The organism is Pseudomonas sp. TUM22785, assembly GCF_028198105.1.
Classification (GTDB): domain Bacteria; phylum Pseudomonadota; class Gammaproteobacteria; order Pseudomonadales; family Pseudomonadaceae; genus Metapseudomonas; species Metapseudomonas solani.
Map to the genome: position 1 here is coordinate 3,548,636 of NZ_CP116239.1, position 56,759 is coordinate 3,605,394.

At 64.3% G+C, this 56,759-nt stretch carries 50 protein-coding genes and 1 pseudogene (1 of these 51 cut by a window edge); 23 read left to right on the forward strand and 28 right to left on the reverse strand.

What is annotated here, in order from left to right:
* Positions 1 to 165, reverse strand: the start of a protein-coding gene (locus PI990_RS16085) for an ABC transporter permease (protein ID WP_317891589.1). 672 nt of this gene lie to the left of the window's left edge; the window shows 165 of its 837 coding nt (coding positions 1–165); the start codon lies at positions 163 to 165; the stop codon falls past the left edge of the window.
* Positions 166 to 352: 187 nt separating this feature from the next.
* A complete protein-coding gene (locus PI990_RS16090; RefSeq protein ID WP_263402616.1) occupies positions 353 to 1,270 on the reverse strand; it encodes a LysR family transcriptional regulator in 918 nt (305 codons plus the stop codon).
* Between the two features lie 107 nt (positions 1,271 to 1,377).
* Between PI990_RS16090 and PI990_RS16095 the strand changes: the two genes are divergently transcribed.
* Entirely contained in the window at positions 1,378 to 1,986 is a 609-nt protein-coding gene (locus tag PI990_RS16095; RefSeq protein ID WP_271657717.1) for a cysteine dioxygenase, read from the forward strand.
* Positions 1,983 to 3,566, forward strand: coding sequence for a rhodanese-related sulfurtransferase (locus PI990_RS16100; RefSeq protein ID WP_271657718.1), 1,584 nt, complete (start codon positions 1,983 to 1,985; stop codon positions 3,564 to 3,566). Before PI990_RS16095 ends, PI990_RS16100 begins: the two co-directional genes overlap by 4 nt.
* 390 nt (positions 3,567 to 3,956) lie before the next feature.
* Here the strand turns inward: PI990_RS16100 and PI990_RS16105 are convergent, their stop codons facing one another.
* Positions 3,957 to 4,508, reverse strand: a complete 552-nt coding sequence (locus PI990_RS16105; RefSeq protein WP_271657719.1) for a tetratricopeptide repeat protein — start codon at positions 4,506 to 4,508, stop codon at positions 3,957 to 3,959.
* Between the two features lie 43 nt (positions 4,509 to 4,551).
* Complete coding sequence (locus PI990_RS16110) at positions 4,552 to 5,313, reverse strand: hypothetical protein (RefSeq protein ID WP_271657720.1); 762 nt, start codon at positions 5,311 to 5,313, stop codon at positions 4,552 to 4,554.
* 310 nt (positions 5,314 to 5,623) lie between these two features.
* On the opposite strand from PI990_RS16110, the gene PI990_RS16115 reads away from it, so the two are divergent.
* Complete coding sequence (locus PI990_RS16115; RefSeq protein WP_271657721.1) at positions 5,624 to 6,703, forward strand: DUF4365 domain-containing protein; 1,080 nt, start codon at positions 5,624 to 5,626, stop codon at positions 6,701 to 6,703.
* A 201-nt stretch (positions 6,704 to 6,904) separates the two neighbouring features.
* On the opposite strand, the gene PI990_RS16120 is transcribed toward PI990_RS16115, so the two are convergent.
* Positions 6,905 to 8,047 carry a DUF3800 domain-containing protein gene (locus tag PI990_RS16120; protein WP_271657722.1) on the reverse strand — a complete coding sequence of 381 codons (1,143 nt, stop codon included), beginning with the start codon at positions 8,045 to 8,047 and terminating at the stop codon, positions 6,905 to 6,907.
* 488 nt (positions 8,048 to 8,535) lie between these two features.
* On the opposite strand from PI990_RS16120, the gene PI990_RS16125 reads away from it, so the two are divergent.
* Positions 8,536 to 9,033 carry a BRO-N domain-containing protein gene (locus PI990_RS16125; protein ID WP_271657723.1) on the forward strand — a complete coding sequence of 166 codons (498 nt, stop codon included), beginning with the start codon at positions 8,536 to 8,538 and terminating at the stop codon, positions 9,031 to 9,033.
* A gap of 215 nt (positions 9,034 to 9,248) precedes the next feature.
* Positions 9,249 to 10,187 (forward strand): NAD-dependent epimerase/dehydratase family protein, encoded by a 939-nt coding sequence (locus tag PI990_RS16130; RefSeq protein WP_271657724.1) that lies wholly within the window; start codon positions 9,249 to 9,251, stop codon positions 10,185 to 10,187.
* Between the two features lie 235 nt (positions 10,188 to 10,422).
* Here PI990_RS16130 and PI990_RS16135 read toward each other — a convergent pair whose 3' ends face one another.
* The 6 genes from PI990_RS16135 to PI990_RS16160 form a co-directional block, all read right to left on the reverse strand.
* Positions 10,423 to 11,310, reverse strand: coding sequence for a fumarylacetoacetate hydrolase (locus PI990_RS16135; protein WP_271657725.1), 888 nt, complete (start codon positions 11,308 to 11,310; stop codon positions 10,423 to 10,425).
* 5 nt (positions 11,311 to 11,315) lie between these two features.
* A complete protein-coding gene (locus PI990_RS16140; protein ID WP_271657726.1) occupies positions 11,316 to 12,578 on the reverse strand; it encodes an MFS transporter in 1,263 nt (420 codons plus the stop codon).
* A gap of 72 nt (positions 12,579 to 12,650) precedes the next feature.
* The gene (locus PI990_RS16145) at positions 12,651 to 13,700 is read right to left on the reverse strand and encodes a type III polyketide synthase (protein ID WP_263402606.1); all 1,050 of its coding nucleotides are present in this window, start codon (positions 13,698 to 13,700) and stop codon (positions 12,651 to 12,653) included.
* Positions 13,701 to 13,904: 204 nt separating this feature from the next.
* Positions 13,905 to 14,345 carry a Zn-ribbon domain-containing OB-fold protein gene (locus PI990_RS16150; RefSeq protein ID WP_271657727.1) on the reverse strand — a complete coding sequence of 147 codons (441 nt, stop codon included), beginning with the start codon at positions 14,343 to 14,345 and terminating at the stop codon, positions 13,905 to 13,907.
* 12 nt (positions 14,346 to 14,357) lie between these two features.
* Entirely contained in the window at positions 14,358 to 15,554 is a 1,197-nt protein-coding gene (locus PI990_RS16155; protein WP_271657728.1) for a thiolase family protein, read from the reverse strand.
* A 29-nt stretch (positions 15,555 to 15,583) separates the two neighbouring features.
* A complete protein-coding gene (locus PI990_RS16160) occupies positions 15,584 to 16,666 on the reverse strand; it encodes a hydroxymethylglutaryl-CoA synthase (protein WP_271657729.1) in 1,083 nt (360 codons plus the stop codon).
* A gap of 522 nt (positions 16,667 to 17,188) precedes the next feature.
* Between PI990_RS16160 and PI990_RS16165 the strand changes: the two genes are divergently transcribed.
* Positions 17,189 to 17,791 carry a TetR/AcrR family transcriptional regulator gene (locus tag PI990_RS16165; RefSeq protein ID WP_031288662.1) on the forward strand — a complete coding sequence of 201 codons (603 nt, stop codon included), beginning with the start codon at positions 17,189 to 17,191 and terminating at the stop codon, positions 17,789 to 17,791.
* Between the two features lie 41 nt (positions 17,792 to 17,832).
* Here the strand turns inward: PI990_RS16165 and phlG are convergent, their stop codons facing one another.
* Positions 17,833 to 18,717 (reverse strand): 2,4-diacetylphloroglucinol hydrolase, encoded by an 885-nt coding sequence (phlG, locus tag PI990_RS16170; RefSeq protein ID WP_271657730.1) that lies wholly within the window; start codon positions 18,715 to 18,717, stop codon positions 17,833 to 17,835.
* A 157-nt stretch (positions 18,718 to 18,874) separates the two neighbouring features.
* Here phlG and PI990_RS16175 point away from each other — a divergent pair, with 157 nt between their 5' ends.
* A complete protein-coding gene (locus tag PI990_RS16175; protein WP_021221859.1) occupies positions 18,875 to 19,552 on the forward strand; it encodes a TetR/AcrR family transcriptional regulator in 678 nt (225 codons plus the stop codon).
* Between the two features lie 146 nt (positions 19,553 to 19,698).
* Here PI990_RS16175 and PI990_RS16180 read toward each other — a convergent pair whose 3' ends face one another.
* A complete protein-coding gene (locus tag PI990_RS16180) occupies positions 19,699 to 20,136 on the reverse strand; it encodes a phosphotransferase system, HPr-related protein (protein ID WP_271657731.1) in 438 nt (145 codons plus the stop codon).
* Between the two features lie 526 nt (positions 20,137 to 20,662).
* Here PI990_RS16180 and egtB point away from each other — a divergent pair.
* On the forward strand, positions 20,663 to 22,777 hold the full coding sequence (egtB, locus tag PI990_RS16185) for an ergothioneine biosynthesis protein EgtB (protein ID WP_271657732.1): 2,115 nt from the start codon (positions 20,663 to 20,665) through the stop codon (positions 22,775 to 22,777).
* Between the two features lie 53 nt (positions 22,778 to 22,830).
* Here egtB and PI990_RS16190 read toward each other — a convergent pair whose 3' ends face one another.
* Positions 22,831 to 23,133 carry a hypothetical protein gene (locus PI990_RS16190; protein WP_021221856.1) on the reverse strand — a complete coding sequence of 101 codons (303 nt, stop codon included), beginning with the start codon at positions 23,131 to 23,133 and terminating at the stop codon, positions 22,831 to 22,833.
* Positions 23,134 to 23,197: 64 nt separating this feature from the next.
* The gene (locus PI990_RS16195) at positions 23,198 to 23,506 is read right to left on the reverse strand and encodes a hypothetical protein (protein ID WP_184490469.1); all 309 of its coding nucleotides are present in this window, start codon (positions 23,504 to 23,506) and stop codon (positions 23,198 to 23,200) included.
* Between the two features lie 671 nt (positions 23,507 to 24,177).
* On the opposite strand from PI990_RS16195, the gene PI990_RS16200 reads away from it, so the two are divergent.
* Both PI990_RS16200 and PI990_RS16205 read left to right on the forward strand, forming a co-directional pair.
* Positions 24,178 to 24,453, forward strand: a complete 276-nt coding sequence (locus PI990_RS16200) for a hypothetical protein (RefSeq protein ID WP_271657733.1) — start codon at positions 24,178 to 24,180, stop codon at positions 24,451 to 24,453.
* A 130-nt stretch (positions 24,454 to 24,583) separates the two neighbouring features.
* Positions 24,584 to 24,811 (forward strand): DUF2188 domain-containing protein, encoded by a 228-nt coding sequence (locus PI990_RS16205; RefSeq protein ID WP_021221853.1) that lies wholly within the window; start codon positions 24,584 to 24,586, stop codon positions 24,809 to 24,811.
* Between the two features lie 8 nt (positions 24,812 to 24,819).
* Here PI990_RS16205 and PI990_RS16210 read toward each other — a convergent pair whose 3' ends face one another.
* On the reverse strand, positions 24,820 to 25,047 hold the full coding sequence (locus PI990_RS16210) for a hypothetical protein (RefSeq protein WP_263402597.1): 228 nt from the start codon (positions 25,045 to 25,047) through the stop codon (positions 24,820 to 24,822).
* 215 nt (positions 25,048 to 25,262) lie between these two features.
* Here PI990_RS16210 and PI990_RS16215 point away from each other — a divergent pair, with 215 nt between their 5' ends.
* The 3 genes from PI990_RS16215 to PI990_RS16225 are packed head-to-tail and all read left to right on the forward strand — an operon-like array spanning position 25,263 to position 30,587.
* The gene (locus PI990_RS16215) at positions 25,263 to 26,414 is read left to right on the forward strand and encodes an efflux RND transporter periplasmic adaptor subunit (protein ID WP_271661309.1); all 1,152 of its coding nucleotides are present in this window, start codon (positions 25,263 to 25,265) and stop codon (positions 26,412 to 26,414) included.
* Entirely contained in the window at positions 26,407 to 27,504 is a 1,098-nt protein-coding gene (locus tag PI990_RS16220) for an efflux RND transporter periplasmic adaptor subunit (protein WP_271657734.1), read from the forward strand. Before PI990_RS16215 ends, PI990_RS16220 begins: the two co-directional genes overlap by 8 nt.
* Positions 27,501 to 30,587 carry an efflux RND transporter permease subunit gene (locus tag PI990_RS16225; protein WP_271657735.1) on the forward strand — a complete coding sequence of 1,029 codons (3,087 nt, stop codon included), beginning with the start codon at positions 27,501 to 27,503 and terminating at the stop codon, positions 30,585 to 30,587. Before PI990_RS16220 ends, PI990_RS16225 begins: the two co-directional genes overlap by 4 nt.
* A 420-nt stretch (positions 30,588 to 31,007) precedes the next feature.
* Here the strand turns inward: PI990_RS16225 and PI990_RS16230 are convergent, their stop codons facing one another.
* Entirely contained in the window at positions 31,008 to 31,304 is a 297-nt protein-coding gene (locus PI990_RS16230; RefSeq protein ID WP_021221848.1) for a YgaP family membrane protein, read from the reverse strand.
* Positions 31,305 to 31,417: 113 nt separating this feature from the next.
* Positions 31,418 to 31,669 (reverse strand): hypothetical protein, encoded by a 252-nt coding sequence (locus PI990_RS16235; protein ID WP_021221847.1) that lies wholly within the window; start codon positions 31,667 to 31,669, stop codon positions 31,418 to 31,420.
* A 210-nt stretch (positions 31,670 to 31,879) separates the two neighbouring features.
* On the opposite strand from PI990_RS16235, the gene pdxR reads away from it, so the two are divergent.
* From pdxR to PI990_RS16255, 5 genes and pseudogenes are all read left to right on the forward strand, one after another.
* Positions 31,880 to 33,313: a MocR-like pyridoxine biosynthesis transcription factor PdxR gene (pdxR, locus tag PI990_RS16240; protein WP_271657736.1), complete on the forward strand. Its 1,434-nt coding sequence runs from the start codon at positions 31,880 to 31,882 to the stop codon at positions 33,311 to 33,313.
* A 486-nt stretch (positions 33,314 to 33,799) separates the two neighbouring features.
* A pseudogene (locus tag PI990_RS31610) lies at positions 33,800 to 34,135 on the forward strand (methyl-accepting chemotaxis protein); the annotation flags it as partial.
* A gap of 42 nt (positions 34,136 to 34,177) precedes the next feature.
* Positions 34,178 to 34,609 carry a CZB domain-containing protein gene (locus PI990_RS31615; RefSeq protein WP_442969338.1) on the forward strand — a complete coding sequence of 144 codons (432 nt, stop codon included), beginning with the start codon at positions 34,178 to 34,180 and terminating at the stop codon, positions 34,607 to 34,609.
* A 196-nt stretch (positions 34,610 to 34,805) separates the two neighbouring features.
* Positions 34,806 to 35,345, forward strand: a complete 540-nt coding sequence (locus PI990_RS16250) for a cysteine hydrolase family protein (RefSeq protein ID WP_271657738.1) — start codon at positions 34,806 to 34,808, stop codon at positions 35,343 to 35,345.
* A 261-nt stretch (positions 35,346 to 35,606) separates the two neighbouring features.
* Positions 35,607 to 36,869 carry a hypothetical protein gene (locus PI990_RS16255; RefSeq protein ID WP_271657739.1) on the forward strand — a complete coding sequence of 421 codons (1,263 nt, stop codon included), beginning with the start codon at positions 35,607 to 35,609 and terminating at the stop codon, positions 36,867 to 36,869.
* Positions 36,870 to 36,872: 3 nt separating this feature from the next.
* Here PI990_RS16255 and PI990_RS16260 read toward each other — a convergent pair whose 3' ends face one another.
* The 8 genes from PI990_RS16260 to PI990_RS16295 form a co-directional block, all read right to left on the reverse strand.
* Complete coding sequence (locus PI990_RS16260) at positions 36,873 to 40,340, reverse strand: AAA domain-containing protein (protein WP_271657740.1); 3,468 nt, start codon at positions 40,338 to 40,340, stop codon at positions 36,873 to 36,875.
* 161 nt (positions 40,341 to 40,501) lie between these two features.
* The gene (locus PI990_RS16265) at positions 40,502 to 41,632 is read right to left on the reverse strand and encodes a TIGR03364 family FAD-dependent oxidoreductase (RefSeq protein WP_271657741.1); all 1,131 of its coding nucleotides are present in this window, start codon (positions 41,630 to 41,632) and stop codon (positions 40,502 to 40,504) included.
* A 96-nt stretch (positions 41,633 to 41,728) separates the two neighbouring features.
* Entirely contained in the window at positions 41,729 to 42,748 is a 1,020-nt protein-coding gene (locus PI990_RS16270) for a putative 2-aminoethylphosphonate ABC transporter substrate-binding protein (RefSeq protein WP_271657742.1), read from the reverse strand.
* Between the two features lie 48 nt (positions 42,749 to 42,796).
* Positions 42,797 to 43,624 (reverse strand): phosphonoacetaldehyde hydrolase, encoded by an 828-nt coding sequence (gene phnX / locus PI990_RS16275; protein WP_263402588.1) that lies wholly within the window; start codon positions 43,622 to 43,624, stop codon positions 42,797 to 42,799.
* 15 nt (positions 43,625 to 43,639) lie between these two features.
* On the reverse strand, positions 43,640 to 45,355 hold the full coding sequence (locus PI990_RS16280) for a putative 2-aminoethylphosphonate ABC transporter permease subunit (protein WP_442969280.1): 1,716 nt from the start codon (positions 45,353 to 45,355) through the stop codon (positions 43,640 to 43,642).
* A gap of 13 nt (positions 45,356 to 45,368) precedes the next feature.
* Positions 45,369 to 46,418 (reverse strand): putative 2-aminoethylphosphonate ABC transporter ATP-binding protein, encoded by a 1,050-nt coding sequence (locus PI990_RS16285; protein WP_271657744.1) that lies wholly within the window; start codon positions 46,416 to 46,418, stop codon positions 45,369 to 45,371.
* Between the two features lie 421 nt (positions 46,419 to 46,839).
* A complete protein-coding gene (locus tag PI990_RS16290) occupies positions 46,840 to 48,690 on the reverse strand; it encodes a zinc-dependent metalloprotease family protein (protein ID WP_271657745.1) in 1,851 nt (616 codons plus the stop codon).
* Positions 48,691 to 48,710: 20 nt separating this feature from the next.
* Positions 48,711 to 49,403, reverse strand: coding sequence for a hypothetical protein (locus PI990_RS16295; protein WP_169708337.1), 693 nt, complete (start codon positions 49,401 to 49,403; stop codon positions 48,711 to 48,713).
* An 801-nt stretch (positions 49,404 to 50,204) separates the two neighbouring features.
* On the opposite strand from PI990_RS16295, the gene PI990_RS16300 reads away from it, so the two are divergent.
* Positions 50,205 to 50,885 (forward strand): hypothetical protein, encoded by a 681-nt coding sequence (locus PI990_RS16300; protein ID WP_271657746.1) that lies wholly within the window; start codon positions 50,205 to 50,207, stop codon positions 50,883 to 50,885.
* 21 nt (positions 50,886 to 50,906) lie between these two features.
* Positions 50,907 to 52,757, forward strand: coding sequence for a zinc-dependent metalloprotease family protein (locus tag PI990_RS16305; RefSeq protein ID WP_271657747.1), 1,851 nt, complete (start codon positions 50,907 to 50,909; stop codon positions 52,755 to 52,757).
* 46 nt (positions 52,758 to 52,803) lie between these two features.
* On the opposite strand, the gene PI990_RS16310 is transcribed toward PI990_RS16305, so the two are convergent.
* A complete protein-coding gene (locus PI990_RS16310) occupies positions 52,804 to 53,673 on the reverse strand; it encodes a LysR family transcriptional regulator (RefSeq protein ID WP_265168665.1) in 870 nt (289 codons plus the stop codon).
* Between the two features lie 291 nt (positions 53,674 to 53,964).
* On the opposite strand from PI990_RS16310, the gene PI990_RS16315 reads away from it, so the two are divergent.
* The 3 genes from PI990_RS16315 (at position 53,965) to trhA (ending at position 56,176) form a co-directional block, all read left to right on the forward strand.
* Positions 53,965 to 54,342 (forward strand): hypothetical protein, encoded by a 378-nt coding sequence (locus tag PI990_RS16315; protein ID WP_021217465.1) that lies wholly within the window; start codon positions 53,965 to 53,967, stop codon positions 54,340 to 54,342.
* A gap of 171 nt (positions 54,343 to 54,513) precedes the next feature.
* Positions 54,514 to 55,431 carry a polyphosphate kinase 2 gene (gene ppk2, locus PI990_RS16320; RefSeq protein ID WP_271657748.1) on the forward strand — a complete coding sequence of 306 codons (918 nt, stop codon included), beginning with the start codon at positions 54,514 to 54,516 and terminating at the stop codon, positions 55,429 to 55,431.
* A gap of 127 nt (positions 55,432 to 55,558) precedes the next feature.
* A complete protein-coding gene (gene trhA / locus PI990_RS16325) occupies positions 55,559 to 56,176 on the forward strand; it encodes a PAQR family membrane homeostasis protein TrhA (protein WP_271657749.1) in 618 nt (205 codons plus the stop codon).
* A gap of 293 nt (positions 56,177 to 56,469) precedes the next feature.
* Here the strand turns inward: trhA and PI990_RS16330 are convergent, their stop codons facing one another.
* Complete coding sequence (locus PI990_RS16330; RefSeq protein ID WP_021217469.1) at positions 56,470 to 56,673, reverse strand: hypothetical protein; 204 nt, start codon at positions 56,671 to 56,673, stop codon at positions 56,470 to 56,472.
* Positions 56,674 to 56,759 lie beyond the last annotated feature (86 nt).

Here is a 56,759-nt window from a genome sequence, read left to right on the forward strand (position 1 = left end):
CGCCGGCAATAACCCCGTGCGGGAGGCCAGCTCCCAGAGCAGGAGCAGCACCAGCGGGCTGACCAGGCGCAGGCCGAGGTTGCTCCAGCCCTTCCAGCGCAGGGGCGCCAGCAGGGCCGTCAGTGCGGTGCCTGGGGGCACCAGGGCGTTGCTTCGCCGGGACATTCCTTCTCCTCGCTCAGGGCCTTTCCAATGGTCGGGGGCCGCAGGCGGGAGATTGGATCGAGCCCGCTGCAGCCTGGCTTGACCCACATGCTATCCATCTAAAAAACCGCAGTGAAATTCGATCTGGTTCTAATCTAATATACAAATTGCGCATCTAACATTTGCAGTTATATGCAAGATGCTTTGGTTATGATGCGCCCGCCCCCTCCTCCACCTGATGTGCCACGCGCTGGGCCACGGTCTCGCCGAACAGACCCACCGGCGCCTGCAGGTTGCCGAGGAAGCGCGGGTGGATCAGCCACAGGTCGATCACCGGCTTGAAGTCGCTCACCGGCACCACTTCCAGGCGCTCTCGATGACGGCTGTTCTCCAGCAGCGGGCGCGGTACCAGGCCGAAGCCCAGGCCATTGGCGATCAGCCCCAGCTGCAGCTCGGTGCCGAAGGTCTCCAGATTGATGCGCAGCGACAGCCCCTCGTCGCTCAGGGCGCGTTGCAGGCCGGCGCGGAAGCCGCAGCCATCCGGGTTCAGCACCCAGCCGCGCTGGTAGCAATCGGCGAGCTTGCAGGAACGCTTGCGCACCTCGCCCTTGGCTGCGACCACCACCAGGTCCATGCGCGCCAGGGAGCGCCCGACTATGCCCTCGGGGAACACCTTGCCCGCCGGGAACAGCGCCGCCACGGCGTCCAGCTCGCCGTTCTCCATCTTGCCCAGCAGGTGGCTGCCCCAGCCGGTGGAGACCTGGGTCTGCAGGTCCGGGTAAAGGGCCTTGAGCTGGCTGAGGGCGTCCAGCAGCACCACGTCGCCGATGGTCTGCGGCACCCCCAGACGCAGCGCGCCGCTGGGGGAGGAATCACTCAGCACCAGTTCCCGCAGGGCGTCCATTTCGCGCAGCACCGAGCGGCACTGCTCGTACACGCGCATGCCCATGGGCGTGGGCTTCAACGGCTTGGTGTTGCGGTCCAGCAGGCTGACGCCCAGGGCTTCCTCAAAGTTCTGCACACGCCGGGTGATGGCCGGCTGGGTGAGCTGCAGGGACTCCGCCGCCTGGCTGATCGACTGGCTGCGGATGACGGCCACGAATGCATCGATATCATCTATCTTCATTCTTTATTCGCATAATAAATGGCTGGAAGAATACGCAAGAAGAATAATATCTTTTGCCCCGGCACGGTAGCGGTTACCGCTGCGCACTCACGGACATCGAGGGAACCATGTCTCAAACGCCCAACCTCGGACGGCTACGCGGCTTTATCGTCGACCTCGCCGACCTCCTCGCCCAGGCACCGGACGAGCCACGGATACTCGACCAGGGCGCCGCGCTGCTGCGCGACCTGGTGAGCACCGATGACTGGCTGCCGGACGCCTACGCCCAGCCCAGCCCGGAGCGCTACCAGCAGTACCTGCTGCACGCCGACTCGCGCCAGGCCTTCTCCATCGTCAGCTTCGTCTGGGGCCCCGGCCAATCGACCCCGGTGCACGACCACCGCACCTGGGGGCTGATCGGCATGCTGCGCGGCGCCGAACTCAGCCAGGGCTTTGCCCGCAACGCCGATGGCAGCCTGCGGCCCCAGGGCGCTGCGGAATCCCTGCAGCCGGGCGATGTGGTCGCCGTGTCGCCCCAGGTAGGCGATATCCACCAGGTGCGCAACGCCTTCGAGAACCGCACCTCCATCAGCATCCACGTGTACGGCGCCAACATCGGCGCGGTACGCCGCGCCGTCTATGCCGAGGGCGGCGTCGAGAAGCCCTTCATCTCCGGTTATTCCAACCTCCACCTGCCCAATATCTGGGACCTGTCGAAAGAGAGCCTGGCACCATGAGCCGTATCCCCAGCCGCAGTTTCGCCGCCATCCGATCCGCCCTCCTGGCCGCCGAGGAAGTCGCCCTCATCGACCTGCGCGAGGAAGCCCCCTTCGCCGAGGAGCACCCGCTGTTCGCGGCCAATATCCCGCTGTCCAAGCTCGAGCTGGAAGTGCTCGACCGGGTGCCCCGCCGCGACACCGCCGTGACCCTCTACGACGACGGCGAAGGCCTGGCCCAGCGCGCCGCCGAACGCCTGCTGCAACTGGGCTACAGCGACGTGGCCCTGCTGGAAGGCGGCCTCGCCGGCTGGCGTGAGGCCGGCGGCGAGCTGTTCCGCGACGTCAACGTACCCAGCAAGGCCTTCGGCGAGCTGGTGGAAAGCCAGCGCCACACGCCCTCCCTCGCCGCCGAAGAGGTAAAGGCACTGCTGGATGCCAAGGCCGACGTGGTGGTGCTCGACGCCCGCCGCTTCGACGAATACCAGACCATGAACATCCCCGGTTCCATCAGCGTGCCCGGCGCCGAACTGGTGCTGCGCGTGCGCGAACTGGCGCCGGACCCGGCCACCCGGGTGATCGTCAACTGCGCCGGGCGCACCCGCAGCATCATCGGCACCCAATCCCTGGTGAACGCCGGCATCCCCAACCCGGTGGCCGCCCTGCGCAACGGCACCATCGGCTGGACCCTCGCCGGGCAGACGCTGGAGCATGGCCAGCAGCGGCGCTTCACCGAGGTCGGCCAGCACACCCGCGAACAGGCCGCACAGGCAGCCCGCGCCGTGGCCGACAAGGCCGGCGTGCGCCGCGCCGGCCTCACACAGCTGCACGACTGGCGCGCCGAGGCCGGCCGCACCACCTACCTGTTCGACGTGCGCACCGAAGAGGAATACCGCGCCGGCCACCTGCCCGGCGCCCGCTGGGTCGCCGGTGGCCAACTGGTGCAGGAGACCGACCACTACGCCAGCGTGCGTGGCGCCCGCATCGTGCTGGCCGACGACGACGGCACCCGCGCCAACATGACCGGCTCCTGGCTGGCGCAACTGGGTTGGGAAGTGCATGTGCTGGATGGGCTCACCGCATCGGACTTCAGCGAAAGCGGCGCCTGGCGCCCCGCCCTGCCCGCCCTGCCCCAGGTCGAAGCCATCGCCCCGCAGACCCTGGCCACCTGGCTGAAGCAAGGCGACACGGCGGTGCTCGACTTCACCACCAGTGCCAACCACGTCAAACGCCACATCCCCGGCGCCCGCTGGGTGCTGCGCGCCCAACTGCGCGAAGCCCTCACTGCTGCACCCAGGGCCGAACGCTACGTGCTCACCTGCGGCAGCGGCCTGCTGGCCCGCTTCGCCGTGGACGAAGTGGCCGCCCTCACCGGCAAACCCGCCTTCCTGCTCGACGGCGGCAACACCGCCTGGGCCGACGCCGGCCTGCCGGTGGAAGCCGGCGAAAACGGCCTGCTGTCACCGCGCATCGACCGCTACCGCCGCCCCTACGAAGGCACCGACAACCCGCGCGAGGCCATGCAGGCGTATCTCGATTGGGAGTTTGGGTTGGTGGAGCAGTTGGGGCGGGATGGGACGAGTGGGTTCTTTGTGGTTTGAGGGAGGATGCTGAGTGCCTGCTCACTGCCAGGAGCACGCACTCACGTCAGATCGATCTGACGCTAACGATTCAGCTAAGTGGCCGGTAGTTGGACTGAGCGTTTTGAACGCGATCAGACAGTGCGCCTTGCTTGCTCGAACGTGACTTCGGGGAGACCAAGCCTCTCCCCACTGGGAAGCTGAATATCCAGAATATGTTGCTCCCAGCGGATAACTACCCCGCCAAGAGACATGAACTCGACAAGGCACGTATAAGGATTTTTCCTGTCACTGTGCAGCTGCGCCCAAGCATCCTCAGAGAGCTGCGCCCGCTGCAAAGAGGTTTCCGCTTCATTGAGTGGATTGTCTCCAACCCAGAATCCGAATAGCCCGATACGTGCTCTTTTCCAATCAATATTGGCGTCGGCAAATCGTGCGGCAGCTTCTCGAATTAGCCTGGATGCTTCGTCGGTTGTCATATAACCCCACGCTATTTTCGCCACGTTGCACCTGAGCTAACAGCGCTTCTGCTTCCTCAATACCTGCGGGTGTAATGCGATCAGAGGCTAGCGCGTTCCGCAGGTGTTCCACCGCTGTCGGAAGAGACTTCCGAACGCCCTTGCCCGCAATCAATAGCTTGGCCAGCTCAACCTCTGCATTACCATCCTTCAGATGTACGGCGCGCCGAAACCATTGAGCGGCTCGATTGAATCGACCTTGCTCTCGATAAAGGATGGCGATATTTGAAGCAGCCGAACTGCTGTCTAGCCGATAGGCCCTCTTGTACCAGTACATGGCTTGCTTTTTATCTTGAGGCGTTCCAATACCCTCATCATAAAAATAGCCAAGATCCAGCATGCAGCCTTCTGAGCCCTGGGCTGCACAGATCGAGAAAAGCTCAAGCGCAAGAGCTAGATTTCCAGCCTCCCAAGCTTCATGAGCATTGAGTTCGGTTTCTTCCATGAAATATGCCTCTAACCGACTGCTACCTACCCAGCTGGACGCCTCAAGCCTCTTTCCCGTGAGGACTGGGCAGATCGTTACGTTCGAGCAGGTACTCCATCGAGTTGTTGATCGCCCACACCATCAGCGCATCCAGCGTCATATCGAGAGGCTGGCCGTTCAGCAACGGTTCGAGCCGCTGCACGGTGCCGGGATAGTCCTCGGTGTGGAAGCGGAACCGCCCGTAGTTGCCATGGCGGTCCACCAGGAGATAGGTGCAGTAGTGGTCATCGTCCGACCAGCGCCCGAAGCAGAAATAGTTGGCGCTCAGGTGCTCGATCTGCTCCTTCGACAGCTCCTCCTCGACGAAGTAATCGCCGAAGTTCCAGGCGATCGCCGGGCAGAACGCGTGCAGGCATTGGTAGGAGGTCGAGGTCGAACGCCCGTAGATTTCGAGAATGCGACGGTCGCCCCAGCGGCCGCGATCCGCAACGACGTCGTAGATGGCGAAGCGCTTCCTGAATAGCGCCTTCAACGCTTCCGGCATGGCGAACGCACACTGCGTCTCGGCGCTCAGCAGGTCCTCGTCGGATACGGCGCCCGGCCACTCGAACAGCGTGCCGTCCTGGAAGTACTCGTCGAAGTACAGCTCATAGGTTTCCCCCTCCTCGTCGTAGAACGCATGCAGGCTCCGGCAGAACGACTCGAAACGGTTCAGGGCCTCAGGCCAGGTCTCGTCCGCACCACCACGGAGATGGTCGCCATAGCTGTTTTCACCAGCGGGTTTGGGCTGGATGCCGAGAATGCCTTTGATTTTCTTGAACACGATGGGGGCCTGATGAGGGATTTGGGGGATGTGAGGACATTAAATGAAAAGAGCCTTGTCTGGATGGGCGTGGTTATCGAATCGAGTGTTGAGTGACAAGAAGCTTTGCCGCCCCAGGGTTCTAGCTCTACGTAGTCAACTGCGATGGCAGCGGCGCTTCGCAGATCGCGGTGGCTCTAGGCGTTAAGCGACCACTTTCGGACAAGAGCGAATCTTGGCAGGCACTGAACTGAGATCAATCAATACAATACTAATCAGGTAGACCCTAGAGTAGTATGTCAAAGCTCAATCCTTAGGCTTCGCGAGCAATATGACGACGAAACGAAAGCGTTCACAGGCCACTAGTCGTGATGGAGTCAACTTCGTAAAAGGATTGATTGAGCGCCAGAACTCAATTTTTCAAGAAATCGATCTTCATAACGACTTAGGTAACGATGCCTATATTGAATTTGTAGTCGAAGAGAATGCCACCGGCTGCTGCGTGGCTTTACAGATAAAATCAGGGGCATCCTACCGTAGTCCTTCTGGCCGATATGCCCTCCAATCAGACCGTGATCACTTCGAGTACTGGGCGTCTCACATATTACCTGTGCTTGCAGTAGTCTTTGATCCAGAAAGAAAAAAGGCAGTTTGGGTCGATATCACTGATCACCTTCGAAAGACCCCCTCGGCCATCACCGATGGACCCTACACAATCTATGCTGACCAAGATTTTTCGGAGTCCACATTCTTAGAGTTTCGAAATCATTGCCTGCAGTATCGAGACCAATACAGCCGCGAATCAAACTTCGGGCAAGCGCTTGAGAGTCTCTCCATTCGAAATGACGTGGAGCGCTGCCTTGACGGTCTGCGGGCTCTTTTTGCGTACCATCGAAATCAACCAGCAACGTGGTATTACCTAATCTCCTGCATTTCAAACTACAGAGGGCACGCTCTTCTTCGTGAACTGATAGTGCAACTTTCCCACATCCCAGGGCATGGTGAAATTTTCTGGAGCAAGAGAAACATTATTAATGAGATGGTTCGTCGTAGCGCTCTTCTTTTCATGAGGGAGCGATTTGAACGCAGAGATGCTTTGACAATGCTCTCTGCAATAGATGATGCAGGAATTGATAGGGGAACAATAGGGCAATATGTGCATGCGCTGATCGACACTATGACGGACACGCAAGGGATTATGGAATCCATCGCGATTGATATCAGCCAGGATGGGCGTATCCGTCACAGCGCACTATTATTCGCCATTAGTGCCGCGCAAGCTCAATCTGTGGCTGACGCCCTTGCGCTTTTGAGTCGACTTCGACACTCCATCGATGATGAGGAACTTAACTCTGTAGTTGGATGGCTTGAGGAGGATCTTCGTCAATTTGGCTACGTTTCTTTTTACTAGATCGCGTAATATTTGTGAAACCTGTGAATACATTAACCTGCTCAAAACATTAATTTTTGACCAAATTATTGCCTGCCGTGACCGTTGGCTTTGGGTCGACTACTACCGGTCGTGACAGGCCGGAGTCAACCCAAAGCTGACTTTACTCAAGTGCATCTATTCCACCAGCCATTCCTGCTCCTCTGGCGAGCAGGCCGAGGGTCATTGAGCCCGCTGATTACCGCGTATGACATGCACAAGCCTGCGGTCTTCCTGGATATCCATCAGCTCCCTTGCCTTTGCTAACTGCTCTGGCGTCGGGTCGGGGAGATTTCTGAACCACGGCCCCCATCGATTGTGAATCCCTTCGAGCGATACTTCGTCGGTGGTTCCGCAGTTTGCCTGATCTAGAATCAGCGAGAGCAATTCGCGAGAAAGGTCCTTGCCTTCGAAATATCGTTTAAACACCCATAAATACACGTCCACCAACTCAAGCCCAACGCTCTGATCACCAGGGGTTGGTGTAAGTGGAATAATAGGCATATGGCGCAGGTCCATTTCCGGCAACCCCGCCCCACCTGGGAATACATACCCTTTCCCCTGAGCATAAATATTCGCGATAAACTCTTGAGCCTTATTAAACTGAGACTGCCTATCAACAATAATACGTGAGGCGCCCACCCGAGCCTTACCCAGCCGACGTGCAATAGTATGCATCACAGACTGAAAGCCAATTAGATTCGGCGATATCTGTAGCGTGTCGTCTTTACTGTATGCGTTGTAGTGAATTTTTTCTGGGTTCGTCATTGCCCACTGAAGCCCATCAACAAGAATCTCTTTTGCTCGCGGATCTCTAATCAGTCGTTCAATCCTGACAAGCAACTTTTGACAAACTTCGACATATAGCTGATTTGCTTCTGCGTCCTTGACATTAATCCTTGCCTGCCACGCCTTCCTAAGAAGCTCATCATCGAACAGACCCGGCAACTTAAGCAAGAGAAGAAACCTCAACGGCGTCCAGTACCAACTCCATGGAACAGCAGGATTTAACCCCTGATCGAAAGTCTGATCAAAAAAACTTATTAGAGCGTGATCTGACTTCATTATCCTTAGAACATCAAAGGTAATCCTATATTTCTTCTTTAGTTTTCTTATTTCCTCGGCGATCTCGGAAAGCCTTGCGACACCAAGCTCGTTTGAATGCAGGCGATCAACACCAAATCGATTTCGCATTCTCCTAATGGAGTCCGACGCGACTAGATCAAGATTTACCTTTGATGTAATCAGCCCGTAATAAAGGGTCGGCTGACTCTTGTCGAATAAATTTAGCCCGGTGTGCCCACTTTCATCTACGTAAAAATACATAGCAACTCCCTCCTTCTACGAGTTTCCTAAAACTCCTGAAGCCCCCAGTGCCCAACCAAGGGGGGCACTCAGTGTCCCAGTTACGTAAGCGCCGCCAGACTATCCAACAGCTTGAACACCGCCGGCTATCACGGCGACTTTACGGACATCGCCACCTAATACTGCGATAGCAAAGCGAAACCGCGTAGTTCTTGCCTTATTGAGGGGCAGCTTCTGGCCGATTGCTGCTGTTTACAACTAGTGCCTTAACTGCCGCTGGTGAGGCCCGGCGCGAGTTTCCATCTACAACGCATCGTCCGCAAGGAACCTCCTCCCCTTGCCCTAAACCGCCCCCCTCCCTATCCTCCTCCGGCCACGGTCAATCCCGTGGCCGGGTTTGACAGCCCGCTTACGTTGGCGAGTTTGCCCCAAGTGTCATGCAAAGCGATGAATAGCTTTTTGCAGGCATCAAACGGGGCAAGAAAATGGACCTTAATTGGAACTTCGCCATGCATGACGCATCCACCCCCATCACCTTTCAACGCCACTGCCATCAACTGCGCGCGGTAATGATCGACAACCGACCCTGGTTTGTTGCCATCGACTTCGCCGTGATGATCGCCGCCGCCCGCCCCTATCGGCTGACCAAGCGCCTGTATCCCCACCAGCACCGTTTCGCGACGCTGCGTTTTGCGACTGGCCGTTGCGAGGAGCTGGAACTGATCAGCGAAGCCGGGCTTTACCGCGCGCTGTATCGCTTTGGCCACCCCGAGCATTGCGCGTTGAGCCAGTGGATCAGCGATGAGGTGATCCCCGCGCTGCACGATTACCACCGCGAGGCCGATGCCAGCCCACGGCGCATCCTGATGACCTGGGCCAATCAGCGCGTGGCGGCCCTGCGCTGGCAGGGGGAGCTGTGGATCGCGCGGCGGGACCTGCCGCGCTTTATGGCGGCACACGATGACCCGGCGCTGAGTGATGGGCCTAGCTGGAAGCGGTTCTTCTAGGGCAGCAGCGAGAACGCCGCATGGAGGTGCGGCGTTTCCTGCCCCGGCGGCGCCCGCTGGCCGGCCAACTACCATTCAGCATGTTTATCTCCGCCAATCCGGTCGTGAATGGCGGTCCGGCGCGGCTTGACCTTGAACCGAACTTGAACCTTAGGGTTCGACCCAGCGCCCCGTGCCCTTCGCTTCCGGGCGCACTACGGACTTGAGGAGACCCCATGCAAACCATCCTGGGTGCCACCGGCCAGATCGCGGTGGAGTTGGCGCGGGAGCTGAACCGCGCCTATACGACGGACCTTCGGCTGGTGAGCCGCAGCCCGCGCAAGGTCAATGACGCCGATACGCTGCTGCCGGCGGACCTGCTGGATGCCGGGCAGGCGGCCAGGGCGGTCGAGGGGAGCGACACTGTCTATTTCACGGCGGGCCTGCCACCGGATACGCAGCTCTGGGAGACGCAGTTCCCGGTGATGCTGAAGAACGCCCTGGAGGCGACCCGTGCGGCCAAGGCCCGGTTCGTCTATTTCGACAACACCTATATGTACCCGCAGGACGCGCGCCCGCTGACCGAAGCGACGCCGTTCGCCCCGGTCGGCCGCAAAGGCCGGGTGCGCGCGAAGATGGCGTCGATGGTGCTGGAGGAGATGGCGCGGGGAGAGATCCCGGTGCTTATCGGCCGGGCCCCTGAGTTCTATGGCCCGGACAAGACGCAGAGCATCACCAACACCCTGGTCATCGACAAACTCAAGGTGGGCCAGACGCCACGCGTACCGGTGCGGGATGACACCCGGCGCACCCTGATCTGGACCCCGGACGCAAGCCGTGCGCTAGCCGCCCTCGGCAATGCGCCGGATGCTTTCGAGCAGACCTGGCACCTGCCCTGCGATGACGACCGACTGACCTACCGGCAGTTCGTGGCCCTGGCGTCCGAGCGGGTTGGCCGCGAGCCCTCCTATAAGGTGCTCGGCAAGTGGACCTTGCTGGCTGTCGGCCTGGTGTCCCGCCAGGTGCGCGAGCTGAGGGAGCTGCTGCCGCGCTACGAGCACGACAATCTCTTCGATTCCTCGAAGTTCAAGCAGCGGTTCCCCGAGTTCGAGGTGACGACCTACCGCCAGGGACTCGAGCAGGTGCTCACCGGAGCGGACGGTCGGCCAGCCTGAGGAGTCGAACGAACGCCCCTGCGTCCCTCATGGAACATCGAGCACCAGGAAGAAGTTTGCTGTCGTGATTCACTCCGGTCGTAGGGTGTGCTGCGCGCACCTGGAGCTCGCCGGAAGCACCGAGGTGCTCACGGCACACCCTACGGCACGCGTTCATCCTGCCGGCTCTTCCACTTGAGCTCGAATGAGAAACGCCGCATGGGAATGCGGCGTTTTTTGTGGGATGCACCCCGCCTCAGGCCGCTCTGCCCTGCCCCGCGCGGCGGCGCGATGAGAGCGGCAGCAGGTGGCGCAGTTCCTCTTCGACGATGCGGTTGTCGAGACGCATGTCGAGCATGGGGCAGCTCAGTTCCAGGCAGTCGCCGTGCTGCAGGTGCGTGGCGACGATCTCGCTGTCGAGGCGGCTGAACAGGTAGTGGACCATGCCCGGCTGGAGGAATTGCGGGTGCTGTTCCAGCAGGGCTTCGCCGGCTTCCCGCGAGGCGCGCCAGGCTTGCGGGTCGAGGCGCAGGTGGGTTTCGCTGAAGCAGGCGCCATTGCGTTCGATGCGTTGCCGCAGGTGCAGCGGCTCGTCCAGTTCGCCCAGCAGCAGCTCCGAGGCCACCGCGCATTCCAGCAGGTGCGCGCGGGCGGACTGGCCCTGCAACGGGTCGTGCAGGTCGTGGCCGAGGGTGACGCCGACGTAGAGCAGCTGCCCCCGCGAACCCACCAGGTAGACGGAGACCAGGCAGGCCTCCGCCGCGATGGCCTGCACGTGGTACGGCACTTCCAGGTCGTCGCGGTCGATGCGCATGACGCGGCCGTTGCCCTTGTAGAACCAGCCCGCGTCATCCTGTGCCCCGAGCGGCAGGCCGCTGACATGGGTGAGCAGCGGGTTGTCGGGCATGGCGGGCGGGCGCAGGCGGGTTTCCTGGCGCAGGGCGGGCAGCGTCTGGGTCAGGCCCGGCAGGTGGCGCAGGTGCGCCAGGTGGTCCTGGTGGCGGCGCGCGCAGTCCTGCAGGGTCTGGTAGAGGCCGCTGCTTTCGCCGTGGACGCGCACCGTGTGCGCGGGGTCGTCGCCCAGCAGGCCGATGCGCGGCCCGCCGCTGTGTTCGATGTCGAGGACTTTTAGGTAGTCGCCCATTTCAATTACTCCCTAATAAGCAGTGCGGCGTTGGCCGGCGGTGTGGCTTCGCGGGGTGCCTGTGCGCGGCCTTCCTTGAGCCCGAGCGCCAGGCACAGGCCGGCGAGGCTGCCGGCCAGGGCCAGGTAGAGGATCGATGGCAACCCGTGGTGGGTGGCGAGGTAGCCGGCGAGGATCGGCGCCAGGCCGCCACCGAGGATTTCACCGAAGCCGATGACGATGCCGGTGGCCGCCGTGAGCAGGTGCGGTGCCACCGATTCGCCCGTGAGCGGGCCGACGGTGAGGCAGATGAGGCTGAAGTTGAAGAAGGTGATGAAGAACAGCACCAGGAACAGCAACCAAGGCTCGGCGGGGGTGACGATCAGCGTGGCGACCAGTGCGGCGCTGGCGCAGAACGAGACCAACACCACCGGCTTGCGCCCGAAGCGGTCGGACAGGCCTGGGATGATCAGTTGGCCGACGAAGCCGCCGAAGCCGATCGCCGAGATCACCAGCGCCATCGCCTCCAGCGACAGCCCGAGGTGGTCGGTGAGGTAGCTGGGCAGCAGCGCGCAGAGCACGAACTGGCAGGTGAGGATGCAGAACATGATGCCGATGTTGCGCCGCACGTTGCCGCTGCCCAGGGCTGCCAGCCACAGGTGCCAGGGCCGCTCCGCCGTGGTGGCGGCCGGCGCCGGGACCGGGCGGTAGGTGCGCTGCAGCAGCCAGGCGAGGATGAACCCCGGGATGGCGACGCTGACGAACACCCAGCGCCAGGAACCGAGCCAGGCCAGCAGGCCGGCGGCGATCAGTGGGCCGAACCCGAGCGCGAGGATCGGGAATACCGCCTGCTGCACACCGAGGTTGAAGCCGCTGCGCCGTGGGTGCGAGACCTGGGTGGTGACACTGATGCTGGTGGGCGTGAACGCACCTTCGGAAAAGCCCATGAGGCCGCGCAGGAGGATCAGCCCGAGCACGCCCCCGGCCAGGGCGGAGAAGCCCGAGAGCAGGGAGAACGCCAGCACCGAGACCACCAGCACGCGCTTGGCGCCGAGGCGCTCGACCAGGCAACCCATGCCCAGGGCGGAGACGCCCCAGGTGAGGGCCAGGGCCGCGGAAATGTTGCCGAGGTCCTGATAGTCCAGCTGCAGGTCGCGCATGATCAGCGGGAACAACGGCAGGATGATGAAGCGATCCAGCCCCACCAGGCCGAAGCTCAGCGACAGCAGGATCACCATGCGTGTTTCGTAGCGGGCATCCCAGCCCGTGTCGCTTGCCTGCTCGCGCATGGCCAGCCCTCCTCTTCTAAGGAGCCGAAAAGGGTGGCGCGGGTTACCCCGCGCCACCGTGCCCGAGGGTACTCAGGCCGCCCATTCACCGAGTGCCATTTCGGCGGTGAAGCCCGGCCCGAAGGCGGCGAGCAGGCCTTTGCTGCCGGGTTTGGGGGAGCTGTCGAACTGCCGGCGCAGGACGTCAAAGACCACGACGCTGGCGATGTTGCCGGCCTCCGACAGGCTGGTGCGCGACAGCGAGACGCGCTCGGACGGCAGGTCCAGGTGGCGGACCAGTTCGTCAAGGATCTTGCGGCCGCCGGTGTGGAAGATGAAGAAGTCGTTCTCCGCGCAGTTCTGCTGGTAGCCGGCCTGGTTGAGGCGCTCGATCACCGGGGCGACGTCCTTGATGGAGTTCATCACGGCCTTGTCCAGGGTGAAGTGGAAGCCGGTGTCCTTCACGTCGTACTTGATGAAGTGCTCGCTGTTGGGCAGGAAGAACGAGTCGGTGGCCTTGATGCGGAAGCCCTTGGCCTCGTCGTCCGCACGCAGCACGCAGGCGGAGACCGCGTCACCGAACAGGGCCGCCGAGATGAACGAATGCAGCTTGGTGTCGTCCGGCTGGTAGCACAGCGAGGAGAACTCCAGCGACACGATCAGTACGTGGTTGTCGTCCTTCAGGGTGGCGAAGTCGTGGGCGCGGTTGATGGCGGCGGCACCGGCCACGCAGCCGAGCTGGGCGATGGGCAGCTGGACGGTGGAGTTGGGCAGGCCGAGGTCGTTGATCAGGTGCGCGGTGAGCGACGGCATCATGAAGCCGGTGCAGGAGGTGACGATCACCATGCGCACGTCCTGCGTCGTCAGCCCGGCATTTTCCAGCGCCTGGCGCGCGGCCGCCGAAGACATTTCGCGGGCGGCGCGCTCGTAGACGATGCTGCGGTGGGTGAAGCCGGTGTGGATGGCCAGCTCGTCGATGGGCAGCACCAGATGGCGCTCGTTGACCTCGGTGTTGAGGATCATGCGCTTGGCCAGGGCCATGCGCGGGTGGTCGCTGTGCAGGCTTTCCAGATGCTCGATCATCTGCTGCTGGGTGATCTTGTGTTGCGGGAACAGTACGTGGGGCTGGCAAAGAGTCGACATGATGAATCCTCGTTAATCGTTCAAAATTTGTTCATTCGGTGGGTACAAACCCGTTCTTCAGGCACAGCCAAGCCCGTCGGCGCTGGCGAGGGCCAGCACTTCCCAGGAGGCGTCAGCAGGAGAAAAGGGCGTTAAACCGCACGCCGGAAAAAGGTTCTTGTTATGGCTGCCGCGGAGCCCATGCAGGCTCCGCGAGCGGAACACTCAGTGGTCGAGCACGAACTTGTAGGCGTACTGCCAGGCCAGGTTGCTTTCGCGCACCTGCTTGCGTACCACCATCCTCACGCGCGCCCCCACCTTGAGCTGGGCCTGGTCGACGACGTCGACGATCTCCGAGGCGATCACCAGGCCGTCGTCGAGACGCACCATGGCGATGTGCCGCGGCACCACTTCGCCATAGCCCATGGCCGCGAGAATCGGGTTCTCGGCATTGGCCATGACTTCGATATGGCCGGTGCGCTGGCAGCGATAGGCGCTGACCTTGAGCGAGTTGCAGGCGCCGCAGACGCTGCGCCGGGGGAAGAAGATCTCCTGGCACTCGTCGCAGCGGGTGCCTTCGAGCCGGTACTTGCCGCCATGCTCGCGCCATTCGCGGAGCATGCTGGCGGTGGTCATCCGGTGGATCTGTTCGGGGTAGAGAGACATGGTCGACACTCCTTAGTCGTTGGACAGGACGATCACCGAGTTGTGGGCGGCATAGCCCCCCAGGTTCTGCGAGACGGCGATGCGCGCCCCGGGGACCTGGTTCTGGGACTCGCCGCGCAACTGGCGGAACAGTTCGGTGATGTGGAGGATGCCGTCGGCGCCCGAGGCGTGACCGCGACCGATGTTGCCGCCATCCGTGTTGAGCGGCAGTTCCCCGTCCAGGGCGATGCCGCCCTCGCGCACGAAATCACCGGCCTGGCCGGGCTTGCAGGCGCCCATGGATTCCATCTGGATCAGCCCGGCGCCGAGCAGGTCGTAGACCTGGGCGACGTCGATGTCCTTGGCGGTGATGCCGGCCTTCTTGTAGGCGATCTCGGCGCAGGCGATGGAGTTGGCCGATACCGCCATGCCGACGTCCTGGGGCAGGCCCGGGTACTTCAGCGTCGGGTTGTGGTAGCGGGTGCCGTAGTAGTGCGAGACGCCGGTGTAGGCGCAGCCGCGGATGAACACCGGCTTGTCGGTGTACTTGTGCGCCAGGTGCTCGGCCACCAGGATGGCGCAACCGCTCGCCTCGCCCCAGGCCAGCATGGAGCCGCAGGCCTCGGTGCGCTTGAGTTCCTCGAGGCTGGGGATCGGCTGGCCGAAGCGGGTGGCACCCGGGGTGTTGTGGGCGTAGATGCGCATCTGCCGGCCGAAGCTGGCGAGCACGTCCGCCTCGCGGCCGGCGTAACCGTACTTGTGGAAGTACTCGGCCGTGGCCAGGGCGAAGGCATCGGTGTGGGAGATGCCGAGGAAGTAGTCGTACTCGCACTCGGTGCTCGAACCGATGTACTCGGCGTAGTTGAAGTGGTCGGTCATCTTCTCGAAGCCGCCGCAGAGGACGATGTCGTACTCCCCGGAGGCGACCATCTGATGGCCCATCTGGAACGACACCGAGCTGCTGGTGCAGTTGGCGGTGCTCATGAAGGTGGGCGCCGGGCTGATGCCCAGAGCGTCGGACAGGGTCGGGCCGAGGCCGCCGTATTCGGAAATGCCTTCGCCGTGGTAGCCGTAGGCGACACCCTGGATTTCCCGCGGGTGCATCTTCGCGGCGTGGATGGCCTGGTAGGCGGACTCGACGATCATTTCCTTGAAGGTCTGCCGGACGCGGGAGTTGCCGGGTTTCGGCGTATGGGCGGCCGACACGATTGCAACGCGACGTGCAGTCATGGTTGTGCTCCTTGCAGGTACGGGCTGTTCTAGAGGTAGGCGGTCAGGGCGTAGTCAGCGCGCAAATACTTGAATTCGTATTTGATCGACGTGCCGTAATCCACGTACACCTTGTTCTCCAGCACCTTGCGCAGCGGCTTGGCGCGCTGCTGGTAGGCGAGGATCGCGTCGGTGACCGTCAGCGCAATGGCATCGCTGCCGGCGCCGAACCCATACGAGGAGAGCAGGATCTTCTGGCCCGGCCGCGCCTGGTCGAGCACGTTGATCAGCCCCAGCAGCGGGCTGGCCGCACCGGTGTCGCCAACGCTGCCGGCGTAGATGCCGGGCTCCACCTGGCGCGCCTCGAAACCGAGATGACGGCCCAGCGAATACGGCGTCGAGACCAGGTTCTGCTGGAACACCACGTAGTCGTAGTCGCTGCTGGAGGTCCCGAGCTTCTTGAACAGGCCGTGCACGGCGCGGGCGGTCTGCTCTTCCAGGCCGATGCTGTTCTTGTCGGAGCCCAGCCCCATGCCGGAGCGGATGTAGCGTTCGCCCTGGGGGCGGATGTTGTCGGCGACGTCGGCGGCGCAGGAGACGCTGCCGTCGAACTCGGCGATCAGGTTGTCGCGGCCCAGCAGCAGCGCGGCGGCACCGGCACCGGCATAGGCTTCGGTGAGGTCGCCCGGGGCGGTGTTGCGGTTGATGGTGTCGGCGCCGATGGCCAGGGCGTTGCGGGCCATGCCCGAGGCGACCAGCGCGTGGCCGATCTGCAGCGCCGAGGTGCCGGACTTGCCGGCGAACTGGACGTCGGCGCAGAACGCGTCGTAGCCACTGCCGAGCATTTCCAGAATCACCGCCGCCGAGGCGCGGGACTCATAGGGGTTGGTGCAGGTGCCCAGGTAAAGGGCTTCGAGTTCGGCGATGCCGCCCCGCTCCAACGCCTGCTGTGCCGCCTGGGCGCCCAGGGTGATGACATCCTCGTCCGGCTGCAGCACCGCACGCTCGGTTATTCCTAACTGCTCCTTGACCAATCTCAGGTCGGCATTACGCCACACACTAAGCACGTCCTCGACTTTCAGGCGGCACACTGGCAACCCGTAGCCGTAGCTGACTATTCCTGTCTTTTGCACGGTCTATATCCTCTTGAGCACATTTTCATTGAGACGAGCCATCCCTTGCCGTCCGGGATAGGCAGCACGCAAATCACCTCGAAAAGAAAGTCTTGCTTGTTGTTGTTCTGATAGTCGGGAGCGAGAACTCCATTCGCTCGCCGCACGCGTCCACGGCGTCCGTTTACACACGGGCACCGATGTACATCACGCGAAGTCTCGCGCTTGCGCGCGCTGTTTTCAGCGCGGCTCAGGCCTTGAAGGCACTGCGCGGGTATCTACTGGTTGTTCTCACCCTCTCAACAAGATACGAAACGTACCGTATCTATTTTAGGAAACAATTTTGCTTCAGTTACCTATGAGATTGGGAAACCGGTAGCCTAGGGTCTATCTGCCTGTGATATGTGACCGCCGACCTGGTCCCCTCATCTCAAGAGGGATTCTGTTACAGAATAACTACTCGAAACGGTCCGTATCGTTTCGTAAAAACGAGCCTATACCTTAGAATCCGTTTGTCAATACATTTTCTATGGGGACTTTGCCTTGACTCGAACCCGCTCCAGGAGCTCCATCGGCTCGCTGCGCAGCCCGCATGCGCACAAAGCCATCCTCAAATCGACGACGGAAATACTGATGGAAAGCGGCTATGCCGGACTGAGCATCGAGTCCGTTGCCCGACGCGCCAGCGCCAGCAAGCCGACGATCTATCGCTGGTGGCGGAACAAGGCCGCGCTGATTGCGGAGGTCTACGAGAAGGAAAGCGAGCAGGTCAGGGTCTTTCCGGAATTGGGCTCATTCCGCGAAGATCTCTCCTTTCTGCTGCACAATCTCTGGAATATCTGGCGGGAAACCATTTGCGGCCTGGCCTTCCGCAGCGTCATCGCCGAAGCCCAGCTGGACCCGGAGACGCTCGAAGAGCTCAAGGACCAGTTCATGGAGCGGCGCCGGGAAGTGCCCAAGCGCCTGGTGGAAAATGCGGTGAATCGCGGCGAGCTGCCGAAGGACATCAACCAGGATCTGCTGCTCGATATGATCTTCGGCTTCTGCTGGTACCGGTTGCTCACCGATCAGTTGCGCGCCGAACAGGACATCGACGATTTCATCAACTTGCTGATCAACGGTGTCTGCGCCTCCCCCACCGCTTGAGGCCAGAACGAGACCCGCAGGGATCGCGGGTCGCTCAAGCGTTAGGCCGGGTGGCCTGAAAACTCGCGGTAGAGTTCCGGCAGGAAGCTCGCCAGATGGTTGAACTCGCACAGATCATGCACCGCGAACTCGAACGCCAGCTCCTCCAGCCCGGCGGCATCCAATCCCAGCCTCGCCAGCAGCTGTTCCGCCCGCTCCGCCCCGGGGAACCGCGCCATCGATGGATGCGCACCGACCCAGTAACGGCTGGTCAGCCACATCCCCTCCTCCGTTTCCTTGAACAGATGGACCATCAGCGACACCGGCATATCCGGCTCCTGGGCCAGGCTCATCAGTGCGCTGACGCTGCCATCGATCTTCGCCTCGCGGTACAACGCCGGGTCCAGGCCCAGCTCCGCCGGGTCGTGGAAGTCGATCTTCAGGTCCATCAGCCGCGAACCGACGTATTCCGTGGCACAGAAGCTGTTGCCATACAGCCGGTGCTTGAAGCAGCGGTCGGTGTCACAGAGCTTATGGGCGTTCAGGCAGGGGTTCTTCACATGGGCATAAGGGAACCAGAGCATGTAGCGCTCGGCTTCCAGCGGATGCCAGAGGAACCACCACTCGAACATCTGCGCCGTGCAGCCCGGAAAGAACTTGCGGCTCTGGACATAGGCCATCGGCCCGTCCAGCAGGGCGTACCCGGCCTCTGCGCTGGCATAGTCCGGGTCGAGCAGGCGATTGATGTCGTCCACCGAGGGGGTCAGCGTCTGCTCCAGGGGCAACGGCCCCTGCTGCAGCAGGCGCATGGCGGACAGCGGGACGCGCATATCGCCACTGAAGAAGCGCGCATAGGGCTTGCCGCGGATCGCCTCGCGATTGCGCAGGAACTGCTTCTGCATGGGCAAGGAAAAATAACTGAATGGCACCATCACACGTGTTTGCATTGAAGTTAACCTGCATCGTTGGGTTCGATGAGGACCAGGTGCGGGTGGATCACATATCTCACCGCCCAGGCAAGGCGATGTCGGCCCCAGAGACGCTAGGACAGGCCAAAAGCAAAGTCAAATTTGAATTTAAACTAAGACAAGAAGAGTCGGCTCCATGACAACTACCGAGCAGCAGGCCCCAAGCCGCGCGCCTCGCCAGGATGGCCAGGCCACGCGCCAGCAGATTCTCGAGATCGCCGGCCAGGTTTTCGCTGAACGCGGCTTCGCCAATGCCACCAGCAAGGAGATCTGCGCCCGCTCGCAGGCCAACGTGGCGGCGGTGAACTATCACTTCGAAGGCAAGGACGGCCTGTACACCGCCGTGCTGCTGGAAGCCCACCAGCGCATCATGACCCTGGAGACCCTGGAAGCCCTGACCGCCAGCGAACTCTCCGGCGAAGACAAACTGCGTCGGCTGATCACCGAGCTGCTGGCCAGCCTCGGCAGCCCACGCCTGGCCTGGCCGGCCAAGGTGCTGGCGCGGGAGCTGCTCTCGCCCTCCCCGCTGCTGCCGGCCGTCCTGAAGAAGGAGTCGTTCCCCAAGGCACGCGCCACCCGCCGCATCATCGGCGAGCTGCTGAACCTTCCCGAGGACGACCCGGCCGTACTGCGCAGCGCGCTGAATATCTTCTCGCCGTGCCTGTTCCTGCTGATCGCCCACGACAGCCTCAGCACCACCGTGCTGCCCGGCCTCGACACGGAGCCGCAGCCGCTGCTGGAGCACATGCTGGTATACGCCCTGGGCGGGCTCGCGGCGATCGGCGAGCACCACCGCAAGGCCACGACCCCGTAGCCCGGGCTTTAGTCCGGGGGCTTGGCTAGGAGCGTTCCCGGGCTGAAGCCCAGGCTACGTCCTGTTGTCGACACCGCATGGGTTTCGCGTTGCTCGCGGAACGCCGCCCGACCCATCCTACGCAAGGCTTCCCCGGAGTCTGCGGGCTACTCCGCCTCGCCATCCCAGGGCTTGCCGTCCAGCGGCCGCGCACGGGCTTCCTCGGCCTCGTCCAGGCCATCACCGGCGCCGATGTCGGCACCATCCACCACCGACAGGTCCTTGTCCGCCGGCAGCACACCGCCTTGACCACGACCGGTGCGGGTCTCGTTCTCATCGATCAGCGTCTCGGGGCTGAGGTCGTCGGCTGAAACACCGTCCTCGTGCAGGCTGCGCCCCAGGGTTTCGCCACCGCTCATGCCGGCTTCACGCACGCGACGGTCGGGGAACTCGCGCTCCACCTCTTCCTCGGGACGCAGGTCACCCACCCTGCCCTGGCGCTCGTCCTTGCGGTCACTGAAATCCAGTTGCTCCATCGAGCCCATGCGGTCCTCGATGTCATCGATCTCGCGGGGCGTATAGGGCTTGCGCTGGCTGCTGCTCATGGTGTCTCTCCTGTTTTGGCGTGTTCAGGGTGGACCAACCCATGCCCGCAAAGATTCAGGCTGTTCGACGGCCTGTGTTCCAAGCGCCAGCCCTTTTCCAGACAAACCTAGAATTCACATTAAGATTTTTATAGTCATATTTTTCATATAGTTACGACATATATCTAAAGCCATTAGAGAGGAAATACGGTCTTTCCACCCGCGTTTCGGCTATTCCAGGTCCCATTTCGTGCAGGTGCCGCTCGCGGCCGTGGAATTCTGGCGAAAAGCGCATCATGGCCGCCATAAAATCAAAATAAATCACCTATTTATCAATCAGTTAAATGATTTTCCTCGACATGAAATAAAGATTAGATCGACGCCCGTCATCCCTTGAATGGGCTCGACGAAAACCACACGAACTTTCTTAGAACCCAAAGCATCAGACCCTATAACCCCGTTCGGGGCCCGCCGCCCTGCCCGTCGCCTGGGCATCGCCATCACGCGCATCCAACAGTCCTGCCAACAGCACTGAAGAGAGAGGCCGATGAACAGCACCGCATTGCTCGATCGCTACCTGCAAGTCCGTCAGCACAGTGAATCCCTGATAGCCCCCCTGAGCGACGAAGACATGGTCGTGCAGTCCATGCCCGACGCCAGCCCGGCCAAGTGGCACCTGGCCCACACCACCTGGTTCTTCGAGACCTTCCTGCTGGCCCCGCGCCTGCCCGACTACACGGTCTTCGACCCCACCTTCGCCTACCTCTTCAACTCCTATTACGAAGCCCTGGGCCCACGCCAGCCACGCCCGCAACGGGGCTTGCTGACCCGCCCACCGGTGGCCCGGCTGATGGCCTACCGGCGCTACATCGACGAGAACATGCATGTGTTGCTGCAGGGCGGCGTGACGGACGAGATCACCGCGCTGGTGGAACTGGGCCTGGCCCACGAGCAGCAGCACCAGGAGCTGTTGCTCATGGATGTGCTGCACCTGTTCAGCCTCTCGCCCCTGCAGCCCGCCTACTCCCCCCGCTGGCGCGAGCCGGGCAGTGATCGGCCCGCGCGTTTCGTTGCCCTGGCCGGTGGGCTGGTGGAGATCGGCCACGACGGCCAGGGTTTCGCCTTCGATAACGAAGGGCCGCGTCACAAGGTGTTCCTGCAACCCTTCCAGATCGCCGACCGCCTGGTGAGCAACGCCCAGTGGCTGGCCTTCATCGAGGCGGGCGGCTACTCCCGCGCCGACCTCTGGCTCTCGGAAGGCTGGGCGCGGGTGCAGGAAGAAGGCTGGGAAGCCCCGATGTACTGGCGACGCGGCGATGAGGGCTGGATGGAGATGGGCCTCGGCGGCCTGCACCCGCTGCAAGACGGCTCCCCCGTCACCCATATCAGCTACTACGAAGCCTGTGCCTACGCGGCCTGGGCCGATGCGCGCCTGCCCAGCGAGGCGGAGTGGGAAGTCGCCGCCCGCGCCGGCCTGCTCGGCCAGGTGGAAGATTGCGCCTGGCAATGGACCGCCAGCGCCTACACGCCCTACCCCGGCTTCCATCCCTCCGCCGGCGCCGTGGGCGAGTACAACGGCAAGTTCATGGTCAGCCAGATGGTCCTGCGGGGCGGCGCCAGCATCACCCCGGCCGGGCATGCGCGGCCCAGCTACCGCAACTTCTTCTACCCGGCACAACGCTGGATGTTCTCCGGGCTGCGCCTGGCCCGCGACGCCCGCACAGGTGAAGACGCCAGCGAGCACGAAGGCTTTGCCGAAGACGTGCGCAGCGGGCTGGGTGCACCGACCAAGAGCCTGCCACCGAAATACTTCTACGACGCCACGGGTTCCGAGCTGTTCGAGGCCATCTGCCGCACCCGCGAGTACTACCCCACGCGTATGGAGACGGCGCTGCTGCGCGAGATCGCCGAAGAGCTGTCGACGGTCATCCCCCGTGGCGCGGCGCTGGTGGAGTTCGGCAGCGGCGCCAGCCTGAAGACCCGCTTGCTACTGGACGCGGCGCCGCAGATCGGCCTCTACCTGCCCATCGACATCAGCGAATCCGCCCTGCGCAAGGCCACGACCATGCTCGAAGGCGCCTACCCCGAGCTGCGGGTGTTGCCCCAGGTCGGCGACTTCACCCACCTGCCGCACCTGCCGCCAGCAGCGGCCTCACGGGCGCGGGTGGCGTTCTTCCCCGGCTCCACCCTGGGCAACTTCACCCCGGCGGAGGCGCTGCGCTTCCTGCGTTCGGTGCGGCGCTTCCTCGGGCGCGAGGCGCGGTTGATTCTCGGCCTGGACATGCAGAAGGACGTCGCCACCCTGGAGGCCGCCTACGACGATGCCGACGGCATCACCGCGCAGTTCAACAAGAACCTGCTCACCCGCATCAACCGCGAGCTGGGCGGCGACTTCGACCTCGACGCCTTCACCCACCTGGCCCGCTGGAACCCGCAGGACAGCTGCATGGAGATGTTCCTGGTCAGCCATCAGGACCAGGAGGTGCATGCGGCCGGCCGGCGCTTCCACTTCGCCGCGGGGGAACGCCTGCACACCGAGTGCTCCCACAAGTACAGCCTGGAAGGCATCGCCGAGATGGCGGCCGAGTCCGGCTGGCACCTGGCCCGCCACTGGCTGAGCCCGGAGCCGCAGGTGGGGATATTCGTGCTGGAAGGGAACTGATCCGCTCGGGGAACCTGAGGAAGCCGGGGCGCGAACGGCCCCGGCGGCACGCGTCAGAGCGCCTGGCGGGCCTCAGCCTGCTGGGCGCTGGCGAGCTTGATGATGCGCCGGCTGCTGCTGCCGGCCTGGAGCAGCACCATGTCTTCGAAAACCTGCTTGCCGAGGCGGAGCACGGCGCCGAGGTCCTGGTAATCCCCATGATTGAGGCCGGCCACGGTGAAGTGCTCGTGGGTCGCGGGGTTGTGCACCATCAGGTTGAAGGTGCCATCAGTGAGCGTCCTGCTCTCCACCTTGCAACTGGGGATGGCACGTGCGAGCAACAGATCCAGTTCCTTGCCAGACAATGCAGCCTTCATAGATTCGCTCCTTGTTACGCCTTGTGCCGGCCTCGTGAATTCGGGCCGTGCCCTATGCCATGGGTCAGAGCATGCGCACCGGGAATACCGATGTGCCGTCCGCCCCCTTTGGCGATGGCCGTTCGACCATCACCTCGAAAATCGCCTTGTCCAGGCTGGGGTCCAGGGGTTCCAGTTCGATCAACCGCGTGCGGTTCCAGTTCTCCGGTGTCGCACCCTCGATGCTGATATGGCCGCAAAGCCCATCCAGCGCAGCCCAGCCATCGAACTGCGGCACGCCGAAGTCCAGGGTCACGGAGCGGTGGTCGAGCCGCACGGCACCCTCGGCGAGCGCGGGGGAGTACAGGGTCAGATGTGCAAGCGAAGTGATCATCCTGATACCTCCAGAAGCCTTGAAAACAGGCCTGGAAAAGGTCCGAAACACCCCAGGGGAGCACTAGCGGCTAGCGATAAACATGCCAGTAGAAGTTATTCCGCCGCTCTTGCAGATCAGCGGCCTTTTTCACGATAAAAGTTGTACGTCTCGATATCGCTTTGATGGCAAACAACCCAAAAGACCGGTGAACCCGTGCATTTCAAACAGCTATTACCTGTGCAACTTGCACGAGCAAAATGCACGATTCGGGCAACTTGCAATGCGTCTGGAGTGCGAGGGGTTCAATGTGGTGCGTCGTGCGCGACTGGGGTGCAGGGCGCGATCCTGCAATATCGGCTGATCACCACCTTTTTGACCCAATACGGCGCCTGCGGGGATGTACGCCACGTTCATACAGCACTTGGAAGAGCCACCCCTAACAACTCCAAAGACATATCGGCAACTGTTGCTCACCAGCAGAAACAACCTGATATCAACGCGGCATCTCGATGATATTAAAAACATTCCAACAGACGAACGGGCCCGTCCGCCCCCCTATTCAAGCTGAACTCACACGGCCTCCCAGCCTTCTCAATTACTACTCACGTGTATACCAACTTGAGGCCCGGTCGCTGCGGCATGCGTCGGGCTTATTTTTTGGATGGATCAACTTGTACTTGGATGTAGCCATGGCGTTTCAACCTTCCGGCGAAGAGTTGCAGAAGAGGCTGGATGCGCGGCTGGACAGCCATATGTGCGTGGTGAAGTTTCGCGACGATGACGTGGTGCTCTCCCTCCGTGACCTGCGCAGCGGGCAACTGACCGTCGTCTCCGGCCTGTTCCCCCGGCACTGGGCGAGCCGCGAGCAGTTCGAGACGCTCTGCGGCACGCTGATCGATGAGCTGGAGCGGATGCTGGAAAACGCCACGGACGCTAATGACGAAGAGCGGCTCAAAGGCTTCTGAGCTAGTCCGGCATCGCCCTGCACAAAGATCGGAACCTGTGCGGCGCAGCCCTGCTCTATAGGTGCTTGGGAGGCGCCTGCGTGCGCGAACGGCGATAAGACCGTCGATTTGGAATGAACTGGAGATCTACATGGGCTGTTATCACATTTCCCCGACGGACAAGGGGTGGGAATTGCGCAAGGAAGGTGCAACGCGCCCGTCGAAGACCGCCAGCGAACGATCCGAGCTGCTCGATTGCATCGGCAACTTCATGCAGAACCGTGCGGGGACGGTAAAGGTGCACAGCGAAGACGGTAGCGTCGAACAGGAACTGCGCTACCCGCCCGCCCGCCGCTTTCACGACCAGGCGAGCGGCTAGCGCCTCGGTCAGGACCGCGAGATACCGGTCAGGGTGATGCCGTAGCGCTTGAGCAACTGCATCGCCGGCTCGCTGCTGGGGTCCTCGCTCTCCGCGAACTCACCGGCCTGCAGATTCGCGCGGGCCCACTCCAGCAACTCGCGGTTGGCATCTTCCATGTCGGGCTTGCTCGTCGCCTTGCTGTCCAGCGTCGCGGTGTTGTTGTCCTTGCTGTAGGTGATGGTCCAGTGCGCCATGACGATGACCTCCGTTGGCGGGTATACCTGAGCTGACTGGCGCAAGCGCCCGCGAGTTCATTGCAATCCCCCGTTCCCGACTTGAACTTTCCTCCTGCCGCTTCCCTCGAAATGCCATCGACGCCGCCGCTTCGCTGCACGCTCGGCGCCATTCACGTCGCTTTCGCAACAGGAGGCTTGGTCCAGGGATGATCCCGCCGCATACCCCGTCACCGATGAATACCCGCATGGCCCCCGGCCTTCTGCTGGCCGCCGTGCTGCTCGCCGGCTGCCAGGAACACGAGGCACCCAAGCCGGTGCAGCGCGTGCTGGTGCAGAGCATCGAAGCTGCCGACTTCAGCGCCGAAGTGCGCCTCACCGGCGACATCCAGGCCCGCGTCGAAGCGCAACAGGCCTTCCGTGTCGGCGGCAAGATCATCGAGCGCCTCGCGGACGTGGGCGATCAGGTCAAGGCCCAGCAGGTGCTGGCGCGCCTCGACCCGCAAGAGCAGCGCAGCAACCTCGACACCGCCAATGCCGCCGTGGAAGCCCAGCGCGCCCAGCTCAAGGAGGCCGAGCTGAACTTCGAGCGGCAACGCAAGCTGCTGCCCAAGGGCTACACCAGCCAAAGCGAATTTGACCAGGCCCAGGCGCAACTGCGCGCCACCCGCAGCGCCCTGGAAGCGGCCGAAGCCCAGGCCGCCAACGCCCGTGACATGCTGGCCTATACCGAGCTCAAGGCCTCCGCCGATGGGGTGATCACCACCCGCCACGCGGAAGTCGGCCAGGTGGTGCAGGCCACGGTGCCGATCTTCACCCTGGCCCGTGAAGGCGAGCGCGATGCGGTGTTCAACGTCTACGAATCACTGTTCGACCAGCAGTTGGAAAGCCAGGACGTGGTCGTCGCCCTCCTCGGCCAGCCGGACATCAGCGCCAAGGGCCAGGTGCGCGAAATCACCCCCACCATCGATCCGCAGAGCGGCACCCTCAAGGTCAAGGTGGCGCTGGAGCAGGTGCCGCCGCAGATGAACCTCGGCGCCGTGGTCACCACCCTGCTCAGGCCCCGCAGCGGCGACGGCGTGGTGCTGCCCTGGTCGGCACTGTCCAAGTCCGGGCGCCAGCCGGCGGTGTGGCTGGTGGATGAGCAGCAGCGGGTCTCGCTGCACAAGGTCGGCGCGGTGCGCTACGCCAGCGGCAAGGTGCTGGTGGGCAAGGGCCTGGAGGCGGGCCAGAAGGTGGTGATCGCCGGTGGCCAGCTGCTGCACCCCGGCCAGCGCGTGGAAATCGCCCGGGCCGAACAGGCGGCAGAGCCCGACAAGGCCGCCGCCGTGCGTGAGGACCAGGCCGCGCCGCAGCCCCAGGTCGAAGGGAGCGTGCCCCATGAATGACGCCACCCGCCGCGCCTGCCTGCTGCCCCTGGCCGCCCTGCTCCTCGCCGGCTGCGGCGAGAAGGAGCAGCCACCACCACCGCCCCGCCCGGTGCTCAGCCTGGTGGTGCAGAGCCAGCACCAGCAGAGCGTCGGCCACTTCGCAGGCACCATCCAGGCGCGCTACGAAACCACCCTGGGCTTCCGCACCAACGGGCGTATCGCCTCCCGCGCGGTGGATGTCGGCGACAAGGTGGCCGAGGGCGCCCTGCTCGCCACCCTCGACCCCACCGACCAGCAGAACCGACTGCGTGCCAGCGAGGGCGATCGCGCCAGCGCCGAAGCGCAGTGGATAGACGCCCAGGCCGACGCCCGCCGCCAGGAGGAGCTGTTCACCCGGGGCGTTGGCGCCAAGGCCAACCTCGACGCGGCCCGCACCCGCCTGAAGACCACCCGCGCCAGCCTCGACCAGGCCCGTGCCGCGGAGCAGCAGGCCAGCGACCAGCTCGCCTACACCCGCCTGACCACCGACTTCGACGGCGTGGTCACCGCCTGGCGCGCCGAGGCCGGCCAGGTGGTCGCCGCCGGCCAGGAGGTGGTGACCCTGGCTCGCCCGGAAGTGCGCGAAGCGGTGTTCGACCTGCCGGACGACCTCGCCGGGGCCATCCCCGAAGACGCCCGCTTCACCGTGGTCGCCCAACTGCAGGGTGAGGCCAGCACCACCGGCCACATCCGCGAAATGGCGCCCCAGGCCGACGCTGCCACCCGGACCCGCCGGGTGCGCCTGAGCCTGGAGCAAACCCCGGAAAGTTTCCGCCTCGGCACCACGGTGCGGGTGGAACTGAGCAGCCCCGTGGCACCTCGTGTCAGCCTGCCCGCCAGCGTGCTGGTGCGCGCCGAGCCCGGCGCCCCGGAGGATCGTGGGCAGGTCTGGGTGGTGGACGAAAAAGCCGCCGTGGTGCACCGCCGCGAGGTGCAGGTGCTGCGCCGCGAAGGCGATCGCGTGCTCATCGGCAAGGGCCTCGCCGACGGCGAGCGGGTGGTCAGCGCCGGGGTCAACAGCCTCAAGGAAGGCCAAGCGGTGAAACTGGATGAAGGGGATCGGCCATGAGTGATGCCAAGGGCGGCTTCAACCTCTCGGAATGGGCGCTGCGGCACCAGTCCTTCGCCTGGTACCTGATGGCCGTGGCGCTGGTGATGGGGGTGTTCTCCTACTTCGAGCTGGGCCGCGAGGAAGACCCGGCCTTCACCATCAAGACCATGGTCATCCAGACCCGCTGGCCCGGCGCCACGGTCAACGACACCCTGGAACAGGTCACCGACCGCATCGAGAAGAAGCTGGAGGAGCTGGACAGCCTCGACTACGTGAAGAGCTACACGCGCCCGGGGGAATCCACCGTATTCGTCTACCTCAAGGACACCACCGACGGCACCGAGATACCCGACATCTGGTACCAGGTGCGCAAGAAGATCGACGACATCCGTGGCGAATTCCCCCAGGGCCTGCAAGGCCCGGCATTCAACGACGAGTTCGGTGACGTCTACGGCAGCCTCTACGCCTTCACCGGCGACGGCCTCAGCTACCGCCAGCTGCGCGATTACGTCGAGCGCGTGCGCCTGGACATCCGCAGCGTCAAGGACCTGGGCAAGGTGCAGCTGATCGGCGAGCAGGACGAGGTGTTCTACCTCAACTTCTCCACCCGCAAGCTGGCCGCCCTGGGCCTCGACCAGCGCCAGGTGATGCAGAGCCTGCAGGCACAGAACAGCGTCACGCCCTCGGGGGTGATCGAAGCCGGCGCCGAGCGCATCTCGGTGCGCACCTCCGGCGAGTTCCGCTCCCAGGCGGACCTGGAGGCGGTGAACCTGCGCATCAACGACCGCTTCTACCGCCTCGCCGACCTGGCCAGCATCCAGCGCAGCTACCAGGACCCGCCCACCTCGCTGTTCCGCTTCAACGGCGAGCCGGCCATCGGCCTGGCCGTGGCCATGCGCGACGGCGGCAATATCCAGACCTTCGGCGCGGCGCTGCATGCGCGCATGCAGGAAGTGACCAACGAGCTGCCCATCGGCGTTGGCGTGCACCAGGTGTCGAACCAGGCCGAGGTGGTGGAGAAAGCCATCGGCGGCTTCACCAGCGCGCTGTTCGAGGCGGTGATCATCGTCCTGGTGGTGAGCTTCATCAGCCTCGGCGTGCGCGCCGGCCTGGTGGTGGCCTGCTCGATACCCCTGGTGCTGGCCCTGGTCTTCGTGTTCATGGAGTACAGCGGCATCACCATGCAGCGCATCTCCCTCGGCGCGCTGATCATCGCCCTCGGCCTGCTGGTGGACGACGCCATGATCACAGTCGAAATGATGGTCACCCGCCTGGAGCTGGGCGACTCGCGGCACGACGCCGCCACCTACGCCTACACCTCCACCGCCTTCCCCATGCTCACCGGCACCCTGGTGACGGTGGCCGGCTTCGTGCCCATCGGCCTCAACGCCAGCTCGGCGGGGGAATACACCTTCACCCTGTTCGCGGTGATCGCCGTCGCCCTGCTGCTGTCGTGGGTGGTCGCAGTGCTCTTCGCCCCGGTGATCGCCGTGCACGTACTGCCCGCCACGCTCAAGCACAAGGAAGAGAAGAAGGGCCGCATGACCCGCTTCATGGACCGAGGCCTGCGCCTGGCCATGGGGCACCGCTGGGCGACCATCCTGCTCACCGTGGCGCTGTTCGGCGGCTCGCTGTTCCTCATGCAGTTCGTCCAGCAGCAGTTCTTCCCCTCCTCCGACCGCCCCGAGCTGCTGGTGGACCTGAACCTGCCGCAGAACAGCAGCATCGCCGAGACCCGCGCGGTGATGGACCGCTTCGAGGCCAAGCTCAAGGGCGATGACGACATCCAGCGCTGGAGCTCCTACATCGGCGAAGGCGCGGTGCGCTTCTACCTGCCCCTCGACCAGCAACTACAGAACCCCTACTACGGCCAACTGGTGATAGTCGCCAAGGACATGGACGCCCGGCAGCGCCTGTCCGCCCGCCTCAAGCAGCGCCTGCGCGACGAGTTCGTCGGCATCAGCGGCTACGTGCAGCCCCTGGAGATGGGCCCGCCGGTGGGCCGGCCGATCCAGTACCGGGTCAGCGGCCCGGACATCGACAAGGTGCGCGACTACGCCATGGCGCTGGCCGCGCGGCTGGACGCCAACCCCAACGTCGGCGAGATGATCTACGACTGGAACGAGCCCGGCCGCGTGCTGAAGATCGACATCGCCCAGGACAAGGCGCGCCAGCTGGGCCTCTCCTCCGAGGATGTGGCGCAGATGATGAACGGCGTGGTCACCGGCGCCACCATCACCCAGGTGCGCGACAGCATCTACCTGGTCAACCTGGTGGGCCGTTCCGCCGAGGGCGAACGCAACTCGCCGGAGACCCTGGAAAACCTGCAGATCGTCACCCCCAACGGCACCTCCATCCCGCTCAAGGCCTTCGCCACCGTGGGCTACGAACTGGAGCAGCCGCTGGTGTGGCGCCGCGACCGCAAGCCCACCATCACCCTCAAGGCCAGCGTCCACGGCGAGATCCAGCCCACCGACCTGATGGCCAGGCTCAAGCCCGAGGTGGACGATTTCGCCGCCAAGCTGCCCGCCTCCTACCGCATCACCCCCGGTGGCACGGTGGAAGAAAGCGGCAAGGCCCAGGGCCCCATCGGCCAGGTGGTGCCGCTGATGCTGTTCCTCATGGCCACCTTCCTGATGATCCAGCTGCAAAGCGTGCAGAAGATGTTCCTGGTGGCCAGCGTGGCGCCCCTGGGGCTGATCGGCGTGGTGCTCGCCCTGCTGCCCACCGGCACGCCGCTGGGCTTCGTGGCCATCCTCGGGGTACTGGCGCTGATCGGCATCATCATCCGCAACTCGGTGATCCTGGTGACCCAGATCGACGAGTTCGAACGCGAGGGCGCCAACCCCTGGGACGCGGTGATCGAAGCCACCCACCACCGCACCCGGCCCATCCTCCTCACCGCCGCTGCCGCCAGCCTGGGCATGCTGCCCATCGCCCGCGAAGTGTTCTGGGGCCCCATGGCCTTCGCCATGATCGGCGGCATCATCATCGCCACCCTGCTCACCCTGTTCTTCCTCCCCGCCCTCTACGTCGCCTGGTACCGCATCCACGAACCGGACGACGCCACGCCCCCGGCCCAAACCCCGCAGGAGGCGTAGAACGGCGATGTGTGTAGGGGCGAATTCATTCGCCCATCGGTGCCATACCGGGCACCCCTGGTGGATAAAAAAGCGTCATCCACCCCACGGGCGTGCACCCGCAAGGTCCGAGACAGGGAAGGTTCTGTAGGGGCGACTTCAGTCGCCCAGCGGTGCGTAGCACCGCCGTAGGGTGGACCACGCTCTACCGGTCCACCAATCGGTGCCATGCCGGCCCCCCCTGGTGGATGAAAAAAGCGTCATCCACCCTACAGGCGTGCACCCGCAAGATCCGAGACAGGGACGGTTGTAGGGTGGGCCGGGCGGCGCTCCGCTTCAGCCCACCAGCACCGCACAAGCGCTTCGCGAGCGGAGCTCGCTCCTACGGGACTATGCCTTGGCACACACCCGTGGGAACGAATTCATTCGCGATGGGCAGACTCAGGCGTTGCGATGCAGCTCGGCCAACTTGGCAGCGGCCTCTTCGATGCGCGCCTTGAGCGCTTCGATCTCGTCGCGGCGTTCGGCGATCACCCGTTTCGCCGGGCACTGCCCCGTGAGGCCACGGGCGAGCACCACGCCCCCGGTGCCGGCGCGCAGCCAGCCTACCAGGCCACCCTGGCGCAAGCCGGTACCGACCATCACCAAGCCACCGGCGATGCACAGGAAGCGTTCCCAGCCCTCGACGTTATGGGGGCGGGCAGCGTTTTCGCGGGACTGCGGTTCGAAAGCGACCATGGTGTTCTCCTGGCTCTATGGGGTTGTAGTAACGACTGGCCAGGCGCGTGCGGGGTTCAGAGTGCTGGACGAGCGGAGCGCGGCGCCGCCGGAAAGCGACGGCGCCGCAGGGGTCACACGGGTTTGTGACCGTGGTCGAGGCTCTGGTCCACCAGCCAGCGACCGTGGGCCAGGGAGGCCCGCCGAGCGCTGTCTTCCTCGGCGAGGAAGGCGGAGTTGGCGGGCAGCGGGATGCGCCGGGTGCGGCTGCCATCGGGCGCGGTGATGTGCAGCCCGCCGGCCCAGGGCGTGGGAATGCCCGGGTGCTCGATCAGGTGCGCGGTGATGATGTGATCGCGGTGGGTGAGCTGGTTGCTGCTGTTCATGGCTGTGCCTCCATTGGCGGGGCGGCCGCCTGGATTCAACGGCCGCTCCCTCGCAGGTGGATGCCCGACGGGCATGCGGACCTTCACCTTAGCGCAGGCCCGCCCCCTGGCCTCCCGGCCCGACGAAACGCATCGCCACGGGTCGCGGCGAAAGCCTTCTCTCCACCCCGCCCCATCGGTAATCTCCCGCCACCACCCGCCGGAGTCACCATGGAACTGCACATCGTCATCAATGGCCGCAAGGACCTCGCCCAGCAGCTCTACCGCCAGTTGCGCGACGCCATCGAGGACGGCCGCCTCGCGAGCGGCGCCCGGCTGCCACCCAGCCGCCTGCTGGCCGAGCAACTGGGCATCTCGCGCAAGACGGTGGCCGACACCTACGCCCAGCTCACCTACGAGGACTACCTGGTGGGCCGCATCGGCAGCGGCACCTTCGTCAACGCCCGGGCGGCAACGCGGGTGCGCAGCCGCTTCGCCTCGGAACTGGCCGAAGCGGACTTCATCCGCCACTGGCAGGACGTCCCCATCCCCTTCCGCCACCCGACCCTGGAAGGCACCCTGCGCTACGACTTCATCGGCGGCGCCACCGCACGCAGCCAGTTCCCCCATGACGACTGGCGCCGCTGCACCCAGCACGCCCTGCGGCAGATGGCCTCCGCCCGTGGCTTCTACGGCCAGCCGGAAGGGGTGGAAGCCCTGCGCCAGGCCATCGCCCGGCACATCAGCTTCGCCCGTGGTGTGCGTTGCACGGGGGATGATGTGATCGTCTGCAGCGGTGCCCAGCAGGCGCTGGACCTGCTCGCCCGGGTCATGCTGCAACCCGGCAGCGTCGTCGCCATGGAAGACCCCGGCTACACCCCGGCGCGCCTGCTGTTCGGCATCCAGGGCGCCCAGGTGGCGAGCATCCCGGTGGACGCCGAAGGCATGTGCGTGGACGCCATCCCCGATGGCACGCGGCTGATCTACGTCACCCCCTCGCACCAGTTCCCCCTGGGCATGCCCATGAGCCCGGCACGGCGCGAAGCGCTGCTGCAGCGGGCGCGCGAACTCGGCGCCATCGTCATCGAAGACGACTACGACAGCGAGTTCCGCTACGAGGGGCGCCCCACCGATTCCCTGCAAAGCATGGACGAGCACGGCGTGGTGGCCTATGTCGGCACCTTCTCCAAGACCCTGCTGCCGGAGCTGCGCCTGGGTTACGCCATCCTCCCCGACGTGCTGCTGGAGCCGCTGATCAAGGTCAAGCAGATCACCGACTGGCACAGCTCCACCCTGCCCCAATGGGCCCTGGCCAAGTTCATCGACGAAGGCTCGCTGCACAAGCACATCCGTCGCTGCCACGCCGTCTACAGCAGCCGTCGCGAACGCATCCTGGCGCGGGTGGCGGGGGATCTCGCGCCCTGGTTCGACGCCGTGCCGGCGGTGGCCGGGGCGCACATGGCGCTGCTGTGCAAGGTGCCGATCGACCTGCCGCTGCTGATGGAGCAGGCGCGCAAGGTCGAGGTGGGCCTCTACCCGCTGGCGCCCTTCTATCACCAGCAGGAACCCCGGGCCGGTTTACTGCTGGGTTTCGGCGCCATCGAAACCCTGGATATCGACCCGGCCCTGGACCGCGTGCGCGACATCCTCCTGCGCATCGCCTGAAGCCCGCATGCTGTCAATGCGACAGCATTGGAGTCACTCCGACAACAGGTCGATATGACCGCACCCGCCTGCAGCCCAGTGACTGCGGGCCCCCGGCGCTGGCACGAAAACTGACAGGTAAAGGCAATTCCACTCGCTCACCGGAGGTGAGACATGCTTTTCGTCAGTGCCGGCCGCCACCAGCGGCTGCAACAGCAGAACCAGGCCCTCCTCGCCCGCCTCGACGCCACAGAGCACGAAGCCGCGCAACTGCGTGATGCACTCCAGGCCAGCCGCGACGACACCCGGCTGCAAACGGACCTCGCGTTCTACAAGGGCCTGGCCGGCAACCTGCTGAAATTCGGCCACTCCATCGGCCATGTCGGCGACTCCTTCAGCTACCTCAACGCGCGCCTGGACGACAACCACCAGCGCGCCCAGGACGTCGCCAGCGCCGCCATCCACAACAAGCTCAAGTTCGGCGTGCTGCAGGAGCAATCCCAGCGCATGGAAAACGGCCTGGCCACCCTCAACCAGCGCATCTCGGAACTGGTGCAGCGCGCTGGCGAGATCGACCGCATCGTCGGACTCATTGGCAGCATCGCCAGCCAGACCAACCTGCTGGCCCTCAACGCTGCCATCGAAGCGGCCCGCGCCGGCGAATCCGGCCGCGGCTTCGCGGTGGTTGCCGGGGAGATTCGCGACCTGGCCGAGAAAACCGCCAGCGCCACCCAGGACATCGTCCGCGAAACGGCGGACATCCAGGCGGTGATCCACACCGCCCAGGACGAGATCCGCCTTCACGTCGACAGCGCCAACCACTTCCACACCATGACCACCGAAGCCAGCAGCGCCATGCTCGACGTCCACGGCCAGGCCCAGCGCATGCACCACGAGATCGGCCAATCCTTCTTCCGCGCCGGCATCGAATTGGCCAACCTCGCCGAGCTCTCGCTCAAGGCCTCGGTCTACGACGCCATCCTCAGCGGCGAACCGGACGCCAGCGTGCTGCCAACCGAGGAACAATGCCCCTTCGGCCGCTGGTACTACGGCAACGCCGCGCTGCGTGGCAACCTCCAGTTCCGCCTGATCGAACGCCCCCACGAACAGGTTCACCACACCGGCGCCGCCGCCATCCAAGCCTTCGCCCAAGGCCGGCTCGACACCACCCTCGAGCAGCTGGCGCTGATGGAGGACTCCAACGTCGAGGTGATGGACATCGTCAAGAAGGTCCTGGCGGAGCATGAAAAGGGTTTGCAGGTGCCGGCCCGCAGCTCGGCGGCGGCCCCCTTGCTGAGAGTTGTCGGCGCCGATTGACAGCCGCACAGGGCCCCCAGCACTATCGACGCCATGAACGCATCCGCACGCCGTACCGCCACCACCACTACCACCGCCATGTGCGGGGCGAGTGGGTGTGCGTAGCGGATAGCGCAAGGAACCCCAAAGGCCCCGCCAGCGATGGACGGGGCCTTTTCTTTTGCCCCGGCGGCGCTGGCATTCAAGGAGAAATGCCATGCACGACCCGCGCAAATCCGCCCTGCTGATCATCGACATGCAGGTGGCGCTCTATGAAGGACCCGACAAGCCCTGGCAGGCCGAGCTGCTGCTGACCCGGGTCAACCAGTTGATCGCCCGAGCCCGCGCTGCCGGTGCGCCGATCTTCGCCGCACGCTTCGCCGGGCCGGAAGGCTCGCCGGTGGCGCCGGGCAGCAAGGGCTGGGCACTGCACCCGCGCCTGGAAATCGACCCGGCGCATGACCGCATCTTCGACAAGAACCGCCCCAGCTGCTTCTCCGGCACCCGCCTGGACGACTGGCTGCGCGATGCCTCCATCGGCGAGCTGGTGGTCGTGGGCATGAAGACCCAGTACTGCATCGACAGCACCTGCCGCGCCGCCGCCGACCTGGGCTACCGGGTGGTGCTGGCGGAAGACGCCCACAGCTGCATGGACACCCCCGCGCTGGACGCCGCCGCGATCATCCGCCATCACAACCTGACATTGTCGGGGCCGTTCGCCCGATTGGTGAAGGCCGATGATGTGAGTTTTCTCTGAGGCTCCCGGGCGGAAGCCCGGGCTACGGCCCGGGCGACCATTCTGGGCTCGCAGCGCTTCCCCGTATCGGTGGTGTAACAGGTCAGGCGGTTTACGAGCTTTTCCCTATAAGCCCATCGCAAACGGTGCTAGCAGCCGGCACTTCGCGCCTGCGGAGTGCTTGCCAAGCGGGATGAGGGCTCTGAAAATCCAAAGGGCAACCAGCCGGGAGTGAGGGAGTCGGCGTCTTTCAAGGAGGAAAGCATGCCTAGCTATTTTTCCATGTTCGTCGCCCTCGTCCTGGGCGGCCTGCTTCCGCTCGGTATCTTCATCGGTCGCAGCAACATTCGCGCGCGGCGCTACGAGATCATCAGCGATCTGGAGAACCTGTTCGGCTTCGCCCGCCGGGAGGCCGGCGATCCGCTGATCATCCCCTCCTTCGAGCTGGTCAAATACAAGTACAGCCCCGTCGACCTCCATGAACCCAACCCACTGCTGAAGAAGCGCGCACGGCCCTACGACTACGTACTACCGGTATTTCTCTACGTGTTCACCTCCACGCTGGGAATTCTCGCGGTCATGGCGGAGCCGGCGGCGTTCAACCAGGCCGCGCTGTTCCTCGAAGGCCCCATGGCGGACCAGAGTCGTCACTTGCTCTCGGTGATCTGCTTTGCCTTTCTTGGCGGCTACATCTGGAGCGCGCAGTACCTGATTCGCCGGGTGGCGAATTTCGACCTGTCACCCATTTCGTTCTTCCGCTCCACACTGCACCTTGTTCTCGGCGTACTGGTGGCCACGGTGCTCTACCGTGGCCAGATCTTCCACGCGCTCAACGCGGACAGGTTCGCCATCGCCCTGGCATTTCTGGTGGGCATGTACCCGGCACTGTTCATCGATGTCGTGATCGCCAAGTTCTCCTGGATCCGGCTCAAGCGCGTCAGCGAGCACAGCCGCGCCCTGCAGGAGGAGTTGCCCCTCGACGTGATACTCGGCATCGACGCCTTCATGAAGTTTCGTCTGGAGGAGTTCGAGATAGAGGATGTGCAGAACCTCGCCACCATCAACCCGATCCAGATATTCGTCGAGACGCCCTACGGGCTCTACGAGGTGATCGACTGGGTAGCTCAAGCACAGCTGATCCTGGCCGTCGGCCCAGAGAAGACGCTGCAGCTGCGGCAGATCAACATCCGCACCATCTTCGATCTGGAAAAGATGCTCGACAGCCCTGTGCTCAAAGCCCGCCTGCTGGGAATCCTGGACCCGGACAGCGCATCAACGGCACTGCCACATCCCGTGCCGCCGGCCGGCACGCCGCCACTGTCCCTGCCCTCACGACAACGCCGAAAAGGGCACGGTGAAGTGGCCCTGGACCTGAGCGATCAGGTCGAAGCGCTGGTCTCGGTGATCCGCGATGACCTGCACGTCAAACGGCTACGGCAGATATGGGATGTGATCGCCAGCAAAGTGGACGAACGCCCCAAAGAACCTCTGCGCCAAAGCGGACCCGAGAAAATCGCCAGCCTGGTCGGCCGGCGCCACAGGTAGAACTCAATGAACGGTAGTGCCCCTTGGGTAAGGACGAATCAACTCACGGAGGTCCGTCAGACTCCGCTGGATCATGACGAACGCTTCTTCGCCGTCGTAGCGCATGCTCGACTCGTGATAACGGTAATCACTGGCGACACGTACGGAAGAAAGCCAATTGAAAGAGCCGACCGTGAGCCATTGTTCATCGACCAGCAAGAGCTTGCTGTGAACGCACTGTCCCTGACTATCACAGTACTTCGCCCCTGCTGCCTTGAGGTCGTCAATGCACTCGCCGAAGTCTTTCCGAGAGCCCGCTAGACGGCTGTTGGAGATCACGACAACGTTTACACCCCTCTGGCATGCGTGTCGTATCTGCTCCTCTATCGCATCGGCCTTCAGGGCGCTTCGAGACAGGTAAGGGGACACGATGATCAGCCTGCGACGGGCACCTTCAAAAGCTGATCGCAGTATCTTCCGGTGTCCTTCGAGGTCCCTGATCAGTACGGTCGGAGCAAGCCCCATGGATGGCGTCAGAAGCTCGACATCGACATCCTTCAGCTCGTGCTTCTCGTTTTCCAGAAGGAACCGTCCCATGACAGATGCAGGATTGCTGTGCCCCGGCTGAAACAGATGCATGTTGCCGAACACCAGGAATGCATCCTGAGCACGTGACACAGCGACGTTGAGCAACGAGCCGTAATCCTTATCAAACATCGTACTCCCCGGTGCCGTGCCAACGCCGTATGTAGGGGAGAAGATCACCAGGCGCCGTTCTGCGCCCTGCAGACTGTGTACGGTGCCAACCGTGATGCCATGTCCATTCCCCAGGTGCTCATCCAGCTCCCGCCTGACTGCATGGCTCTGAGCAGCAAAGGGTGTGATCACCGCCACCAGTTCACCGAACTGCTTGCCCTCACTTGCGAATGCCGCTTCGATTTCGCTTCTGCGGCGTCTTAGCCAGCGAGCGATCGCCTGAGCCTCGACCAGATTACGGCGGCTTTTCCCGACCCGCTCGTCCCGTGCAGCCAGGTGGACATAGCCCAAAGTCGGAGAGAACAAGCGGCTCCCGTCGTCATCACGGCAAGGTTGCAGCAAGTTCTGATAAACAAGGGCATTACTGATTGCAATGATCTCCGGCCAGCATCGGCGATGCTCGCAGAGAAACATTCCAGAACCACGCTGCGGGTGTTTTGCAAAGGGCGTTGCCTGCTGAGCAATCTGCATCACATTGCCGCTTGAGGCCGCCATGCCGGTTTTCCGAAAACCTTCCCAGCCTGCTTGGAGAAGGCCATAACGGTGCGCGTTAGACCTATCGATGCTGGCTGGCAGGCCATGAACGGGAGAGATCTGATTCACATCGCCCACCACCAATGCACGCTTGGCCAATGCGAAGGCCGGCATACCGATTTCCGGCGGCACTTGCCCAGCCTCGTCAACAATCAGTAGATCCATACGTCCGAACATCGGTTGCACGACGCCACTCCATCCCGTGTAGCGCGAAGGCAAGCTGTGCAGGGTCGCAACCGAACAGGGGTACAGTTTTGCCAGGCGTCGGTATTGCAGCTCCAGCCTGTCCGCCGATTTACTGTCCTCCACCTTGCGGTATTTTTTCAGCAACGCATCCACTTCCATCAGGTAGCGCGCTTCCCAATAGTGGGTAGCCAGCTTGAAGGCCTCGAAACGTGGACCTACATCCAGGGCCGATTGCACACCTTCAAGGCTGAGGCGCTTGGATTTGCCACAGAAATCGCTCAAGAAACTCAGCAGCTCACGGAGGGTTTCCATCGTTTTACGATGCAGATCATGTTCTGCCTGAGCCTGAACCTGCCGATGAGCTATCGCTTTGATTCGCTCGGTCAACCAGCCACCGAATGTTTGGCGCAAATCCATCTCAAGCAAGTGCTGGGCAATCCAGTCATGGCTTTGCATGACCGTCGCCCGAAATAGTTCATCACGACGGCGCCGAGATGTGGTGATACCAAGACGGGATAACAGCCCTATCCACCAGCTCTCATCATGGCAGTGCTGCTGCCATGCAAGGTTGATGGCGTGCCAGTGCTTCTTCTGCTCGATAAGTCGCTCAAGATTGGTCTGAGAGCTTTCGAGCAGTGCTCTTGTAGACTGCTCCAGCGCCAGGATGCGCTCCGTTGTAGGAGGCAGGCCCTTGCAGAGCCGAGTCAGCGTGATGAGCTTGCGCATCACCACGGTGATCATGTCGCATCGCTGCTTCAAACGGGCATGCAACGCCGCCGCCACGCTCTCGAGGGTAGGTGCCGCCAGTTCGCCCAGGGCCTGCTGAGCCTTGCTCAGAAAGCCGCGGCGAGCGCTCTCTAATCCCTCTACCGTTTCGAACGACTTGGCTTCGTAGCTCGAATCTTTCGCCATGCCCTTGAGCATGTGAACAGGAAAACTGAAGGTGTTGTTTTCCCGGCTCTTTGCTGGCAGGTACAGGCCGTAGCTTTTCACGTCATCGAGCCAACGCCCGGCCAGTTCGCCCGCCGGCTCCTTAACCTTGGCAAATGCCTCAAGGATGTTCACCACCGCCTGATTGTTCGTGGAGCTAGCGACTATTAATGGCGGTTCGCTTTTCTCTAGCGCTCTGCGCACCCACAGCGATGCAATCACACTCAGTAGCAAGGTGGTCTTCCCGGTCCCGGGAGGTCCATCTACCGCCGTGACGGCGTCGGGCAGAGCAAAAAAATGCGCCAGCGATTCCCGTTGCGAGTCGGACAGTCCGTAGCGAGACTCCATCTGCCCAAGGTGTTCAGTGCCGAGGTCCAGCTGGGCCTCCAGCTCGAGCAAAGGGCGTTGTACGGCGGCCTCCATAAGGGAAGCAAGGAGCGGGGTCTTCGCCTGAGCTCCGCTGTCCTTGCGCAATTCACCAACCAAAGCCTGGATGTGCTGAGTAGCCCCTCTGTTTCCATCAGCGAGAGCAATGCCAGCATTCTCCTGCAATTCGTATTGTTCGATCTCCAGCGTCCCCCAGTCGTACCCGGAGACTTGCTGCAACAGGTCGTGGGTGACCTTCAACAAGGCATGCCAATTGTCTGGTTGCTGTGGCAACTGGGAGCGTGCCTTATCCAGATCATCGAGGGCGCCAATGGATACAGGCAGAAAGGTAGGCTCGAGTAAATTTCTGGGAATCGACGGTAGGCAGTCTTTTTCATCCAGAGCAAGACTGCCATCGGGGCTCAAGAGTGCATTGAAGAATATCGGTGCGATCTGTTCAGGAAGCTTTTTATCGAGCTCCGCGTGCTCGGCACGACGCCCATAGACCAGAGGGAAAAGCGTCACCCGCACCGGCCATTTCTCTTCCTCGACTCGAGTGTCTCTGCTTTCCTTGCTTTTACGTGCCGCCTGCATTTTCCGGGCTGCCAGCTCTGACAGACGTCCCTGCAAAATGTCATCCAGGCTCAGTTCTCGACAAAGCCCGGAGAGGTCCGGCATTAAATTCTGAGCATCAGCAAGTGATGCCGCTATGTAATCCAAGACGCTGACAGTCCTTTGCACCTGCGCTCTCCAACGGTGGTCCCGAGCAGGCGATTATTCCATGGCTGCCTTCGCAAGCAAAAAACCGATCGCCTCCCGCTGCAGAACCACCGCTCCACCCGGTGGGAGCAAGGACTTTAAAGTGCCGCGCCCGACCGCCTTCACCCCAACAACGACGCCACCGTGCGCTCACCCAGGGCCGGGCCGATGCTCATGCCGAGGCCGGTGTGCATCAGTACGGCGGTGACGCCGGGGATGGCCTTGAGCACCGAGAACGGGCCGGGGCCGCAGGCGCCGTAGACGCCCTGCCAGCGCTCCAGCACCTGCAGGCGGGTGCCGAGGGTGTGCTCGGCGAGGTCGAGCATCAGGTTGTCCACGGCCTCGGCGTTGAAGGGTGAAGCATCGCGGCCGTAGTCGTGGGAGTCGCCGATGATCAGCTCGCCATAGGGCGTGGGGCTGACCAGCAGGTGGATGCCGTGCTGCTCCAGCTCCGGGGTGTGCTGCTCGATCTGGCCACGGATGGCCTCGGCTTCCGGCAGGTCGGAGAAGGCGCCGTAGTGCACGCAGCTGAGGCCGGTGAGCACAGCGTGCTGCAGGCCGATGTCCACCGCCGGGCGTGCGCGGAGCATCTGCAGGCGGCAGACGCTGGGCTGCAGCGGGGCGATCTGCTCGGCCAGCAGGGTCAGGTAGTCATGGCCCGAGCAGACGATGATCTGCTCGGCGCGGCAGCTGCCGGCGCTGGTGTGCACGCGGTTCTGCTCGACGTCGCGCACCAGGGTGGAGAAATGGAAGGTCACGCCCAGTTCATCGCGCAGGTAGTCGACCAGCGCCGGGACGGCCTCGCGGGAATACAGCTGCTGGTCGTCCAGGCCGTGCAAGGCCACGCGGTGGTGGCTGAACTGGCCCTGGTAGAGGTCGTGCAGGCGCTCGCCACGCAGCAGCTCGACGCGGTAGCCGTGCTCGACGGCGCGGGTGGCGCAGAAGGCCTCCAGCAATTCCTCTTCCGCCTCGGTGCGGGCGAACAGCAGGGAGCCGTTGCGGCGGATGTGGAAGCCGGCCACTTCGGCCAGCTCGGCCCAGATCGTCCGCGCCTCACGGGCCAGGGCGAACATGGGACCGGGGGCCTGGCCGGTGATCAGGGCCTGGCCGAAGTTGCGCACCGAGGCGCCCAGGGGCCGGTCGCTGCGCTCGAACACGCTGACCTTGAGGCCGCGCCGGGCGGCGGCGTAGGCGTGGGAAAGGCCGAGGATGCCGGCGCCGACGATGGCGATATCGGAGTCTTGGATGGGCATGGAGTTCTCCAGGAAAACAGGGCCGCCCCTGCCCTCCCCACAGCCTCTCCCCGCAGGGAGAAGGTGTGGAGCGGGTGGGTGCGGAGGTCGGGCTTGTTACTGCGGCAGTTTTTCGGACTTACCGTCGTAACGCTTGCGCCACTCGGCCAGGATCGAATCGCGGTTCTTCGACGCCCAGGCGAAGTCGTTCTTGATCAGACGCTGCTCGTAGTCGGCAGGCAGTTCGGTCTGCGGCTTGGCGATGCCCGGCTGGGCGAGAACGGCGAAGTTCTCCTTGTACAGCTCCATGGCGGCGGGGCTGGCGGAGAAGTCGGCGAGTTTCTTCGCGGCCTCAGCGTGTTGGGTGCCCTTGATCACGCCGGTGGCTTCGATTTCCCAGCCCAGGCCTTCCTTCGGCAGGACGATGTCCAGCGGCGCGCCCTGGCGCTTCAGCTGCACGGCCGGGTATTCGAAGGAGATGCCGATGGGGAACTCGCCGGCAGCGGCCAGCTTGCACGGCTTGGAGCCGGAATGGACGTACTGGCCGATGTTCTGGTGCAGGTCATCCATGTACTGCCAGCCCTGCTTCTCGCCGAAGGTCTGCAGCCAGGCGCTGACGTCGAGGAAGCCGGTGCCCGAGGACGCCGGGTTCGGCATCACGATCTTGCCCTTGTATTCCGGCTTGGTCAGGTCCTGCCAGCTCACCGGCTTTTCCAGGCCCAGCTTCTCGGCTTCGACGGTGTTGAAGCAGATGGTGGCGGCCCACACGTCCATGCCCACCCAGGCCGGCGGGTTGGCGGCGTCGCGGTAGTTGGCGCCGATGGCGTCCAGGTGCTTGGGCGCGTATTTCTCCAGCATGCCCTGCTGGTCGAGGATCGCCAGGCTGGAAGCGGCCAGGCCCCAAACGGCGTCAGCCTGGGGGCGTTCTTTTTCGGCCAGCAGCTTGGCGGTGATGATGCCGGTGGAGTCACGCACCCACTTGATCTCGATATCCGGGTTTTCCTTCTCGAACGCCTTCTTGTAGGCACTCAGCTGCTCGGCTTCCAGGGCGGTGTAGACGGTCAGCTCGGTGGCGGCCTGGGCCTGCATGGAGAACCCGGCGACGACGGCGGCAGCGAGGGCGAGACGCTTGAACATGTGGAGCTCCTTGGTTGGTGTGCTGGGGTCAGGTTTGGCTTGCTGTGGTTATGCGTTGGCGGGGGTTTCGCCCTGCGCCAGGCGTGCGTTGATCAGGTCGATCACGCCCGGCAGGTCGGCGATGGTGTCGATCAGGTAGTGCGGGCGGCTCGGCGCGAACAGCGCGTCGATGCGAGCGCGCTCCTCGGCCAGGCGCGCGGCCGGCAGGGCCTGGTAGGCGGCGTAATCCAGGCCGAGGAAGTTGCCGGAGAAGCGCAACGCCACGGTCCACATGCCGGCGCTGCGGCCTTCGAGGATGCCCGGCTCGGTGTCGTCCACCTTTACGCAGGCGGCGACATCGTCCAGCCCCAGGGCGATGACGTTGGCCAGCGCCTGGGCCGGGCTCGGGCGGCCCTTGGGTACTTCGTCGGTGGCGACCACGTGGTCCGGGCGGTAGCCGGCTTCGGCGGCCAGCTCCACCACCTTATCCATCACCACCTTGGGGTAGCCGGAGCAGGTGCCGATCTTCAGGCCCCTGGCGCGCAGGGCGGCGATGGCCTCCAGGGCGCCGGGGATCAGCGCCGAGTGCTCGCCGACCTTGGCGATCTGCAGGGGCATGAAGCGCTCGTAGAGTGCGGTCACGTCCTCATCCGTCGGCAGGTGGCCGAAGCGGCGTTCGAAGCGTGCGGCGATGGCCGGCACGTCGCACAGGGTGCGGATGTGGTCCCACTTGCCCATGCCCATCGGGCCGCGTGCCTCCTCCAGGCTGATCTCCACATCGAAGCTGGCGAAGGCCTCGACGAAGATCCGCGTCGGCGCGAAGGAGCCGAAGTCGACCACGGTGCCGGCCCAGTCGAGGATGGCGGCCTGCAGGTAGGTGGGGGTCTGGTAATGCATGGTGTTCTCCGTGGATCAGTGGCCGGGCGCGGTCTGGCGCCAGGCCTGGGAGCGGCGCAGCAATCCGCGCGAGGCCCCGGCCAGCAGCAGCGAGACAGCGGCCGAGGTGAGCAGGATCAGGGTGGACATGGCAGCCGCACCGCCGACGTTGCCGGCGTCGTCCATGTTCAGCACGGCGACGGCGGCGAGCACGCTGTCCGGGCTGTAGAGGAAGATCGCGGCGGACACGGTGGTCATGGCCGAAACGAACAGGTAGCGGACGATGTCCAGCAGCGCCGGCAGGCAGATGGGCAGCGTCACCTTCAGGTAGTGGCGGTACAGGGGCATCTTCAGCGACAGGGCGGCGGCTTCGAACTCACCGTCCAGCTGGCGCAGCGCGGTGGTGGCGGTCATCTGTGCGGTGGTGAGGAAGTGCGCGATGGAGCAGACCACCAGCAGCGCCATGCTGCCGTAGAGGCCGTGCAGCGGGTTGGCCGGCAGGTTGAAGAAGAAGACGTAGCCCAGGCCGAGCACCAGCCCGGGCACCGCCATGGGCACGAAGCTGAGCATGCGCAGCAGCGCGTTGAGGCCGGCCTGGCCGCGGGTCTTCTCCATCAGGTAGGCGCCGGTGAAGATCAGCGCGCCGCCGAACAGCGCGGTGCAGCTGGCCATGGTCAGGCTGTTGCGATAAGCCAGCCAGCCGCCACCGGCGCTCTCTTCGAAGGCGTAGTGACGCAGGGACAGCGACAGGTTGTAGGGCCAGAACTTCACCAGCGAGGAGTACACCGCCATGCCCAGCACCGCCAGCAAAGCGAGGCAGACCAGCAGCACCAGGGCGAGGAAGCAGGCGTCGCGCAGCCGCGAGGGTTTCGGGTGGTAGACCTGGGCGCGGCCGCTCATGGAATCCCCTTGGCCACGGCGCAGCCAGGCATCGACGCCGAAGCTGAGCAACGCCGGCAGCAGCAGGATCATGCCGATCAGCGCGCCCCGGCCGAATTGCTGCTGGCCGACCACGGCCTTGTAGGCCTCCAGGGCCAGCACCTGGTAGTCGCCGCCCACCACCACCGGCACGCCGAAGTCGGTGATGCACAGGGTGAACACCAGGCAGAAGGCGGCGAACACGCCCTGGCGGGTGGCCGGCCAGGTGATGCTGCGGAAGGCCTTCCAGGGCCCGGCGCCCATGCTGGAGGCAGCGTCGAACAGGCGTGCATCGGCCAGGGACAGCGCCGACAGCAGGATCATCAACGCATGGGGGAAGGTGTAGATGGCCTGGCCCAGGACGATGCCCCAGAAGCCGTAGATGTTGTCCGGCAACAAGCCGCGCAGCAGACCCTGGTTGCCGAACAGGTAGATCAACGCGATGCCCGGCAGCATCGACGGCGCCAGCAGCGGCAGCAGGGAAATGCCCCGCCACAGGCCCTTGGCCGGAATCAGCGTGCGTTGCAGCGCATAGGCGAAGAGGTAGGCCAGCGGCACCACGATGGCGGCAACGCTGAGGGACACCTTGAGGCTGTTGCCCAGCAGCCAGTGGAAGTTGGCGCTGGCCAGCAGCTCACGTGCCGCCACCAGGCCACCGCCCTGCCCGGCTTCACCGCTGAAGCCGCGCCAGAAGATGGCCGCCAGGGGCAGCAGCACGGCAAAGGTCAGCAGCACCAGGAGCAGCAGTTTGCCGCCCACCACGAACAGGCGGTCACCCAGGTCGCTGCGTGCGGCCCGCACTGGAGCGGTCTTGAGCGATGCCGGCATTTCCATCACCCGCGCCATCTCAGGCGAACACCTGCAGGCTGCGCGACGGCAAGGCCACCCAGATATCGGCACCGCCCAGGCGCGGCAGCAGCGCCGGGTCCAGCTCCGCCAGCAGCGGATGGCCAGGCAGTTGCTCCAGTTCGAAACTCAGGCGGCAGCGGTTGCCGAGGAAGATGATTTCGCGCACCTGGGCGCGGAAGCGGTTGTCATCGCCCTGCTGCGGGTCGATGGCGATGGCTTCGGGGCGGCAGAACAGGCGGCCCTGCTCGGCCCCCCCTGCGGCTTCCGGCAGGCGCAGGTTCAGCTCGCCGACCCGCGCGTGGCCATCCTGGCGCCCCTGGAACGGCAGCCAGTTGCCCTGACCGACGAACTCGGCGACGAAGGGCGTGGCCGGGCTTTCGTAGATTTCCCGCGGGGTGCCGTATTGCTCGACGCGGCCCTGGTTGATCACCGCGATGCGGTCGGCCATGAGCATGGCCTCGTCCTGGTTGTGGGTGACCATCAGGGTGGTGATGCCCAGGCTCTTCTGCAGCTGGCGCAGCTCGGTGCACAGGTGCTCGCGAACACGGGCGTCCAGCGCCGACATGGGTTCGTCCAGCAGCAGCAACGATGGCGACGGCGCCAGGGCACGGGCCAGGGCCACGCGCTGCTGCTGGCCGCCGGACAGCTGGCCGGGGAATTTCTTCTCGCTGCCGGCAAGGCCCACCAGTTCCAGCATCTCGGCCACCCGCTGGCGGGCTTCGTCACGGCTGGCACCGGCCAGGCCGTAGGCGATGTTCTGCTGCACGCTGAGGTTGGGGAACAGCGCGTAGGACTGGAAGAGGATGCCGTAGTCACGGGCCTGGGGCGGCAGGGTGGAAATGTCGCGCGGGCCGATGTGCAGGCTGCCGCTGTCCTGACGCTCCAGCCCGGCGATGCAGCGCAGCAAGGTGGTCTTGCCACAGCCGGAAGGCCCCAGCAGGCAAACCAGCTCGCCCTCGGCGATATCCAGCGACACCCCATCCAGGGCGGTGAAGCTGCCGAAGCGCTTATGGATGTCGCGGACCTGGAGATGGGCGGCGTGATGCATGACATGACCTCGTAGAACGGTGGGCGTAACGCAGGAAGCGCGGTACGACTCGACGAGGCTGATGCTAGGGAGGCAATGCGAAATCTATGTGGCGATAACCCCAAGCCCACCGATAGTGGCATTGGTGGATTTGGTATAGGCCAGGTGAGAGAGCTGGAAGCCGAGAGCCTGAAGGTGGAAGGCGGCAGCGCTGGAGAGAGCGCCTTTTTGAGCAAGTCGCGCTGCGGCATGCGGCTCTTTGCAACCGCCAGGATTCGCCTGCAGCGCCGAGCGGCTGAACACACGCCCCTGCGGCACCCACTCATCCTGCCAAGCCTTTGCTCGAACGTCTCCGATGGAGTCGATGATTCCGTGCCCTGGGACGTGATGTCCCAGTTACAGATGCAGCCGGCGCCCCGGTCCGGGCGCCGGACTGCCGGCGTCAGAGCCGGTTGAGGCTGACGTTGTCCAGGTACAGCGACTGGTCGGAGCGGGTGCTGAGCACCATCAGTTCCATGCGCCGGTAGTTTCCGGCCGGCACCTGGAAGCTCTGCTGCAGCTTGCCCCAGGCGCCGCCCTGGGTGTTCACCACGCCCAGGGACAGCAACCGGCCGTTGCCGGCGGTGTCTTCCAGGTAGAGGTAGGCATAGGCCAGCGCGGCCACGCTGGCGGTGCGGCTCACCATCACGTCGGCGGCGAAGCGGTAGGACAGCCCCGGCTGCACCTTGCCGGCCAGGAGCAGGCTGGCGCCGGTGCCGTCGGCCTTGCGGGCATAGACCTCCAGGGACTTGCCGGTGGTTGCCAGGGCGGTCAGTCGGGTGCTGCCGTAGAAGCCCGCCCACTCGCCGATGGCGCTGTCGAAGTTCCAGCTGAAGGCGGCCGGGGTCGCCGGAGTGATGGGGTTGGTGGGGGTCACCTCGCTGAGTTCGACCTCATCCAGTAGCACGGCCAGGCGGTTGACGCTGACCAGGCCCAGGTAGGTGTTGCGGATGACGCTGGCCGGCGGCTGGTAGACGAAGGTGACGTCGATGGGGGTGAACTCGGTGCTGGTCACCGACTTGATCACACCGTTGGCCTTGTTGTAGCTGATGCCGGCGTTTTCTTCGTGAAGCATGCCCAGGTAGACGTTGCCGCGCAGGTTGGTGCCCTTGAGCATCACCTTGGCCTTGAGCCGATAGGTGGCGCCGACCTTCAGTGCGCCCACCGAGGTGGCCAGCACGTCGTCGCGGCCGGCCGGCAGCTCGAACTGCAGGGCGTCGTCACGGCAGGTCTTGCCGACGTTGAGCGTGCTGAGCTTGGCCAGGTTGAGCAGTGCCTTCCAGCCGTCCAGGGTGCGGAATTCACCGTTGGCCACCAAGCCCTTGAGCGCCGGCTTGTCGCACCAGGCCGTGGTGACCGGCGGGGTGGGCGTCGTGGGAGTGGTGGGTGTGGTCGGCGTGGTGGGGGTCGTGGGCGTCGAGGTCGGGTTGACCGTCTCGGGCACCTTGGTCGGGCGCAGGGCGGCGATCTGCGCGGCCATGTCGTTCAACGCGCGGGCGGCGTCGGCGAAGCTGGCACGGCCGCAGGCTTGGTTGGCGCAGGTGGTATCGACCACGGTAGGCGTGGAGAACAGCGGGGCCTGCACGGACGCGTTGAACACCTGGGGGTAGGCCATGATGGTGGAGAAGCGCCCCTGCACGCCGTAGCCACGGCCCCACTCGTAGGTGCCCTGATGGATGCCACGGGCCAGGTAGGTGTAGTAGCCCTCGGTCTGGTCCTGCTCATAGGAGTGGCGCAGGCCCATGTTGTGGCCGATCTCGTGGGCCATGGTGCTGAGGCTGCAGTCCACCCCGGTGATGCCGTAGGCACTGGCCCAGGCACCGTTCTGGAAGGTGCCGCTGTTCTTCGGCCCGGAGAGCACGTAGCCGATGCCGCACACGCCATAGCCCTGCCCTACCTGGGTGCGGCTGATCAGCTGCACAACGTCGGCGCCATAGGTCTCGCGCAGCTGCTGCACGCGGCTGTCGGCGGCGAAGGCGGACAGGTCCTTGTCGGAGATGGTCGGGTAGCTGGCCCAGGTGAGCGGCTGGGCGTTGACCAGGCGCAGGCGCAGGTTGACGTTGCTTTTCTTGTAGGCGTTGTTGGCGAATTCGATGTAGCTGGCGATGCGGGCGTTCATGTCCCGCCCGTTTGGCAGCGCCTGGGCGTCCTTGGTGTAGAGCACCAGGATGTCGACGGTGCGCGGTTCGGTGGTGGCGGCTTGGGTGAAGGGGGCCAGCAGGAGCAGGGCCAGGCAAGCGAGCAGTTTCTTCATGGTCATCGTTCCTGTAGCGCTCAGCCGCGGGTCGGCGGCGGGAGGGGCTGCAACGGCGTGGAATCGGGGGTCACGAGGGCGTCCGGGGTGGCACGCATCAGCAACTGGTTCTGGTCGGTCACCAGGGTGCTGCCGGTGGCGTTGTCCACCACCATGGACAGGGTCTGATCGCGGGTGGCGAGGGTGATGTGGGTCTCCAGCTGGCCCTTCACCACGGTGAGGGTGTCTTCCGGCTGGCCACCCTCCACCGCGCCGCTCCAGACGGCAGCGCCGCCGGTGTTGTGGGTTTCGTCCAGCGTGGCGCGCAGCGGTGCCTGGCGGCCGGGCACACCCAGCTGCAGGGTCTTGCCGACGGCCAGTTCGCCCAGGGAGGTGGTCGCTACCTGGGTGCGGTAAAGGGTCATCTCCTGCTGCTGCTCGGGCACCAGGGAGTGGCTGTCCCAGAGCTCGACCAGGGTGTCGGCGGGGGCGTCCACCACCGGCACCGGGGCGACGTGGGGTGCCGGCACCACGTTCACGGCGGCTGGCATCGGGCTGGCCGCCACCGGAGCGCCCGCCATGGCCGGGGCGACGGGCAACGGAGCTGCCAGGGGTGTCGGCGATGGGGTGTGCTGGGTAACGGCCGGGACCGCTGGGGTATCGCGCAGGAGTACGGCGAAGGTGACACCTGATGTGACCAGGGCAACCGCCAGGTAGAGGAGCGTACGGGGCATGACCACCTTCCCATGTTTCACCCGGCACAGCCGGGTGGCAGCGAAACCACGGAAGAGCATCCCTGACGAACCGTGGAACAGGTTCGACCGTTGCGAGGGGTAACGGCCAGTTGTTCGATTTATTGACGCCAGAAAATTGATATCACAGTGCCTGCATGGAGCATAAATACGCTTTCGCTATTAGCCAGGCGCCGGATCACACCATTGCGCTGCTGTGCTGCCTGACGTCGATATTCGGGAGCGTGGGAACGTTGAGCGGCATAAATAAAGTTGAACGCGTTCAACTTCCGCAAGTGAACCAGCCGCCACCTTAACCCGCTACTCAATGGCCGTCGGAATAATTGGGATTTCTCGCACATTGCTGGTTTGACAGCCCCGGCGCCAATCGTGGGTAATTGCGAAATCCGGCGACATCCCGCAGCAAACAGCTGATACCCCATCGCCATCACCGATGTAATTGTTCGACAAAACCCTTTGATTACAACCCGTTGCGAAACAGCTCCAATTATTGCGCCTGACTTTTTCACTGTGTCCGTTAGTTGAACTTGCGCAACTTAATACGCTGGCAATCTGATAGTAGAAAACACACTTTTCAATTCAAACCGACGTCACGCGTTTGAATAAGGAGTGCCCACCTGATCGGGGCGCTACTTCACTAACTCGACTGAACAGCCCCTGGCCTCGTCATTGAGTTCAATGGCCAGCCTGCCTGCTCGTCGACTGAACCCGCCTGCGCATCACGGACGTGCCCAGGCGGATCCCCACTACCCGGCCCAGGCCGGGTGCATGAAAGGAGAACCCATGCGGAAAATCTGGCTCTATCCGGCCGTCGCCCTGGTGACGGCCGGCACGACGCTCGCCGTCCTGCTGCAGGACACCCCCGCGCAGAGTGGGCAGGCGCCCGTCGCCTCGGCCCCGACCGGCGCGGGCAGCGTGTCCCTCCCGTCCTTGCCTGGCACAGCCGGCGCACGGGCGGCGGTCCAGACCAGCGGCCAGGCCGCGGTAAATCCATCGTCCGCCGCAGCGCCGGACAGCGCCTCCGAAGCGCCCCTGGCCCTGTGGACGGCTGATTCCCTGCAGGCCGCCGAGCAGGACGGGCTGGCCGTGTACCGCACCCAGGTCGCTCCCGAGCTGCTGGGCACCTTCGCCGTGGGCCGCACCCTGGAACTGGGCGTGCCGGGCCAGCCGGAGCCGCTGCGCGCCACGCTGGAGCAAACCCATAACACCGGCACCACCGCCGTGTGGACCGGCGCGGTGGAAGGCGGCAGCGACGCCGACACCCTGACCGTGGTCAAGGGCCGCCTGGAGACCCACATCACCCTCGCCACCACCGAGCAGACCCTGTCCTTCGTGGTGGACAACGCCACCGGTGCCACCCAGGTGACGGACCAGAACGAGCTGCTGATGCGCGCCACGCCGGACCCGATCATCACCCCCGACGCCAAGCAACTGCCGCCCCTGCCGCCGCCCGCCCAAGGCTGATCCCACAAGGAACGTCCCACCATGAAAAGACTCTTCATCGGCACCCTGCTGGCCGTCGCCGTACAGGCCGCCCATGCCGCCGAACCCCGCACCGTGGACCTGTTGGTGCTCTACACCAAGGACGCCCAGGCGCTGCCCAACGGCCGCGACATGGATGCGCGCATCGCCAGCTACATCGAGTACGCCAACAACGCCTACAAGAAAAGCAACGTCGACCTGCGCCTGCGCCTGGTGCACCGCCAGCTGCTGGACTGGGCCAGCTACCCCACCGTCTCCAGCCGCGACCTGGCCGCCTTCGCCGCCGACAGCCGCGTGCAGCAGCTGCGTGAAACCTATGGCGCCGACATGGTCCACCTCATCGGTCGCACCCAGGAAGGCCAGGGCTACGGCGTGTGCGGCATCGGCTACGTGCTCTCCGGGCCGAAGAACAGCGGCACCTTCCAATCCGGCTCCGCCAACAGCGCCTACGCCATCACCGGCGTCGACTGCAGCCTGAGCACCATGGCCCACGAGATCGGCCACAACATGGGCCTGCGCCACTCCTACGAGCAGGACATGACCGAGGGCTACTACCAGTCCAGCTGGCACCAGGGCACCTTCGAATGGAGCCGTGGCTACGGCGTGCAGGGCCAGTTCTCCACCATCATGGGCTACCCCCACGTGTTCAACGCCCGCACCCAGGCGCCGCTGTTCTCCTCGCCGCGCGTGGTCGACAGCAGCTGCGCCAACCAGGCCTGCGGCCAGGAGAACCAGGCCGACGCCGCCCGCGCACTGAACGCCATGGCCACGCAGATCGCCGCCCTGCGGGCGACCAAGGTGCCGGAGACGCAGAACCCCACCAACCCGGGCACTCCCACCACCCCGCCGACCACCCCGACCACGCCACCGACGACGCCGCCCACCACGCCGACCCCGGCCTGGTGCAACAAGCCGGCCCTGAAGGGCCTGGTGGCCAACGGTGAATTCCGCACCGCGGACGGCTGGCAGGGCCTGCTGGGCAGCGCCAACATGAGCCTGGTGAACGTCGGCAAGACCTGCCGCGACAACGCCCTGCTGTTCGAGCTGGCCAAGGGCGGCAGCGACATCCTCGCCACCCCGGTCGCCGCCCTGCGTGAAGGCACCCGCTACCGCCTGCGCGCCAAGGTCATGCTCAAGGGCACCAATGCGCGCGGCAACATCTACCTGGGCGTCCTCCACGAGGCCAACGACCGCATCAGCTACAGCAACGCCTCGGGCCTGACCCAGTCGGTCACCAGCAGCGAGTTCACCACCCTGGAACGCACCTTCACCTACACCCGCGCCCAGACCCCGCCGCGCAGCACCTACGTGGGCCTGATCAGCCGCGACGGCCTGAGCGTGCTGGTGGACGAAGTGGAACTGACCGAAGTGGCCGAGCCGACGCCCACCAACCCGACCACGCCTTCCGTTCCCTCGAAGCTGGGCTGGAACTTCGAAAACGGCGCGGCCGGCTGGGCCGGCTTCCATGGCACCACCCGCCTGGTCGCCCTGGGTGGCAACACCGGCACCTCGCTGGAAAGCTACGCCCGTCAGTACGAAGGCAGCGGCGCCAGCATCCCGCTGCAGGGCAAGGTGCAGGGCGGCCTGAACTACCGCCTGGCAGCCGATGTGATGATCGGCCGCAACGCCGGCATCAAGGGCCTCACCTACGGCTACCTCTACCTGGAGGACGCCAACGGCCAGGGTCGCTACCTGCCGCTGGGTGCAAGCCCCACCCTGGGTGGCACCTGGAGCCGCCTGCAGCAGGATGTGCAGATCCCCGCCGGCACCTACCGCCGCGTGGAGCTACTGGTACTGGGCACCCGCAAGGACCAGTCCCTGTACCTGGACAACGTCAGCTTCAACCGGCTCTGAGCCAAGGCCCCCGGCGCTGCCGGGGGCTTCCCCCCTGCAGGGCCCTTCAGCGGCCCTCTTCGCAGGCCTCTCGCCCCAGGGCCATGAAGGCCGCCGGCAAACGCGCCTGGCGGCGGTCCTTGAGGCAGTAGAGGTATTCGTCGATCTGCGGCGCCTGTTCCAGCTCGATCACGCACAACTCGGGGTTATCCGGCACTTCGTGGCGAGCGATGATGCTGATGCCGATATTGCGGATCACCGCCTCGCGGATGGACTCACGGCTGCCGATCTCCAGCAGCGGGCCGATGTCCAGGCCGGCCTTTTCCAGCAGCGCCTCGGTGAGCTGGCGGGTGATCGACCCGCGTTCACGCATCAGCAGGTTGTGGCCCTTGAGGGCGGCGATATCCACCGACACGCGCCCGGCCAGGGGGTGGCTGCGGTGCACCGCCAGCACCAGGGGGTCGCTGCCCAGCACCAGGCGGGTAAGGCGCTGGTCGTCGAGCTTCTGCGACGAGGCGGCCAGGTCCACGCGGTATTCCTCCAGCGCCTCCAGCACCTGCTGGGAGTTGCCGATCTCCACCGAGACCTCGATCTGCGGGTAGCGCTCGCGGAAGGTCCGCACCAGCCCGAGGATGTAATAGGGCGAGGTGGCGCCGATGCGCAGGCTGCCCTGCATCTGCCCGCTGTTGCGCAGGAAGAACTCGATATCGGCTTCCTGCTGCAGCAGCACCTTGACCATGGGCAGCAGGCGCGCGCCCTCCTCACTCACGGTCAGCCGGCGGCCACCGCGATGGAAGAGTTCGACGGCGTACTGGCCTTCCAGGTTGCGGATCTGGGTGGTGACGGTCGGCTGGCTCAGGCCCAGCTTCTTGGCGGCCTGGGTGATGCTGCCCAGGCGCGCGACCATGTAGAACGCCTTGAGCTCGGCACTGAGCATGAGGGCTGCTTTCCAATAGAAGGGAGGCGGCGATTATAAGCGCGACGGCGAACCGACTTCATGCAGGGCGTGACGCCCCCGAACCTTGGCCGGGACACGCAAAGTGGCTAATGGTTCACAAGCACTAGCACACCCGTACTATTCAAGCCTTTCGCCTCCCTCCCTAGACTCCCCTGCAGGCGCTATGGCCCGCCCGCCCGCTCCGGGTCCCGCGGCACCGTGCTGCCGCCACGCCGATAACGACACCTGCCGCCCCGGTAGGCCCGGATCACGCACCAAAGGAATGCCCCCATGAAACTCCAAGGAATCGCCGCCGGTTTCGCCCTCGCCTCCACCCTGCTCACCACCGGCTGCATCCCGCAGAATGGCCAGACCCAAGGCCTGTTCACGCCCCCGGCTACCAACAATGCCGCCGCCGGCACCCAGGTCGCCTCGGCCAACGCCCCCTGCACCCCGAACGCCACGGCCGACCTGATCTCCACCGGCCGCAGCCTGCTGGAAATCGGCACCAGCATCATGCAGACCAAAGCCAACATGAATAACGCCAACAATGGCTACAACAGCTACACCATGCAGGACGTCGAGAACGCCCAGAAGATCAACAAGGGCAACGAGATCCTCAACAACGTCGAAACCATGACCGGCGGCCCCCAGGCCCCCTGCAGCTGATAGCGTTTCCCCCCGTCGCCTTGAGTACAGGGATGTACGGGGCGCCGGGTTTTCCCTCCCCGAGCAACGAGCCCGCGCCTGCGCGGGCTCGCTCGTTTCAGGGCCCCTGTCACTTCCGTGTCACAAAAGAGTCATAACCTCCGCAAAATCGATAAACCAAGGAGGTGGCAGATGAGCGTTGGCAACGACCTGCTGGCACAGCGCATCCATCGTGAGCTGCTGGACCACAGCGACGAAGAACTCGAACTGGAGCTGCTGGAAGACGGCCACGACCTGGACGCCTACTTCGACAACCACGTCGACGACAACCCCGGGCGCCAGGCACGGCGCAACTACTTCCAGGAGCTGTTCCGCCTGCAGGGTGAGCTGGTGAAGCTGCAGAGCTGGGTGGTCAAGACCGGACACAAGGTGGTGATCCTCTTCGAAGGCCGCGACGCCGCCGGCAAGGGCGGCGTGATCAAGCGCATCACGCAGCGCCTCAACCCCCGCGTATGCCGGGTCGCCGCCCTGCCGGCCCCCAACGACCGCGAGCAGACCCAGTGGTACTTCCAGCGCTACGTCTCGCACCTGCCGGCCGCCGGCGAGATCGTCCTGTTCGATCGCAGCTGGTACAACCGCGCCGGCGTCGAGCGGGTGATGGGCTTCTGCAACGACGAGCAGTACGAGGAGTTCTTCCGCACCGTGCCGGAGTTCGAGCGCATGCTGGTGCGTTCCGGCATCCAGTTGGTGAAGTACTGGTTCTCCATCTCCGACCAGGAACAGCACCTGCGCTTCCTGGCGCGCATCCACGACCCGCTCAAGCAGTGGAAGCTCAGCCCCATGGACCTCGAGTCCCGCCGCCGCTGGGAGGCCTACACCAAGGCCAAGGAAATCATGCTCGAACGCGCCCACATCGAGGAGGCGCCCTGGTGGGTGGTGCAGGCCGACGACAAGAAGAAGGCGCGGCTCAACTGCATCCACCACCTGCTCGGCCAGATGCCCTACGAGGAAGTGGAACAGCCCAGCGTCCAGTTGCCGCAGCGCCTGCGCCACGCCGACTACGTGCGCAACCCGACGCCCCGCGAGATCCTCGTCCCCGAGATCTACTGAGCATCATTTCCGGCGTGACTCACTCGCGTGAAAATGCATCGCAGACACAGAACTATCGCGGCGCCCGGCATTTTCAGCTATCAAGGCCGGCGCGCTGCAACGTCGCAGCGATTCGAGGAAGCGGTGCATGTATCACGGAGAACGTTTCAACGCCTGGACCCACCTGGTCGGCGCGCTGCTGGCAGGTATCGGCGCCATCTGGCTGCTGGTCCTGGCAGCGCTGGATGGCAGCACGACGAAGATCGTCAGCGTCGCCATCTACGGCGTGACCCTGGTGATGCTCTACAGCATATCCACGGTCTATCACAGCGTCCGTGGGCGGGCGAAGGTGATCATGCGCAAGCTCGATCACCTGTCGATCTACCTGCTCATCGCCGGTAGCTACACGCCCTTCTGCCTGGTCACCCTGAAAGGCGCCTGGGGCTGGACGCTGTTCGGCATCGTCTGGACGCTCGGCATCATCGGCATGCTGCAGGAGATCAAGCCGCGCTCGGAAGCCCGCGTACTGTCGATCATCATCTACGCGGTGATGGGCTGGATCGTGCTCATCGCCATCAAGCCGCTGATCGCCGCCCTGGGCACCACCGGCTTCACCTGGCTCGCCGCGGGCGGGGTGTTCTACACCGTCGGCATCATCTTCTTCGCCTTCGACAGCCGCTTCCGCCACTGGCACGGCATCTGGCACCTGTTCGTCATCGCCGGCAGCCTGCTGCACTTCGTGGCGATCCTGCGTTTCGTGGTGTAGAAACCCGCAAAAACCGTGCTTCGCAACCGCCGGGTGGCACCCGACCTACGCGTGCAGTGCAGCGGCGACCTTGGGGCAAATGTAGGGGCGAATTCATTCGCCCAGCAGGCCGCAGGGCTGCCATCGCTCGGTGCCTCCCGGCAGCCCCGCTTGGTGGATGAGAAGAGCGTCATCCACCCTACACACCGGTTAGCACCCTGGCTCGGGGTGAGCACGGTGCCGTAGGTTGGCGCCGAGCGCAGCGAGGCCCAACACGCGATGCCAGGCTCCGCTTCAGCCCCTTCCCTGTGGCTTCAATCCCGGCGCGAATAGGCCCGGGGCATGAGGCCGCCGGACATCAGGGCATCGCCCATGGAGGCGGATGACGGCCGCGCGCCTGGCGTTCGGGCCGTGAGCAGGCCAGCCAGCAGCGGCGAGGATGGCCGCTCCGGGCCGTCGCAGCCCAGGAGCAGCAGTTCGATCAACGCGTGTGCGGATGCACAGTCCCGATTGTCCATGGGTGTTCTCCGGCAATGGCTTTGTCCTTACGCTACTGCCCGTCGCAGAGCGGAAATTGACCTGGGTCAGTCCCGTCCACGACGCC

Coding starts and splice junctions, on each gene's coding strand:
- PI990_RS16090 (WP_263402616.1), bottom strand. CDS start 1,270: ATGAAGATAGATGATATCGATGCATTCGTGGCCGTCATCCGCAGCCAG.
- PI990_RS16095 (WP_271657717.1), top strand. CDS start 1,378: ATGTCTCAAACGCCCAACCTCGGACGGCTACGCGGCTTTATCGTCGAC.
- PI990_RS16100 (WP_271657718.1), top strand. CDS start 1,983: ATGAGCCGTATCCCCAGCCGCAGTTTCGCCGCCATCCGATCCGCCCTC.
- PI990_RS16105 (WP_271657719.1), bottom strand. CDS start 4,508: ATGGAAGAAACCGAACTCAATGCTCATGAAGCTTGGGAGGCTGGAAAT.
- PI990_RS16115 (WP_271657721.1), top strand. CDS start 5,624: ATGACGACGAAACGAAAGCGTTCACAGGCCACTAGTCGTGATGGAGTC.
- PI990_RS16120 (WP_271657722.1), bottom strand. CDS start 8,047: ATGTATTTTTACGTAGATGAAAGTGGGCACACCGGGCTAAATTTATTC.
- PI990_RS16125 (WP_271657723.1), top strand. CDS start 8,536: ATGCATGACGCATCCACCCCCATCACCTTTCAACGCCACTGCCATCAA.
- PI990_RS16130 (WP_271657724.1), top strand. CDS start 9,249: ATGCAAACCATCCTGGGTGCCACCGGCCAGATCGCGGTGGAGTTGGCG.
- PI990_RS16135 (WP_271657725.1), bottom strand. CDS start 11,310: ATGGGCGACTACCTAAAAGTCCTCGACATCGAACACAGCGGCGGGCCG.
- PI990_RS16140 (WP_271657726.1), bottom strand. CDS start 12,578: ATGCGCGAGCAGGCAAGCGACACGGGCTGGGATGCCCGCTACGAAACA.
- PI990_RS16145 (WP_263402606.1), bottom strand. CDS start 13,700: ATGTCGACTCTTTGCCAGCCCCACGTACTGTTCCCGCAACACAAGATC.
- PI990_RS16150 (WP_271657727.1), bottom strand. CDS start 14,345: ATGTCTCTCTACCCCGAACAGATCCACCGGATGACCACCGCCAGCATG.
- PI990_RS16155 (WP_271657728.1), bottom strand. CDS start 15,554: ATGACTGCACGTCGCGTTGCAATCGTGTCGGCCGCCCATACGCCGAAA.
- phlG (WP_271657730.1), bottom strand. CDS start 18,717: ATGCAAACACGTGTGATGGTGCCATTCAGTTATTTTTCCTTGCCCATG.
- PI990_RS16175 (WP_021221859.1), top strand. CDS start 18,875: ATGACAACTACCGAGCAGCAGGCCCCAAGCCGCGCGCCTCGCCAGGAT.
- PI990_RS16180 (WP_271657731.1), bottom strand. CDS start 20,136: ATGAGCAGCAGCCAGCGCAAGCCCTATACGCCCCGCGAGATCGATGAC.
- egtB (WP_271657732.1), top strand. CDS start 20,663: ATGAACAGCACCGCATTGCTCGATCGCTACCTGCAAGTCCGTCAGCAC.
- PI990_RS16190 (WP_021221856.1), bottom strand. CDS start 23,133: ATGAAGGCTGCATTGTCTGGCAAGGAACTGGATCTGTTGCTCGCACGT.
- PI990_RS16195 (WP_184490469.1), bottom strand. CDS start 23,506: ATGATCACTTCGCTTGCACATCTGACCCTGTACTCCCCCGCGCTCGCC.
- PI990_RS16200 (WP_271657733.1), top strand. CDS start 24,178: ATGGCGTTTCAACCTTCCGGCGAAGAGTTGCAGAAGAGGCTGGATGCG.
- PI990_RS16205 (WP_021221853.1), top strand. CDS start 24,584: ATGGGCTGTTATCACATTTCCCCGACGGACAAGGGGTGGGAATTGCGC.
- PI990_RS16210 (WP_263402597.1), bottom strand. CDS start 25,047: ATGGCGCACTGGACCATCACCTACAGCAAGGACAACAACACCGCGACG.
- PI990_RS16215 (WP_271661309.1), top strand. CDS start 25,263: ATGAATACCCGCATGGCCCCCGGCCTTCTGCTGGCCGCCGTGCTGCTC.
- PI990_RS16220 (WP_271657734.1), top strand. CDS start 26,407: ATGAATGACGCCACCCGCCGCGCCTGCCTGCTGCCCCTGGCCGCCCTG.
- PI990_RS16225 (WP_271657735.1), top strand. CDS start 27,501: ATGAGTGATGCCAAGGGCGGCTTCAACCTCTCGGAATGGGCGCTGCGG.
- PI990_RS16230 (WP_021221848.1), bottom strand. CDS start 31,304: ATGGTCGCTTTCGAACCGCAGTCCCGCGAAAACGCTGCCCGCCCCCAT.
- PI990_RS16235 (WP_021221847.1), bottom strand. CDS start 31,669: ATGAACAGCAGCAACCAGCTCACCCACCGCGATCACATCATCACCGCG.
- pdxR (WP_271657736.1), top strand. CDS start 31,880: ATGGAACTGCACATCGTCATCAATGGCCGCAAGGACCTCGCCCAGCAG.
- PI990_RS31615 (WP_442969338.1), top strand. CDS start 34,178: ATGCACCACGAGATCGGCCAATCCTTCTTCCGCGCCGGCATCGAATTG.
- PI990_RS16250 (WP_271657738.1), top strand. CDS start 34,806: ATGCACGACCCGCGCAAATCCGCCCTGCTGATCATCGACATGCAGGTG.
- PI990_RS16255 (WP_271657739.1), top strand. CDS start 35,607: ATGTTCGTCGCCCTCGTCCTGGGCGGCCTGCTTCCGCTCGGTATCTTC.
- PI990_RS16265 (WP_271657741.1), bottom strand. CDS start 41,632: ATGCCCATCCAAGACTCCGATATCGCCATCGTCGGCGCCGGCATCCTC.
- PI990_RS16270 (WP_271657742.1), bottom strand. CDS start 42,748: ATGTTCAAGCGTCTCGCCCTCGCTGCCGCCGTCGTCGCCGGGTTCTCC.
- phnX (WP_263402588.1), bottom strand. CDS start 43,624: ATGCATTACCAGACCCCCACCTACCTGCAGGCCGCCATCCTCGACTGG.
- PI990_RS16280 (WP_442969280.1), bottom strand. CDS start 45,355: ATGGAAATGCCGGCATCGCTCAAGACCGCTCCAGTGCGGGCCGCACGC.
- PI990_RS16285 (WP_271657744.1), bottom strand. CDS start 46,418: ATGCATCACGCCGCCCATCTCCAGGTCCGCGACATCCATAAGCGCTTC.
- PI990_RS16290 (WP_271657745.1), bottom strand. CDS start 48,690: ATGAAGAAACTGCTCGCTTGCCTGGCCCTGCTCCTGCTGGCCCCCTTC.
- PI990_RS16295 (WP_169708337.1), bottom strand. CDS start 49,403: ATGCCCCGTACGCTCCTCTACCTGGCGGTTGCCCTGGTCACATCAGGT.
- PI990_RS16300 (WP_271657746.1), top strand. CDS start 50,205: ATGCGGAAAATCTGGCTCTATCCGGCCGTCGCCCTGGTGACGGCCGGC.
- PI990_RS16305 (WP_271657747.1), top strand. CDS start 50,907: ATGAAAAGACTCTTCATCGGCACCCTGCTGGCCGTCGCCGTACAGGCC.
- PI990_RS16310 (WP_265168665.1), bottom strand. CDS start 53,673: ATGCTCAGTGCCGAGCTCAAGGCGTTCTACATGGTCGCGCGCCTGGGC.
- PI990_RS16315 (WP_021217465.1), top strand. CDS start 53,965: ATGAAACTCCAAGGAATCGCCGCCGGTTTCGCCCTCGCCTCCACCCTG.
- ppk2 (WP_271657748.1), top strand. CDS start 54,514: ATGAGCGTTGGCAACGACCTGCTGGCACAGCGCATCCATCGTGAGCTG.
- trhA (WP_271657749.1), top strand. CDS start 55,559: ATGTATCACGGAGAACGTTTCAACGCCTGGACCCACCTGGTCGGCGCG.
- PI990_RS16330 (WP_021217469.1), bottom strand. CDS start 56,673: ATGGACAATCGGGACTGTGCATCCGCACACGCGTTGATCGAACTGCTG.